Genomic DNA, 57147 nt, shown 5'->3' on the forward strand with positions numbered 1-57147 from the left:
CTTCTTAGGATGGGACGGACCTGGTTGGCGCCGCCGCTTCGAACCAACAAACTGTACAGGGTGAACCTTTGAGTGCCAAGGGTGACCCAGATCGTGGCCAGAAAGAAGTCGCTGGATTCACCGAGCATGCCTTGCAGTTCCTGTTTGCGCTCGTTCGACAGGCTCTGTTCGAACTCCTGCGTCGTCGGAAAACACCGTTGCGCCCGCGTCTGCTTGCCGGTTTCGCGCCCCAGCGTGAATTCACGATTATCCCCGATCATCGCATCGAGCAGTTCGGGGGATGCAGTACACAGATTGATGGGTTGGCCTGGCGGTAATGCCGTGACGAATGGCGCGAGCTTGCGATAGCGCTCGGCGCCGAACTCCGGCAAGGCCAAGAGCTCGCTTGCGCGCGTGATCGCCATATTGGCGGTGCGATAGGGCGGTGAGAGGTTGGTGTACACCGGGTCCTCGGCGCCATCGGGGAAACCAGCATTGTTGTCCGAGTCGATCCAGTCGGCGATGTAACCCGCCCACTTGGGCTCGATCTCGAGCAAGTTCAGCAGGCGCGAGAAACGCTCGACTGCCTGCTGGTTCACTGTGCTCACGCCGGACTCATCGAACGTCACCAGATCGTTCAAGTTGAAGCGACCCTGCATGTCTTCGAGCTGACCTTCGAACTCACCGCCCACGTCTTCGAGCGGAATCGGCGGAATGGGCGTGGCCCACTCTTCGGTGAAATCGTCGGTCTTGCTCCCTTGCATCTTGTCCCGGCGCAGTGCGTCCGAGGCCCAGGCTTCACCGCCCATCGCGATCTCGAACGCTTGATCGAGCGAGAACGTGTTGACCGTGCGGCGCTGATCCAGATAGCCCTTGAAGCCGACTTCCGCAGCCAGCATGGTGGCCAGTGCCACGATCAGCACAGCCATGATGAGCGCGACACCGCGTTGCCGGCGTTTCATCCGGACACCTCCATCAGGCGCTTCAGCTCGCCCCAGTCCTCCAGATCGAGCGTGACTTCAACCGCGATCGGACGCAGCCACGGCGCGTCGGCCGGCGAGTAGCCCAACGGCGGCCACTGATCGTGCCAGGTGCGGTTGGCGTCCATGAAGCGGAACTTCACACTCTTGACGTTATCGAGCATCACCGCGCTTTCCGGCTCGCTGCTCATGGTGCGATCCAGGGCCAGCCAGTATTCGCGGATGAGTTTTTTCTCCTCGATCCGATAGGCCACGCGTTGCAGAGTGGAGCGGGGCACGCCGGCCGGATTGCTCCAGCCCGAATGCGTGAACTCGACGATCTCATCGGCGCTCTTCTCATCGGCACGCACCGCCGGCAACAAACCGTCGCCCAACGGTTGGCGCACCGGGCGCGGCTCGAGCGCGGTGAAATCCAGATTCAAGCGTTGCATGGTCGCTTGAATGGCCCGCGTGCGCGCGGCGCCCTGATCGACGATGTCACTTTGTTTGACCAGCTCGTTATAACCGCCCATGGCGATCGCGCTGACGATGGCGAAGATGAAAATCGCCACCATGATTTCCACTAGTGTGAAGCCGCGCGCCTTCATGACTCCGGCCCCGCATTGGGCGGCTCCGGATCCGACGGCACGGGCTCGCCGGGCTCGAGCGGTGTCTGTTGCGGTGGCGGCTCGCTTTCAGAATCTCGAGGGCGCTCGCCCTGACGACCGCCGCCGCCTTGCTGTTTGTTTCCTTTCCAGGACACCACGGTCATGCCCGCCGGCGCGACGGCCGTGCCGTAAAAACCGGTGACGTAAGCGAGCGAGCTTTTTTCCGGCGCATCGGACGGGCGCACGCTGACTTCGATGCGACGGATCGACTCGACCGGCGTTTGTTTCACTTCCATGGTCCAGCGCCAGTCGCGGCCGGCCATCTTCACTTCATCGGAGCTCTTATCGACCGGCGGCGCGTTCGGCTGCAGTCGGACCTGCGTGAGCTGATTCATCGCGACCCAGTGCGCGATGGATTTATCGCGGATGTAGGAGGTGGTGTTGGCCGTCTGACTCACGGTCTGGATGACCGCGAGCATGCCGAGGCCGACCACGATCAGCGCGACCAGCACCTCGATCAGCGTGAAGCCGGCGGTGAATTTGCGGAGGTCAGCGCGCACTGGACACCCGCGTCGGTTGATTCTTGTCATCCTTGGGCGGCTTGGTTTGTAACAGCGGCCCCCATTGCTTGCGCTCGTCGCGCACTTCGACGCGCAGATCGTTGTCGGCGAGCGCGGTCACGCGCCACTCGGCGGGCTGGTTTTCGCGCTCGATCTCCAATTCGAACGGGCTGACATCGCCGCTCGAGAGCACCATCACATGGGGCGGATTGCGCTTGTTCTCATCCTTGTCGCCGCGGTTGGGCAGGGTGGGCTTCAACACCACCTCGCGCGATTCCAGCCGCAGCCGGAAACGCAGGCCTTCGGGCAACTCTCGCTGCGTGAACAACTCATCGCCCTCGATCGGCTGCCATTCGTTCTTGCGGGAATCGAAGCGCAGATATTCGTAGGCGCCGGTGGACACGAAGATGCCGATATCCTCGACCTGCAGCTCCGCTTCCTCGCGCGCCTGCTTCAGCACCGTCCAGAAGCGTCGCGATTCTTCCTCGGACTGACGGTCGCGGCCGAGCACACCGAAGGAGAGCGCCGCCATCGCCACCATCACGCCGATGATCACCAGCACGACGAGCAACTCCAGCAGCGTGAAGCCGCCGTGTCGCCGCGTTCGGCCAAGCGAGGGGCAGGTGTGGATAATAAGAGGTCTACCGCTGTTCTGAAGGCGCCGGATCATAACAAAGCAGATCGTACCAATGAGTGACGGCTTGTCCCGGCCCGCCCTGTCGTTTTCGCGTCGGCTCCGACAATGGATGCCCAATGACCACAACCGGGGACAGTGGCTGCTTGGACTCGTATTTCTCGGGCTGGTTCTGTTGTCGCTGCTTGGCGAAAACGGCAGGCTGCTCCTGCGGTACGAGCGCGAGGCGGTATTGCAGGGAGAATACTGGCGACTGATTACAGGTCATCTGGTCCATGGCAGCACCCAGCATCTGATCCTGAACAGTGCGGGGCTGGCGCTGATCGCGGCGCTGTTCCGCCACGACAACTACTCCTGGCGCGCCTGGCTGCTGGTTGCGCTATTCAGCATGGCGGCCATCGATCTTGGACTTGTGTTCTTGGAGCCACAGTTGACCTGGTATGTGGGCCTGTCCGGGGTTCTGCATGGCGCGCTGGCGGCCGGCGCGGTGGCCTGGTGGCGCTACGAATCGAAGCTGCTGGCGCTGTCGCTGACCGTGATTTTGCTCGGCAAATTGACGTGGGAGCAGTGGCATGGCGCCTTGCCGCTGTCGGGCGATCTAGCGGTCGTTGTGGACGCGCATCTGTATGGCGCCCTGGGGGGCGCGCTGGCCGGGTTCATCCTGTGGGTGCAGGCCCACAGGCAAGTGGCCGTAAAGTCAAGGATCTAGCCACCCGGGGGCGGATCGTTATAATCGCGCGCCGCATGAGGTTGGTCATGCCAGGTCGGGCTGCGAAAGTGGCCGGAAGACCCACAGGAGCTCAATGAGTTTTGCCTTTGTATTCCCCGGGCAGGGGTCGCAGTCGGTCGGCATGCTGGCCGGACTCGCGAATGCCGAGCCGCTGGTGCAGGAGACCTTCGCGGAAGCGTCGTCTGTGCTCGGCTATGACCTCTGGCAGCTGTGTCAGCAGGGCCCGGAAGATCAGCTCGGTGCCACCGAGCGCACCCAGCCGGCGATGTTGACCGCCGGTGTCGCGACCTGGCGGGTCTGGCGCAAGCATGGCGGTCCGCTGCCTGCGGCGATGGCCGGCCACAGCTTGGGCGAATACACGGCGCTGGTCTGCTCCGGCGCGCTCGATTTCAAAACCGCCGTGGCCCTCGTGCAGTTTCGCGGCCAGGCCATGCAACAGGTAGTGCCCGCGGGCCAAGGCGCGATGGCGGCCATCCTCGGCGTCGACGATGCCGATGTCGAATCCGCCTGTGCTGAAGCGACGCAGAGTGGCGCAGCTGGCGAAATCGTTCAGGCCGCCAACTTCAATTCCCCCGGACAGGTCGTGATCGCAGGCGCCGCCGTCGCGGTCGATCGCGCCATCGAAGTGCTGAAAGGCAAGGGCGCCAAGCGCGCCATGAAGCTGCCGGTCAGCGTGCCTTCTCATACTGCGTTGATGCAGCCCGCCGCCGACCGGCTCGCGGCGAAATTGAGCAGCATCAATATTGCGCAACCGGAAGTGCGCGACATTTACACCGTCGATGTGAAAACGCATCAGGGACCGGACAGCATCCGTCAGGCGTTGGTGCAGCAGTTGGTCAAGCCGGTGCGCTGGACCGAAACGGTTCGCGCCATCCTCGCCGGCGGCGCCAAAGTGGTGGTCGAGTGTGGCCCGAAAGGCGTGCTGACCGGCTTGAATCGCCGCATCGAGAAGAACAAGGACATCGCGATGCTCTCGATCGAAGATCCCGAGAGCTTGCAACAGGCGCTCGCGGCCTGCCGGAGTCAGTCATGAGCGAGCAAGGGTTATCACAGGATATAGCGCTGGTCACCGGTGCCTCGCGCGGTATCGGTCGCGCGATCGCCGAGCAACTGGCGCGCAGCGGTGCGACCGTCATCGGCACGGCAACGACCGATGCCGGTGCTCAAGGCATCACCGAATGGCTCGCCGCCGGTAACTACAAAGGTCGCGGCATCGTGCTGAACGTCGCCGATGCGGCCTCGAGCGAGAGCGCGCTGAAGGACATCGAAGGCAAGGAAGGCGCGCTCACCATCCTGGTGAACAATGCAGGAATTACCCGCGATAACCTGCTCCTGCGCATGAAGCAGGAGGAGTGGGACGACATCATGAACACCAATCTCGCGTCGGTGTTCCGGCTGTCGAAAGCGGTCCTGCGCGGCATGATGAAGGCGCGCCGGGGTCGCATCATCAACATCGCCTCGGTGGTCGGCGTGATGGGTAACGCCGGGCAGACCAATTACGCCGCGGCCAAGGCCGGCATCATCGGCTTTTCCAAATCTCTGGCACGCGAAGTCGGCTCGCGCGGTATCACGGTGAACGTGGTGGCGCCGGGCTTCATCGCGACCGACATGACCGCCAAGCTGCCGGCCGAGCAACAACAGCAGCTGAGCGCCCAAGTTGCGTTGGGACGACTGGGTTCTGTCGAGGATATTGCCCATGCTGTGGCGTTTCTTGCGTCGCCACAGGCCGGCTATATCACCGGCGAAACACTGCACGTCAACGGCGGCATGTACATGGTCTGATCGCGGCCAAGTCAGGCTTTTTTTCGCAAATGTTGGCCCCATCAGGCCTTTAACTTAGAATACGCCCCCCGTGCGACCCCACCCATGAACAAAAAGGGTCGGTCTCGAGCGAAGGGTTTAAGCACCTCATAGAGGACTCGTACACAAATGAGCAGTATTGAACAGCAGGTCAAAGCCATCGTCGCCGAACAATTGGGGGTGAAAGAGGAAGAAGTCACCAACGACGCTTCCTTCGTCGACGACCTGGGCGCTGACTCGCTCGACACGGTCGAGCTGGTGATGGCGCTGGAAGAGGAGTTCGAGACCGAGATCCCGGACGAGGACGCGGAGAAGATCACCACTGTGCAGCAGGCGATCGATTACATCACCGAGCGCCGCAACCAGGCCTGATTGGGCCTCGCACACGAGCTGTCGGCGATCGACGTCGACATCTCGGCAGCGCTACGCTGAACGCATCAAGGAAGGCCGCACAACCCACGGTCTTCCGCCAATCGCCCCGCCATGTTCTCTCCACGTCATTCGAAGTTCACGCTTGTGAGGTAACCGTTTGTCCAAGCGACGCGTCGTCATCACTGGTCTGGGCATCGTTTCTCCCGTCGGCTCGCAGGTCGATACGGCGTGGCGTAACGTGCTCGAAGGCAAGAGCGGCATCGTGCCGATCACTCGTTTCGATGTGAGCGCATTTCCCGTGCGCTTCCACGGCGCGGTGGCGGACTTCGATGCTGAGAAATATCTGCCGGCGAAACGGTTGCGGAACATGGATCCGTTCATGCACTACGGCTACGCAGCCGCAGCCGATGCCATCAAGGATTCTGGCATCGTCGTGACGCCCGAGAACGCGCAGCGCATTGGCGTTGCGATGGGCGCCGGCATCGGCGGCCTCGACACCATCGAGGAAAATCACACCAAGTGGATGGAGACCAAGAGCCCGAAGCGCATCTCTCCATTCTTCGTGCCCGGCAGCATCATCAATATGATCTCCGGCCACCTGTCCATCGATTTCAAGCTCACCGGGCCGAACATCGCCACGGTGACCGCCTGCACGACCTCGACTCACTCGATCGGTCTGGCGATGCGCCTGATTCAGTACGGCGACGCCGATGTGATGATCGCAGGCGGCGGTGAAATGGCGACGACGCCGCTGGGCCTCGGCAGCTTCTGCCAGGCGCGTGCGTTGTCGACTCGCAATGACAATCCGCAGGCGGCGAGCCGTCCGTGGGATAAGGATCGCGACGGCTTCGTGCTGTCCGATGGCGCCGGCTCCGTGGTGCTCGAGGAATACGAGCATGCGAAGAAGCGCGGTGCTCGCATTTACGCGGAGCTCGTCGGTTTCGGCATGAGCGGCGACGCTCATCACATGACCGCGCCGCCGGAAGACGGCGAGGGCGCGCGTTTGGCGATGTCGAATGCGTTGAAGGATGCGCAGCTCAACCCGAGCGAAGTGCAGTACCTCAATGCGCACGCGACCTCGACCGAGCTCGGTGACCGTGCCGAAACCATCGCGATGAAGCGCGCGTTTGGCGACCACGCGATGAAACTCGCGGTCAGCTCCACCAAGTCCATGACCGGTCACCTGCTGGGTGCCGCCGGCGTCGTGGAAGCGATCTTCTCGATTCTCGCGATTCGCGATCAGGTCGCACCGCCGACCATCAATCTCGACAACCCGGGCGAGGGTTGCGATCTCGACTACGTGCCGAAGGTCGCACGCCAGATGCCGATCAAGGTGGCGTTGTCGAATTCGTTCGGCTTCGGCGGAACCAACGGCAGCCTGATCTTCAAGAAGCTCGACTGATCAGTGCGCGGCCAGGAGTCGCCCACGTCCATTTCGATCGATAGCGCGCCGTTGATTCAACCCGTCAGCGCCGATTCGTCGGCGCTGTTGGCGTTGCATGCCGCGTTCCCCGAGCGCTATCCCGCACTGTTCGAAAGCGCCGCCGCCGGCAACGCGACCACACGCTTCGACATTCTCTTCGCGTATCCGCAGGACCGCCTCACGTTACAACGCGACGGCGTGATCGATCCTGCCGTCGGCACGGGCGGCTTCTTATCGGCCTTGGATCAATGGTTCGCACGTGAGCGCACCTCGACGCCCACTACCTCGGTGCCATTTACGGGCGGCTGGCTGCTCTATCTCGGCTACGAACTCGCCGGAGAGATCGAGCCGCGATTGCATCTGTCAGCCCCAGCCGCAGGCCCGATTGCCTCGGCGATTCGCGTGCCGGCGGCCATCATTCACGAGCGCAACAGCGGCAAGTCGTGGTTGATCGCCGAAGCCGCGTCTGAATCGCTGTTGGCGCGCATGGCGGACGATCTCGCCCACGTTCCCGCCTTGCGCGCACCGAGCGTGTCGCTGGTGACGGGCGGGGTGAGCGAAGATGCGCCGGATAAGTTCTTGCGAAGTGTCGAGCGGGCGCTCGAGTACATTGCCGCCGGTGATATCTATCAAGCGAATCTCTCGCGTAGCTGGCAGGCGACGCTCAACGCCGGCATCACGCCTCAGCATCTGTATCAGCGATTGCGACAGACCAACCCGGCGCCTTTCAGCGGCATCGTGCAGCTCGACGGCATTACGGTCGTCAGCTCATCGCCCGAACGCCTGGTCTCGGTGCGCGATGACCACGTGTCCACGCGGCCCATTGCCGGCACGCGTCCACGAGGCCAGACTGCCGCAGACGACGTCGATCTCGCGCGCGAGCTGCACGCTCATCCGAAGGAGCGGGCCGAGCACGTGATGTTGATCGACCTGGAACGCAATGACCTGGGGCGAATCTGCGAAGCGGGCACCGTGAAGGTCGACGAGTTCATGACCATCGAGTCGTATGCGCACGTCCATCACATTGTTTCCAATGTGAGCGGCACGCTGCGGCCCGATGCAACGCCGGGCGATGTGCTGCGCGCGGTGTTCCCGGGCGGCACGATCACCGGCTGTCCCAAGGTCCGTTGCATGGAAATCATCGCCGAGCTCGAAGGCGTCGCGCGCGGCGCGTACACCGGCTCGTTCGGTTATCTGAACCGCGATGGCAGCATGGACCTGAACATCCTGATCCGCACGCTCGAAGTCGCGGGCGATCGGCTCACATTGCGGGCCGGCGCCGGCATCGTGGCCGACTCGATTCCCGAGCGTGAGCTTGCGGAGACGCGTGCGAAGGCTCGCGGCGTGCTGCGAGCGTTGGGCTCGGATGCCGAAGGGATCGGCGCATGAGCCTCGCCATGCTCATCAACGGCCAACCCTCGCAGCAGATTCCGGCCGACGATCGTGGCTTTCAATATGGCGATGGCTTGTTCGAAACCGCGTTGCTTGTGAAGGGGCGCGTGCGTTTCATCGACGATCATTGTCAGCGGTTGTTCACCGGCTGCGCACGCCTCGGGATTGCACCGCCCGATCGAGCGACGTTGCTGCGTGAGATCGCGCAAGTCACGGCCGGCGCCGATCGCGGCGTGCTCAAGATCATCGTGACCCGAGGCTCGGGCGGCCGCGGATATCGGCCGAGCGGCGCGATGTCGAGTAATCGTGTCGTGGCCCTGCATCCGTTCAATCAATCGCCGCACGGAGCGCTCCGCTTGCGCTGGTGTGACATCCGCCTCGGACGCAACGCCCGGCTTGCGGGTATCAAACATCTGAATCGTCTCGAGCAGGTGCTAGCGCAAAGTGAGTGGCGCGAAGGCGAGGCCGACGAAGGCTTGATGCTCGACACCGAGGGCGAGGTGGTGTGCGCGACGTCGGCCAACGTGTTCGTCGTGCGCGAGGGCGCCTTGATCACACCGGATCTGCGCTTCAACGGCGTGCAGGGCGTGATGCGCGCTCAAGTGATCAAGGCCGCCGCGAAACTCAAGCTTGCGGTCAGCGAGGAGCCGCTGTGGCCGCACGATCTGGAAACAGCGAGTGAAGTGTTCCTCACCAACGCGGTGCGTGGCATCCGATCGGTGGCATCGCTCGATGTATTGCAATGGAGCGAGACCAGCGTGGCGACACGGCTGGCGACGGCGTTATCGCTTAGCGACTGAAGGATTTAAGTTGTAATGCGAATCCTGTTTCGGCTGTTCGGTGTATTGATCCTGCTGGGCGTCATTGCGGCCGGTGCGCTCGCCTGGTGGGGCCATCAATGGCTGCAGACGCCCATCGCCACGCTGACCGAACCGAGGGTGTTCGAAGTGCCCAAGGGCGCGTCGCTACGCACCGTGGCGAGCACGCTCAACGACCAGAATTTGCTCGATCAGCCGCTGGTCTTGATCGCGTGGGCGCGCCTCACCAAGCGCGATCATTCTTTGAAGGCGGGCGAATATCAGCTGACGCCCGGGCTGACCCCGATCAAACTGCTCGATCTGCTCAACTCCGGCAACGTCCTGCTCCATGGCATCACGTTCATCGAGGGCTCGACCTTTGCCGATATTCGCAAGGTGCTCGCGCAGTCCCCGGATGTTCGAGGCGAGTACGCCGCGCGCTCGCCCGAAGACATCATGCGTGCGCTCGGCCAGCCCGATCTGCATCCGGAAGGGCAGTTCTTCCCGGACACGTATCGCTTCCCGCGGAACACCACCGACATCGAGCTGCTTGGGATGGCGTTCCGACGCATGCAGCAGGAAGTGAAGACCGCGTGGGAGTCGCGAGCCAAGGACTTGCCGCTCGCCGGTCCCTACGAGGCGTTGATTCTCGCGTCCATCATCGAGAAGGAAACCGCCCTCGATACCGAGCGGGCCCAGATCGCCGGCGTGTTCGTCGAGCGGCTGCGTCGGGGCATGCGGTTACAGACCGATCCCACGGTCATCTATGGCATGATGAACTCGTACGACGGCAACATTCGCCGCACCGATCTGCTGCGGGATACGCCGTACAACACTTACACGCGTGCGGGCTTGCCGCCGACGCCCATTGCATTGCCGGGCCTCGACTCCCTACGGGCGGCGGTGCAGCCGGAAACCAACGGTGCATTGTTCTTCGTGGCGACGGGCAATGGCGACGGCAGCCATTACTTCTCGCGCACGCTGGCGGAGCACAACGCCGCCGTGAAGCGTTATCTGCAGAAGCTGCGCAGTAATCGATGATGCAAGGTAAGTTCATCACCATTGAAGGCGGCGAGGGCGTGGGCAAGTCCACGCAGATCGGACGTCTGAAAGATTTCATCGCCGAGCAGGGCGTTGAAGTGGTGATCACGCGCGAGCCTGGCGGCACGCATCGCGCCGAGCGCATTCGTGAGTTGCTGTTGGAAACGAGCGATGAGCCGATGCCGAGCACTTGCGAGTTGTTGCTCATGTTCGCGGCGCGCTCGACGCACCTCGAGAATGTGATTCGGCCCGCGTTGGCGCGCGGTGCTTGTGTCATTTGCGATCGCTTCACGGACGCGACTTACGCCTATCAGGGCGGCGGTCGCAATCTGCCGGTTGATAACATCGCGACGCTGGAGCAGATGGTGCAGGGGACGTTGCGTCCGGATCTGACGCTGTTGCTCGATGCGCCGCTTGATATCAGCGCGGCGCGTGCGAGCGCGCGGAATGCGGCTGCGGGAACCAGCGATCGTTTCGAACAGGAACGGCGGGAGTTCTTCGAGCGAGTGCGTGCAGCGTATCTTGACCGCGCGCGTCAGGCGCCGAAACGATTCGTCGTGATCGACGCGACGGAAAGTCTGGAAGCGGTGACGGTCGCCATTCAACAGGCCATCGCCGAGCGGCTGCTGAAGTTGCCGGCGCCCTAACCTACACAGTTACCGATCAAGTCATGGCGAAGAAAGAGGAAACAGCCGAGCCGCGAACATTACCGAGCCCACGCTTGTTGCCGTGGCATTCGGAAGCGATCGCGCAGCTCAAACACGCGTGGACCGCAAATCGTTTGCCGCATGCGATCCTCGTGCAGGGCGCCGAAGGCCTCGGCACGGGATCGTTCGCCGCGTGGCTGTCGGCCGCGGTGCTTTGTGACAAATCGGTCGATGGCGTGCTCGACGTGTGTGGCGCGTGCGCGAGCTGCGCGCTCATCAAGGCAGGCTCCCATCCCGATTTGCACTGGGTCGCGCCCGAGGAAGACAAGACTCAGCTCTCGGTCGACCAGGTGCGCGCCGCGTGCGAGAAGCTCTCGAAGACGAGCTTCCGCCAGGGCTACAAGGTCGCCATCATCGAGCCTGCCCATCAGATGACGCCGGGTGCGGCCAACAGCGTGCTGAAGACGCTGGAGGAGCCCTCCAAGGGCAGCTTGCTCGTACTGCTGACCTCGCGCCCCTCGGGCCTGTTGCCGACCGTGCGTAGCCGTTGTCAGAAGCTCTCCATTGCCGGCCCGTCGACCGCCGAGGCCATGGCCTGGCTGCAGAAGGAGGCGGGCAAGGCGATCGCGCCCGCCTTGCTGGAATTTGCCGGCGGGGCGCCGCTCAAGGCGCTGGAATATGCCGACGGCCGCTTCGATGAGCTCAACCAGCACATGCAGAAATCCCTACGCGATCTGTTCGCCGGCGACACGGATGTGACCCAGGTCGCGGCGGAGTGGGGCAACGATGCGCTCATCGACCGGCTGATCTGGCTCGATCTGTGGCTGTGCTCGCTCGCCCGGACGGGGATTGCAGGAACTGACGATCGGGTCACGTTCCCAGGGGGACCTGCGCACTTGCCAAGCCCGTCGCGGCCGTTGAACATAAGCGCGCTGTACAGCATGGTGGACCGCACGCGGACTTTGAAAATGCAACTGGCCCGCACCGCGCTCCAACGCGAGCTGGCCGTGGAATCCTGGCTGATCGCGCTGCTGGAAGCGCTGGCGCCCAACAAGGCGCCGGTGGCACGCGCGAGCTAGCCTCTCTTAACGTCAACGCTAAAGGCCTGGTCGGAAAGATCGCATGGTGATGCGTCAACCCAGCAGCAAGCCCGGTTTGCTGACTCTGACAATCAAGGACAAGAGCGCCTTGTACCTGGCGTATATGCCGTTCGTGAAGAACGGCGGCCTGTTCATTCCAACCAACAGCAATTACCGCCTGGGCGATGAAGTGTTCATGCTGCTGAACCTGATGGGCGAGGACGAGAAGCTGCCCGTCGCCGGTCGCGTGATCTGGATGACCCCGAAAGGCGCGCAGGGCAAGCGCACCGCCGGCATCGGCGTGCAGTTCAGCGAGCAGGATCGCGGCAACACCCAGCGCAAGATCGAAAGCTATCTGGCCGGCGCCCTGGGCGGCGACAAGCCGACCCATACGATGTAACTCATATCGCCCGCAGTGCCGTCACCACCGGCAGACGGGCCGCGCGTAGTGCGGGCAGCAGCCCACCTAACAATCCCATCGCTAGCGCCCACTCGATACCGAGCAAGGCGAGAGAGACGGTCACCGACAGCTCAAAGCTGTAGCCGAGCGGACTCGCGGCGAGTCCATTGAACAGCAGCCAGGCGAGCACGCTGCCTAACAAGGCGCCGGGCAACGCTAGCAGCATCGATTCGATCAGCACCGCAAGAATCACCGGGCCACTCTTGAACCCGATCGCTCGCAACGTGGCGATCTCCCGCTGCCGCGCGTCGACCATCGCGTAGAGAGAATTGACCGCACCGAGCGTGGCACCGATGGCCATGATGGTACCGACGAAATAACTCACGAAGTTGAGGATCGCGTTCAGCGGCTTGAAGGCTTCTTCGATGGCCTCTTTCTCACCTCGCACCTCGAGTCGCAGCCGTGGATCGCTCGTGACGGCCGCTCGAAGCATGTCGAAGTCGGCGGGGGATCGCAGCATCAAGGCGGCTGAGGAATAGGTGGTCCGCGTGAATGCGCTCATCAACGTGGCCGCATCGGCGTACACGATACAGTCCTGCGCGAGCCCCTGATCGAAGTGGCCGACGACCGTCCAGTCGCCGCCGCGAAGCAAACGTTTATCGCCGAGCTCGAAGCCGACGAACTGACGCGTGCAGGCATTGCTCGCGACCAGCTCTGAGAGGCCCGACTGGAAGGGGCGCCCCGCCGTGAAATGCAGCTCCGGCGCGTAATCTCTCAACGCAGCGGTGACGCCCACGAGCGGAAAGTAGATGCGATTGCCCGTCGCGCGCCGACGACCTTCGATCGGCACCATCGACTGGAACACGACGATCGGAACGCCCGCTGCATTCCTGCGCACGCCAGGCAAGCCAAGAATGACCGCAGCTTCTTCCTTGGTGATATTGCCCTGGCCAGGCCGCGTGCCCTTCGTCGTCAGGATGACGCGGTCCGGGCGCACGTTGGCGACTTGCTGCTCGCGAGCTCCCGTTCCCATGGCAAGCATCGAGACCAACGCGCCCACGGCACAGGTCACACCGACGAGAATCGTGAGCGCCGAGCCGATCCGTTGTGGAACGCTCGATAAGTTCACCCGCAGAACGGCCAAGAGCTCTCGGAAGAATTTCATACGCCTACCGGCTGGCCAACGCGGCCACAATGTTCAACCGGGCCGCGCGTGCCGCAGGCACCGATGCGCTGATCAGCGCAACTATCGCGGCACATCCCAAACCGACCGCGACCACTTCAATCGGCATCGACACACCCGGCACGAATCGCGCGGCAAACGGAAATGCGATCAGGGCAAGCGCCAACCCAAACGCCGCAGCCGCGACACAAACCACCGCAGCCTCCGCGAGAATAAAAAGAAACAGCGCGCGGTCCGCGAAGCCGAGTGTCTTCAGCACCGCGAGCTCCGGCATTCGCTCGCGGGTCGATTGCATCATCATCGTGCTGGTCGCAAAGAGCAGCGCGACCAGCACCGCACCGACGATGGCGCGAATCAGAAAGCCCAGATCGCCGATGGATTGCATCTGCACCTGCGCCATCTCTCGCAAGGATTCGGTTTTCGTGGTGTGCGAGGAATTGGCGAAGCGCCGATCGATGGCATCGGCGACGGTCGCGGCCTGCCTCGGATCGACGATGGAAACATTGAAGTGGTTGACGGCGCCCTTGTTGGAGACGCGCGACACATCGAAATAATCGTACTGGATCAGGATCACATCGGTGCCGCCGGCCATGTCGCTATCGGTGTACGTGCCCACGATGTCGAAGGTCCAATCCGCCGAGCCATCGCTCTTCACGACGTTGGTCACCACCGGAATGCGGTCGCCGATTTTCCAGCCGTATTTTTCCAGCAGCGCTTTTCTCACCAGCGTGCCGGTGCGGCTCTTCTCGAAGGCCGCGACATCTTGCGGGGCGACGGTGTAGGTGAATACGGAGAGCCAGTCCTCGTCGGGGCGGATCGCGACGATGCCCATCTGCTGGGTGGGCTTCTGATACATGCCGCCGAACAGCTCCACCGGCACGACGGCCTTGACGCCCGGCACCGACTGGAGGGTCCCGAGCGAGCCGATGGGCAACGAGTCGACGAAACCGAGACTGCTGTGAACGAGCAGCAGATCGGCCCGGGCCTCGCCGATCAATTGCTCGACGCCCGTTTTCATACCCTGGAGCACGCCGAACAGCGCGAACGCGACCCCGACCTGAAGAAAGATCAGCAGGCTACGGGCCGGCTTGCGACAGATCCCGGACCAGATGAGCGGCAGAAATCGCATGCGGTGGGACGACCTCCGACATGGATGACCGAATCAAGCTATCGACGCGGGCGCCTCGCTTGCGGTTTCAGCAAGCGCCAACTTCGCAAGAAACGCTCAGCGCTTCACATCCGCGGCGCCGAGGCCGCCTTTCAACACCGACGCATTCAAGTCGCGCTCCGCGAGGATGTATGCCGCCGCCGAGCTGCGCCGGCCCGTGTCGCACACCACGACGTAGTGCACATTCGGGTCCAGGGACTTCAACTTCAGACGAATGAAATACAGCGGCAGGTTGAGCGCGCCTTCCATGTGGAAGGTCTCGAACTCGCTCGGCAGGCGCACGTCCAGCCATTTGCCGCCCCTGGCGACGATCTCCTTGGCCTGCTCGAAGCTCACCCAATGCAACATCGGCTCGTTCAGCAGCTTGCGAAAATCGTCCTTCGCGAGCCGCATCAGCGCGCCGTCGGTGAGCATGGTGATATTGGCATTGCGCTTCGCATCGGCGATCAGCGCTTCTTCGCCGAAGGTGTCGCCCATGCCGAGCTCGGCCAGCTTGATGCCGGCTTTGTTGAGCGGCGTCTCGCGCGTCACCAGGCATTTGCCTTTGACGATCACGTAGAAGTAATCGCCATCGTCGCCTTGCTTGATGATGACGTCGCCGGCCTTGGCTTCCAGGCGCTGCATGCGCATGAAGATGGCCTGGATGTTGGCGGGCGGAATGCGATGAAACGCCTTGGTCTGTAACAGCGTCGTCATCCAGTCGTCACTCGCGGGCGCCTGCTCGTTGGCGCTGCTCAGCTCGCCGACTTCGTAGGAGCCGGTCTGGTCCCAGGTCAACATCATGTCGAGCATGTCGCTGTCGATGGCGATGAATTCGACGCGCTCGGAAACCGCACGCGCGCTGTAGCGTCGCGGCGTGAAAGGAGCGAGGGGATTGCGGGCTTCGGGAGAGCCGGCACGCAACACGGCGACGCTACGATCGTCCTTCAGCAACTCGAGGACGCCGCTCACCAGGTAATACGTGCGCTTGTCGCTATCGCCTTCCTTGAACAACAAGCGTCCCGCGGACAGCTCGCGGAGCACGGTCTTGCGCGCCAACGTCTGCAGGTTCTCGGGTTTTAATCCGTCGAGCGGGGAAAATGACCGAAGCAGGCCAAGATCGAGCGGCTTGCTCTCCATGTGTCTCCAATGTGGAAGGGATCGGTTGCCCGAGCAACGCCTCGTCCGGCGTCACAAGATCTGCCGGGGATGGTAGCACAGGCGATTTGTCGGTAAGACCGCGCTACCGGCCGCGATCAGCGCACTAAATCCCAGCCTTCGTCGGGTGCAAATCTGTCACCGTGGACTCTTTGTAATTCTTGTAACCGGGCGACCACGGCGTCGACACCGCGCGCACGGGCGTATTGCAAAGGACCGCCTCGGAACGGCGCGAAGCCCGCACCGAAGATCACACCGGCATCGATGAGGTCGGCATCCTCGACAATGCCTTGCCGCAGCACCGCGACCGCCTCATTGACCAGCGGCAGCAGCAAGCGATCCTGCAAATCGTCCGGCGCACTCTGGCCGATGACCGGCGGTTTCACCGGCTTGTCGTTCTGCCACACATAGAAGCCTTCGCCGCTTTTCTTACCGAACTTCTTTTGCGAGAAGGGCGTGGCGAGCACCGCCGGCACGTCCGCGCCAGTCTCAAAAAAGACTTTACCCACGCTCATGACCACATCGAGACCGACCACGTCGGCCAGCTCGATCGGGCCCATGGGCATGCCGAACGCTTCGGCGGCCCGATCGATGAGGGCGAGCGGAATGCCTTCCTGCGCCGCGCGCACGGCCTCGCTCAAATAGGGCATGAGCACCCGATTCACCAGAAATCCCGGGGCGCTGTGACAAGGAATCGCGAGCTTGTCGATCTGCCGTGCGAACCCGAGACCGGCTTGCACCTGCTTCGGATCGGTGTTCTGCGCTTGAATGACTTCGACCAGCGGCATGCGCGAGACGGGATTGAAGAAGTGCAGGCCGATGAGTCGCTGAGGTTGCGCCAGTTTCTCGGCCAGCTGCTCGAGCACGATGCTCGAGGTGTTGGTCGCGAGGATCGCATTGGGCTTCAGCTGCGGCTCGACGCGCGCGTACAGCTCACGCTTCGCATCCAGATTCTCGTAGATGGCCTCGATCACGAGATCCGCTTGCGGCACGCCCGCGCCCGGCACGTCGGCCTGCAAGCGGCTCATCACTTCATCGCGCTTGGTCTGATCCGGATAACGTTTCTCGAAGAACTTCCGGGCGCGCTCCATCGCGGGCGCGACGTATTTTTCCTCGCGATCCTGCAACGTCACCGTGAGCCCACGCGCCGCGCACCACGCAGCGATATCGCCGCCCATCACGCCAGCACCGACGACATGCACATGTTTGATCGGCTCGCCGCCGCTCTTGCCCGCGGATTTCAAACGCTCCTGCAAGAAGAACACGCGCACCAGATTGCGCGAAGTCGGCGTGCACAGCAGATTGCCCATCGAGCGCGCTTCAGCGTCGTAGGCGCGTTCGCCCGAGGCGCCATAGTCCTGCCACAGCTCGATCAGTTTGTAGGGAGCAGGGTAGTGATCCGGGCGCGCACGCTTCGCGACCTGCGCACGCATCTGGCCGGCAAGGATGGGGCGCACGAACCCCAGGTTCATCAGGCGATGCTGGAAGGACATCGTCTTCGCAGGCGGTGGGCTCAGCGCGATCTGCCGGGCGACGTCGCGCAGCTGCGCCGGGGGCGCGAGCTTGTCGACCAGGCCCATCTGCAGCGCCTGCTTCGGGCGGATATGCCGACCGGTGAGCATGAGGTCCATGGCGGCGATCGGGCCGGCCAGCTGAACGGCCCGCACCGTGCCGCCCAAGCCCGGATGCACGCCGAGCTGCACTTCCGGAAAGCCCAGGGTCACGGAAGGGTCGTCGGCTGCTACGCGATAACGGCAGGCCAACGCGACCTCCAAGCCACCGCCGAGCGCAAACCCATTGATCGCGGCGACGGTGACGCAGCGGAGGGCGGCGAGCTTGTCGACCACCTGCTGACCCTGCCGGATCATCCGATAGGCGGCCTCCGGCGAATCGATACCGACGAAGCCTTTGATGTCGGCGCCGGCGATGAAGCCATTCTTGGCCGAGGTGACGATCAAGGCCTTCGGCGGCGTGCGGGACAGGGCATTGAGGATGACGTCGAGCTCTTCCATCACCTCGCGCGACAGGCTGTTCACGGCCGCGTTGGCCTTGTCGATGATCAACCAGGCGATGCCGTTGGCTTCGGTCTCCAAACGCCAATGGGCGGCGCCGCTGGCAGCGGCCGAGGCTTCGGTCATGGTCGACTCCCGCAGTTGTTGTTCAAGTTCGCGGTCGGATATTGAAGTCGCAGATCAAGGGCCGGTGATCGGAAAAACGCACGTCCGGCACGTCGAAATGGGTCACCTCGATGCCGTTGGAATACAGCACGAAGTCCAGCTCCTTGCGCGGCTTGTGGCTGGGGTAGGAGGGCAGCCCCAGGCGGTTCGCGCTCTTCAGGCCCGAGGCTTCCATGAACAGGTAGATCTCATGGTCGCCCCAGAAGGTATTGAAGTCGCCGGCCACGATCACGGGCTTGCTGGCGCGCTTCACCAGCTCGTGCAGATGGCGCAACTGATCGTGGCGATGGCGGAACTTGAGCGATAGGTGCACCAGGAAGATGGCGCATTCCTCGAGCTCCAGCTCGATGATCAGGCGCTTGATGCCGGTCTCGAAGTAATGGAAGCGCTCGCCCTCGACGCGCGGCGCCGCGAGGAACGCGTTGCCCTGCTTGCGCACGATGGGCATCAACTGGTTGATCGAGGCCGTGCCGTACTTGCACTGGTAGGTCGAATAGTGGCCGAGCGAATCGGCGATCTGCTTGGCCTGGTTGACCAGCCCGGAGCGGATCGAGCCGGTGTCGATCTCGATCAGCCCGACCAGGTCCGGATCGAGCGCTTTGAGCCAGTCGGTAATGCCGTTCAGGACGCGCGTGTTACTGCGGAGGTAGCCTGCGCCGGGCACCGGCAAGTGGAAGGCCGGGCCGAAACCGGTGGCATACCGGATGTTGTACAGAACGAAGCGCATCGTGTTGGCGTGAGCTCAAACCATCGGCTGGGAGCGCGGGCCGGCGCATTCTACAGCAGCATTATGGATTAGAATGGCCTCATCATCGCGGCGGGAGCCAGCCAAGTGGGCAGCATTTCTCAACACAATCCGGTGCGGCTGTTCGTCAGTCATGCGTTCGAGCCCTCGGACGATTATCACCGCGTGTTCGAGTATCTGGAGAGTTCGCACAACTTCTACTACCGCAACTGTAGCAATCCGGAGCTCGCCACCAGCTCGCGCGAGGCAATGAAGGAAGAATTACGCAAGCAGATCAACCTGGCCGAGGTGGTGATCGTGCCCGCGGCGCTGTACCAGCGGCATCGGGAGTTGATCGACTTCCAGTTGAATTGTGCGAAGGGCTTCGAAAAGCCGGTCATCGTGCTGGAGAAATTCGGCGTCAAGGAGAAGCTGCCGGTGCAGCTCGAGGCGCTCGGCGATGAAATCATCGAGTGGAACGAGCGCTCGCTTGCGGACGCCATCCGCCGGCAGGCCCGTCACGAGGACACGGCCCGCTGGGACACCATCGAGTTCAAGCTGGACTGACTCGCTAGTCCTCGCCGACCGCGCGCAATTTCGGTGCACGTTGGGCCGCCTGTAGGCGGGCCAGCACACCCAGCATGCCGACGATGCGGACCGCGCAGCCGCCGGCTTCCGAATCGGACATCTTGCGGACAGTCGCCTGAATGGCCGTTTCGCCCTTCATCGGGCGGACACAGCACATGGCGGAGGACAAAGAGGTGTACTCGTCGCGGATCTCCCGCGGCAGCTCTTCTTCTTCCAGATCGGCAAGGTGCTCGCGAAAAGCTTCGGCCAACCGATGCTTGATCGGCCCGGCGGAGGCAAGCACAACCGTAGCGGCGAAAAAATTCTCCCAGGCGCTGCTCATTCAACTGACTCCCGGATGGGTTAGCCGCTGATGGCGCCAAGGATCAAGTCGATCGTTCCAGCAACAACAACGGCGAGCGATAGCTGAGAAGTTAACTCAGTCGCCCGGCGGCATTTCTGTGTCCGCTCAAGCGTCTATGGCCGGAATATACTCCAGCGACTTCGAAAGGCAACGGCCCTGCGAGAGTTTTTTGGCAGCGCGACTGGCTTTGTTACGGAATGTGGTCGCTTTGCTTAGGTAATGCTCTCCTACAGGTCAGCGAGAAGCGCAGCCGCCTCAATATGATGCCTATGCGCAGCCGGTTTCCGGCCTTGAGTGAATTACACTCGTCCACATCTAAGAGGTTTCGGAACGCATTCATTTCGAGGGTGACAATGGCCACAGGTTGGGCCGGCGACGGCGCAGTTCAGGATCAGATCGACGCGACGGTGAAAGACGCCGTGGAGCGCGCCAAGAGCCTGTTGCCCGCAGGTCCGAGCCTGACCCATTGCGCCGAGTGCGGAGCCGAGATTCCCGAAGCCCGCCGCAAGGCCATTCCGGGCGTGCGCCTGTGTATTCCTTGCCAGGAAGCCGACGACAAAGAAAACGGCGCGTTCAGCGGCTACAACCGACGCGGCAGCAAAGACAGCCAGCTGCGCTGAGCGCGAGTTAGAAACATCCGCCTTCGACGATGCCCGCCAGCGCTCGCGCATGAGTCGCGAGTCCGCTGGGTCGATCGTGCATGAACGATTCTTCGCCGCGCGAGAGCGTCGGCCAAAAGGAAACGAGTATGCGCGACCCCAGTGGCAGAATTTTGTGCCAGAGGCGTTAAGCCCGCATTAAAAAAACCTGAATCTGGCGCAGGAGTACAACGAACATGGCGCAGCCCCTTGGTAGAGGCTCATTTCGACGCAGGCATCTGACCGCTGTTACCACCTCGACACTGCTGATCTTCGGTGTCTCCCAAGCCCAGGATAACGGGCAGAGCGCGGGCGATGAATCGGCCGTCGCGCTCCAGGAAATTGTCGTCACCGGCTCACGCATTCGCCGCTCGGACACCGCGACTGCCGCCCCCATCACGGTCGTCGATCAACAGGCCCTCGCAGATCGCGGCTTCACTCAAATCGGCCAGGCCTTGAACGAGACGACGGCCAACACGCCGGCCCGTCCACTGTCACCGCTCAACGGCGAAAGCTCCGGCGGCGGTGAGCAATATCCCGCGCTGTTCGGTCTCGGTGCGGGCCGCACGCTGACCCTGGTGAACGGGCGACGTTACGTGACTTCCTCCGGCAGCTTCAGCAGCGCCGGCTTCGGCAGCAGCACCAACGACAGCGTCGTCGACACCAACATGATTCCGATCGGCCTGCTGAAGAGCGTCGAGATCGTGCAGGGCGGGGGCGCGGCGGTGTATGGCTCGGACGCGATGGGCGGCGTCATCAACTACATCTTCAAAGACGACTTCGAAGGCTTGGAGTTCGATGCGCAGTACGGTCAGTCATCGCGCGGCGATTATGAGTCGCCCAGTGCCCGCGTCACTTGGGGCACGAACTTCGCGGACCGCGGTAACATTGCGGTCAACGTCGAATGGTCACGCACCGAGCCGCTGTATCCGACCGATCGTCAGCACGCGACGCGTGCGCTCGTGTCGATGGCGAATCCTGCAAACAACGGCAACAACGATGGCCGCCCCTCGGTGCTGCCGGTCGTCGATCCGCACTTCTGGGAATTCAACGAAGCGGGCGTGCTGTTCGCGCCGCCCAATCCCACCGGCTTTCCGAATCGTTTCTTCATCACGACCGATGGCACGCCGTATGGGTCCGGTGGCACAGCGGCACAATTCAACGCCGCGGGCACGGCATTGACCGGCTATAACCCCGGCACCTTCCCGAGCCCCGGTCCGTCGATTCCGTTCTCGAGCGGTGGCGACGGTTACAACTACAAAGATCTGATGGCGCTCTACAGCGGCGTCGAGCGAACGGCCGCGAATCTCATCGGTCACTACGATCTGAGCGACAGCGTTCGTCTGTCGACCGAATTGATGTATGCGACGGTTGAAGGCGAAGACCCGCGCGCCTCGATTCCCTCCAACACGATTTTGAATGGCGCGGCGACCGGCTCGGGTGCGATCACGATCTCGGGCTTGAATGCGTTTCTAACGCCCGAGGCTCGCACGGCCATCATCAATTCGTTGAACGCCAATCCCGCGCTCGCGACGATCTTCGGACCCAACTCGGGCTTCGCGTGGGCCGCGGGTGCGCCGATTCCAGTGTCGCTGTCGAAGAGCTGGGCCGATTTGATTCCGTCGATGGCGGGTGAGCGCGAAGTCGACACCGTGCGCGCGTTGGTCGCGTTACAGGGCGACTTCACTGTTGCCGATCGCGAGATGTATTGGGAAGTGTCGGCGAGTCATGCCGAAGTCGATGGCAGCATTCGGATGTGGGGCGTGTGGCAATCGCGATTCGACAATGCGATCAACTCGCGGCTGGTCAACGGCACGGCCGTGTGCGCCATCAATGCGGATGCGAATCCCGCCAACGACGACACCTCGTGCGCGCCGATCAATCCGTTCGGTGTCGGTACTGTCAGCGATGCCGCTCGCAACTATGTGAGCACGCGCTTCGGCCAGGACTACACCAACACGCAGAGTGACTATCTCGCGACCTTGGGTGGCGATGTGGTCACCATTCCGGCGGGCGTCGTGCGCTTCAGCGTGGGCTACGAGCATCGCAAGGAAGAGGCGGAGTTCGATCCGCTGGCCGCGGATCAAGCGGGCGTTGGTCGTCTCGGTGTGCCAACGCCGCGGCAGACTGGCGAATACGACACGAACGAGTTCTCGGCCGAGTTGTTGATTCCGCTTCTGGGCGGAGAGTTCTCATTCCCTGGCGCAGACGCGGTTGAGTTGAGCGGCGCGTTCCGCACCGTCGATCATTCGCTCGCAGGCTCGGAGAATGTGTGGAGCGCAGGCCTGCGCTGGACCATCGTGCCGGACATCACGCTGCGTGGCTCACGTAGCCGCAACTTCCGCGCACCGAATCTCACCCAATTGTTTGCACCCCAACAGGTCTCGTTGGGCGCGATCTCCCGTGATCCGTGCGACGCGGACCGTATCGCCGACGGCACCAACCCCGCCGTGCGCTTGGCAAACTGTCAGGCCTTGTTCGCCGCACATCCGGAATGGGGACCGCTCGGCTCGTTCCAGGATCCGAACGAAAACTTCTCCGGCGCGCTGATCACCACCGGCGGCAATCCGAATCTGGAGAACGAAACCTCCGACACAGTGAGCTACGGCTTCATTCTGCAGCCACGCTTCGTCCAGGGCCTGACGCTGATCGTGGATCGCATCGAGATCGATCTCGAGAACGGTCTGTCGTACTTCGAGCCGTTGAACTTCCTCGCCACCTGTTTCGACTCGTCGCCGCAACCGGCGGACATCTGCGCCATCTCACAGCGCAACGAACAGGGCCACGTGATCTCCAGCGCAGCGATCACCTACAACGCGGGCTCGATTCGCTTCCACGGCGAGACCTACAACCTGAACTACGCATTCCCGCTGGGTGAGGGTGCGCGTTGGGGCGATCTGTCGCTTGCGGTGGAAGCCACGCACGTCAGCCTGCTGGAAACATCGGTCACCGGCGTCGATCTGACACGCACGGACGGCACGGCGGCGCAGCCCGATTGGCGCTCGCGATTCGATGCTCGCTACACGTTCGGCCCGTTCCGCTTCGCGTACTCGCTGAATTATTTGCCCTCGGTGAGGAGCACCAACACCTCGACGATCGAGACCACGCTGTATCCGATCCTGGATGCGAACTATCGACACAACGTCTCGGCGCAGTACGATTTGACCGAGCAACTGACGGTGCGTGCGGGCGTCGAGAATTTGACTGACGAGATGCCCTCGTTCCCCAGCACCGCCTATGGCGATATCCTCGGCCGTCAGTACTACATGGGCGTTCACGCGAAGTTTTGAGAATGAAACAATTGAGCATTGCGCGCACGGTCGCGGTGTTGCTGGCCTTCGTGGCCGGCACACCGCTCGCAAGCCACGGGGCTGAAGCGGAGGCGCGCCGCTTCGCCTCCAATCATCAAGGCGTGTTCGGCGGACAGAAGCTGCGCTATTCCGCAATCGTCGAGGAGAACTTCATCACCGACGCTGCCGGCAAACGCACCGCCAGCATCTTCACGACGAGCTACATCCGCACCGACGTTCCGAAAGGCACGCAGCGGCCCGTGATATTTGTATTCAATGGCGGTCCGGGCTCGGCCTCCATCTGGCTGCACATGGGCTACGTCGGCCCGCGTCGCATCGACTTCAAGGATGTGGTGAAGCCGGAGACCGCGCCGCCCTTCAACACCGTCGACAATCCCGACAGCCCACTCGATGTCGCGGATATCGTGCTCATCGATCCGGTCGGTACGGGCTTCAGTCGCATTCTGCCGGATGGCAAACCGGAGCAGTTCTACGGCACCGCGCAGGATGCGAAGGTGACGGTGGATCTCATTCAGCGTTGGACTCGACAGAACGAGCGGTGGAACGCGCCAAAGTTTCTGCTCTCCGAAAGCTATGGAACGATTCGCGCCGCGGTGGTCGCAAGACTTCTCGCGGGTGGACCGATGGAGACCGGCTCGATGGAAGGCATCACGCTCAGCGGCGTGATTCTGCTCGGGCAGGCGATGGATCTGGGCGGATCCGCCGGAGATGACGGTCGTTATCTCAACACGCTACCGACGCTCGCAGCCACAGCCTGCTATCACGGCAAAGTGACGGGATGCACAGCGGCTGGACAGGTCGAGGCCGCCAACAAGTTCATCAGCGAGGAATATCTGCAGGCATTGCACGCAGGCTCGCGATTGACCGATGCTCAGCGCGACTCCGTGGCAAACCGGCTTGCGACGCTCACTGGGCTGACGCCTACGGTGGTGCGTGAGAACAACTTGCGCATCAATGCCGGCGAGTTTGCTCGATCGTTGCTCGCGGATCAGGGCAAGGAGATCGGCATGTACGACGGTCGTTACACCTTGCCCTTAGCTGCCAGCGGGAAAGATCCGGTCGCTGACGATCCTGCGATGGGCCAATACGTGCCGGGCTTTGTTGCCGCTTACAACATCTACGCACGCAAGGATCTTGGCGTCGCCATCAATGACGAGTACCAGCCCATCGCATTTCGCGCGGTGAATGGGCCTTGGGACTACGGTCGCGGCCCGGGTGGCGGCGCCGACAAGAACTTCGCCACCGACCTTGCGGTCGCCATGCGGCGTAATCCACAACTGCGGCTCATGGTGGGCACCGGCTACTATGACTTGGTGACGACCCTCGGCGCGGCGGACTACACAGTCGCGCATGCCGGCATCCCACTGGAAGCGACACAATTTCATCTGTATCCGTCCGGGCACATGCCTTATCTGGGCACCGAGGCACGCGAAGCGCTTGCTAAAGATGTTCGCGCGTTCGTTGCCGGAGCGAAGAAATAGATTGATGTCGAGTTGTAAGTTCATTGCCCTCGCAGGCTCGATAGCAGCGCTCGCATTCGTCACTGCGTGTTCGACCGCACCGACGAAGCCTGCCGCAGCGTCTGCGGCGCCTCGGGTTGTGCCTCCAGGGCTGGATCCGGCTCAGCGGCCGGATCCGTTCGCTTCGACGTATCAACCGGTCGCCGCTCCCGCAGTCGCGATCATCAACGCGACAGTGCTGACCGCGACCGGTCCACGCATCGACGGCGGTTCGGTGTTGATTCGCGATGGCAAGATCGCGGCGGTCGGTCGTGACATCGCGATTCCAGAGGGCACGCGCGTGATCGACGCCGCCGGTCGCTGGGTCACGCCCGGCATCGTCGATCCTCATGCTCATATCGGCTCCGGCTCGAGCCCCGGCGCCGCCAATGGCGAAGGCGGCAATGAAACCGGCGCGACCGCCGGCGGCATCTGGATCGAACATGCGATCTGGCCGCAGGACCCGATGTTCGAGCGCGCCCGGGCCGCGGGAGTCACGACGTTACAAATATTGCCGGGCTCCAGCACGTTGTTTAACGGTCGCACGGTGATTTTGAAGAACGTGAGTTCGACCAGCACTCAGGGAATGAAATTTCCCGGCGCGCCGTCCGGATTGAAGATGGCGTGCGGCGAGAACCCGACCGGCGGCCCGGGACGACCGGCCACGCGCGCAGGAAACATGCTCGGCTATCGCACCACGTTCATCGCCGCGGCGGAGTACGCGCAAAAGTGGGCGGACTATCATCAACGCGCCAGTGGCGATCCGCCGAAGCGGGACCTGATGCTTGAAACGGTTGGCGCGGCCTTGCGCGGCGACATCAAAGTTCATATTCATTGTTATCGCGCCGACGAGATGGTCCAGATGATCGACCTCTCGCACGAGTTCGGCTTTCACATCGCCGCGTTTCATCACGCCACCGAGGCATTCAAGATCGCACCGCTGCTGGCGCGGGAAAAGATCGCCGTCGTAACGTGGGCGGGCGATTGGTCCGGCTACAAGATGGAAGCCTACGATTCGATCATGGAGAACGCCGCATTCGTCGCCAAAGCCGGCGGCGTAGCGGCCATGCATTCCGACAACGTGATGTTGTTGCAGCACCTGAATCACGAAGCGGCGCGTGCGATGACTGCAGGACGCGAGGCGGGCTTGGGCACGACGCCTGAAGAGGCGATCCGTTGGCTCACCCTCAATCCGGCGCAGATCATCGGCGTCGCGGACCGCACCGGCTCGCTCGAACCCGGCAAGATGGCGGACGTGGTGCTCTGGAGCGCTGATCCCTTCAGCGTGTACTCGACGCCGGATCTGGTGTTCATCGACGGGGTGCTGGTGAGTGATCGCGCAGCGCCGTCGCAATCACCTGCCTCTGATTTCGAGCTGGGCAACGTGAGACGCCCGATTTCACCCGCACGGCCAGCGCCTGAAGGGCTCGGGAGCACGCCATGATGTTGCTCAGAGCACTGCTACTGTCCGTATTGGCGGCGACGGCGCACGCCGAAACCATCGCCATCACCAACGCTCGCATCCTGACGATGGGCGCCGCCGGTGACATCGATAACGGCACTGTCCTCGTTCGCGATGGAACGATTGCGGCGGTCGGCAAATCCGTCGCCGTGCCGAGCGACGCACGCGTCATCGACGCCAAGGGTCAGATCCTCACGCCCGGCATGGTCGCGACGGTCACGCCGCTTGCGATCAACGACACGATCGGCTCGGGCTACGCCGGTCGTGCTTCCACCAATCCCACGCTCAGCGCGGCCTTCGATGTTTCCTACGACGTCGTGCCTACCTCTCCCCAGATTGGCGAGGCGCGCATTGAAGGCATCACCCGAGCGGTTGTCGCGCCGAACGCACCGGGCGGGCCGAATGTGACTCGGATTTTCGGCGGTCAGGTCGGGATCATTCACTTGGGCGACGCCGCCGATCTCACGGTCAAACGTCATGCCGCCATGTTTCTCGACACGGGCGAGCAGGGCGAGGCCGTCGCGGGGGGCGGGCAGGGCGCGTTGCAGGTTCGGCTTCGCCAAGCGTTCGCCGACGCGCGTGCCTTCGCGAAGAATCGCGGTAGCTTCGATGTGGCACGCCTGGAGGAACAATCGCTCTCTCGTGCCGATCTCGAGGCGTTGATTCCAGTCGTCGAAGGTCGCCAGCCGTTGCTGGTCGAAGTCGATCGCGCCCCTGACATTCATAACATCCTCACGCTGGCGCGCGAGCAGAAGATCAAAATCATTCTTTCTGGTGCCGCCGAGGCATGGATGCTGGCCGATGAGATCGCGGCCGCCCAGGTGCCGGTGGTGCTCGATGCCGAAGAGAATCAGGCCTTCACCTTCGAGAGCCTGAACGCTACGTACGAGAACGCCAGAATCCTGCATGACGCCGGCGTGCTGATTGCGTTCAAGCCCAGCGTCGCCCGCATCGTGTTCCTGATCCGCACACCGCGATTCATCGCGGGGCGCACAGCGCGCTTCGGTATTTCACCTCACGATGCGTTGGCGGCCATCACCATCAACCCCGCCCGCATCTTTGGCTTCGCCGATCGCTTCGGCTCGGTCGAGAAGGGCAAGGACGCGGATCTGGTGCTCTGGAGCGGCGACCCGCTGGAAACGACGACCGTGGCACGGATGGTGATGATCCGCGGCGTCGAACAATCGCTGGCCGCGCGTAACCGTCAGCTACGCGATCGGTATCTCAAGTCAGTGCTCACTCCTTGATCGGACCCTTTTCATGATTCGTATGCGCCTTCCTGCTGCCATTGCGATGGCTACGCTCGCCATCGCCACTTACTCGATCGATGCGTCGGCCGATGCGTCGGCGTCGCCGTTCGGTGCCGTGAATATTTCAGGCCCCATCGTCACCAATCACAAGGGAACGTTTGGCGGCAAACGGGTCAAGTACGAGGCGGTCGTGGAGCCATTCGACGTCACGGATCCGTCCGGCAAGCCGGTCGCACGCCTCGTCTCGACGTCTTATATTGCTAAGGACAGCGACGCATCCGCGCGTCCTGTGCTGTTCGTTTTCAACGGCGGCCCCATCGTCGCCACGACACCGCTGCACATGGGCGCGTTTGGACCGAAGCGCGTCGCGATTCCCGACGACATCAGCGCCGATCCCGCGACCTTCAAGGTCGTCGACAACGTCTATGCACCGCTCGATGTGGCCGACGTCGTGATCTTCGATCCCGCGAACACCGGCTTCAGCCGCACGCTGCCTGGCGTGCCTCCGGAGAGTCAGTTCTCCGTCGTTGCGGACGGCCGGCAGCTGACCGATCTGGTGCAGCAGTGGGCGAAAACTCATCGTCGGTTGTCGTCGCCGAAATATCTCGTCGGCGAAAGCTACGGCACGATGCGAGCGGTGGAGGCGGCCGATCAATTACAAAAGGCGGGCATGCCGCTCGAGGGCATCATGCTGCTCGGCCAGGCGGTCAATATCATCGAGTACGCGCAACGGCCCGGAAACATTCTGAGCTACGTGGTCTCGCTGCCGACCTTGGCGGCGGTTGGCTGGAGTCAGAACGTCGCCGATCGCAAAGGCCGGACGTTCGATCAGTTCATCAAGGACGCCCAGGACTACGGCGCCGGCGAATATCTCAACGTCCTGTTCCTCGGCAACACGGCTGCGCCTGAACGCCGCCAGGCGGTTGCAAAGAAGCTCGAGGAGTTCACCGGGCTTTCGGCACGGACGTATCTTGAGCGCGATCTGAAGATCACCAAGACGCAGTATCAGCAGATGCTGTTCCCGGGCTACGTGCTCGACACCAACGATGCGCGCTACAAGCGGCCGGCGGCGCAGGGCAATCACGATGAGGAGCTTCCTGGCTACGCGTCTCGATATTCACCCGCAGCCATCGAGCACTTTCATAAAGAGCTGAAGGTGCCCGACATCGGGAATTATTTCACCGGCATGCCCACCGCCGGCGCCGGCTTGAATGGCTGGAACTGGGGCCCGAACAAATCGCCGTTCGGCGATTGGCCGTATGTCACTCAGGTTCGCGACGTGATGAAAGCGAACCCGAAGTTCCGCGTGTTCGTCGGCAACGGCTACTACGACACCCAGACGACCATCGGCGCCATGGACTACCTGATTTCACAGGCTGGCTGGCCGATGGATCGTGTGCGGTCCTCGTACTACCAGGGCGGCCATCTGTTCTACACCGTCGAAGCGAGCTTGAAAAAACTCTCCGACGATGTGCGAGCGATGGTCACCCATCAATGGTGAGTGAACCATTCAGCGACGGTCTCGTAGCTCCTTGAGCTGGGCACGAGCCTTGGCGGCGAGCGCAGGCTTGCCGCTCGGCGCCACATCACCGAACGGTTCGAACTCATACATCGCAACGTAAGTGCGCGACGAAGTCTGGGCGTTCACGCCGTCATGGTCGGTGCGGCGGGCCACCAGCGAGTAGGTGCGAGCTCCGTCGTTTGCGATCGGAATGAAGCGGCGATGGTCGTACACCACGCATGTGGGATCGGTCGCGAGGGAACATCCATAGTTCTCCGGGCCTACCGGCGTGTACGTGCGCTGGACAATCAGATCCTGGTCATCGATGAACCAGATCAGCTGAAAGTGGGAATTCTGGCTCCCATCCATGACCTCGACGTTGCCGGCTTCGTCGACGTAATCGTCTTCAATCGAGCCCGTGCCGTCGGCGGCCAGGCGAAAGCCATAGCCCTTGCGCTTGGGCACCGCGACTCCTTCCTCACCGATGCCGAGCGAGTACTGACGACCCACGACGTTGTTTCGAGTCCATGAAAAAGGCTGCTGCGGATCGACCCGGAAAGAAACGCTCGAGCCCACGTTGCGCACACCGGTCGGCAGGGCGAGGTCATACAGAACATCCGTCGTCACATCGTCGATGTTTCGCACCGAGCGGTACTTCGCCACGGTACCGTCCGCAAACGTGGCAGTGACGACTTTACCGCTGGCATCCAATGCCCAGGTGAAGGCCTTGTCGAAAACATGAGTCCTGCCAGTGCCATCGGCATGCAGATCCGCGATATCCGGCATGACCTTCACGGTCAATGTGTCGTCATCGACGTCTGAAGCCGCGTCATACACCCACAGCGTTCGAGTCGAGTCCCGCAGGTCGGACGGCTCGATGGATTGGGTGTTGCTGGCGTCGATGATGGTGCGGGCCACCGTGACGGTCTCGGTTTCTCCCACCGGGCCGCAGTCCCGAGCAGTGATCTCCCGGTCCTCCGTAACTGTCAGAATGTGATCGCTCAACTGCCTCAGGGTCGCGCCTGCAACGTTGTAGCGCAGGGGCAGTTCCTGGACGGTATAGCCGTAGCCTATTGGCAGGCACACCTTGAACTCGGAATCCCACATCTCGACCGGCGTCGCATACGAAATCTCGATGGCACCGTTGGTGACGCTCCACGTCATGTTCCGGTGCCAGGCGCCGGTCGAGACGGTGCCGGTGCCGTTGGCGTTGAATACGTAAGCCACCGCACGATTGATTTGATAGTAGGTGCCGTTTAGATCGTTCGGCAACGTAGTTGCCAGTAGGCTACTCGGCACACTTCCCGTCGCAATCGGCTTGACTACTGTCGGGTCGGTGACGATAGCATTCTGAGTGGCTACGAACATTGCCCGGTCCAGGGAGGACGCTGCGTCCACCAGCTCCTCGCGCACGGCCGTATTGGAGAGTAGGGCAGTCATCGAGGCCTGCCCGTCCGGCATCGGATAATCCTCGGCGTGATCGACCAGCAGCTTGATCGCGGTGGCCAGATCCAGGAGGTCCTGACTGTTCAGGCTCGCGGATAACGTCTGTATCAACGTCTCGCTGGCCACGGTCTGACCGTTGTTGGCTTCTCTCAGCAGCACTGCGAGCGCCGTGGTTACGTTGGTGATCTGAGTGGCGAAATTCTCGGTGCTCGACAGCGTTGCGTCGCTGCCCGCTTGCGTGAGCAACGCTGAGAATGTCCCGAGCAGACTGGTGAACTCAACATACGACTGCGCGCCGACGCCCTTCGCCGTCAACGTCACAAAACCGCCCGTTGCGTCCTGGGCCAGCGAGATTTCCAGCCTGTAGTTGCCGTTTGCGTCAGCATTCGCGGTGAAGGTCTGGCCACCGACTGTGGCCGTCACAACGGCATTTGCAATCGGCGCATCGGTGACCGTACCCGTGAGCGTCAACCGGCTCGTCGTTGTCTGGGGCGGATTGCCAGTAGGAGGAGGCGTCGTGCCGCCACCATTCCCGCCACCGCCACAGCCCGCCAGAATCCCCAACAACACCGCCGTCTGGGCGGCTCGGAAATGATTCATCGAGAAAAGATTCCTGTGTCCGTATCCGTACAAGCTAGGACGCAAGTTTATCTACAGGCACAGCCAGAGTGCGTGACCTGTCACAGGTTTTAATTAGAGCGGCGTTGGAGTTATGTCGATCGCGCGTCAGTGGACCGCAGCGATGTGGACCATGGCCACAATGTCGAGCCCAACGGCGCCACGGGGCTCATGTTGGAGGACTTGGGAGAGCCTTCTCCTGCGCGCCCACGTTGGCGGATCCTCCCAACTGGTCCATGCCGCCTAAACGGCAGGCATGGTGCTAACTTCACTGCTGCTTCATAACATCGCGGCAAATCTCTGCGGCTTTCAGCCGAGCTTCCTGACTGCCATAAGTGAACGGGCCGACGGACGCCAGCGTTCGGTCCATGCATGCCTCGAAACGATCGGTCGCCGCCTCGGCGGCTTTCTCTTCGGGCGTGGTCGCACATCCGCTGAGCGTGAGTACGATGGCGACGATGCGGGCTCGATACATGAAACGTTCCTTGTGTGGCGATGAAACTCAGAGGCTACGGCCGCCGATTGCGTCGTGGCTGTGACGGCGGTCCCACTAGTTGTTCGCGAAGTTTCGTGGCATACGCGCAGCTGCTTCATTGCGCCGCGAACTCGGCGAGCGGTGTGCGGTGGCCAGAACGGCTACGGGAATCACCGTGAAAAATCGAAGCCAGGCCTTTAGCTCCAGCGCCGCCTACGTCGGGCGCATAATGCATATTATGGTAAGTTATGAATGGAGCATTCCAGGCCTCGAACCCAGGCCAGGACTTTCCGCTGACTTCAGTCCGTGCCGTACTCGCGGCACACGGCCGGCGAATTCTGCAGAATCGGCTTCACCGCCACATCATTCCAGGCCGAGCCATTCGCGAGTTGCAGCCGTTCGACCACCAGCAACGAAAGCATCGTGTAATGGTCCTTGGTGGGTTTATCGAGCTTGACCATCCAGCACTTGCGCGCGTCCTGATGCAGACGGCCGCTATGCCAACCGCCCTCGATCGAACTTGAGGTGATGCGAATCACTCCGCCACTCTTGAGCGGTGACTCAGCGTGGGCAGTGACGGTCAATGCGAGTGCCAACGACAGGGTCGAGAGAATTAGTTTCATGTCGGGAATGAAGATGTCGATGAGCCCGCAGGCGATGGAGACATTGTGTGGGTCGGCGCTGCGCTCATCCATTGGCCAGAGGAGCCAGATGGCTCACCCTAGGCACTCTCCCTCGGTGATTCAGCCATCCAAAATCGGCAGTCTGGGCCGATATGAAAATACAAACGGCCTTGGCGATCCTGGTCACATTCTTCGCGGGACCTTGCCTCGCACAGGTTTCCAAAAGCGCAATCGATCAGCTGAGAAACGGCTCTCCGCAAGCCGCCGAACGCGCATTCACGGCCCTGCAGACCTCGTTTGAGCACGGACAGGCCACTGAGTACGACCTGCTCGACGGCTACAAGCATTTCTATCGTGAGGACGCCGAACTGGCGGACGGCATCAATCAATGGATCGCATCGTTTCCCGAATCGGCGACGGCCTATCTGGCCCGCGGTGTTTACTACCGCAAGCTTGGCGAGACGCGACGAGGCACGAAGTACATCGACAAGACGCCGTCAGCCGATCTTGAATATATGAAGCGCATGTATGTAAAGGCAAGGCGAGATCTCGCGAAGTCTTTGCAACTTCACAGTGGATCCTACATCGCCGAGCTTCATCTGCTGAACATCGCCTTGCACGATTGCGATGGCAACGCCGCAGAGACAGCGTTTCACAACGCGACGAAGATTCTGCCATCGAACATTCTGGCGCGAGCGCGTTACACCGTGAGCCTCACGCCCCGATGGGGCGGCTCCTACGAGCAAATCGATGCATTCATCGCACGTAGCCGCGCGGAAGGTGTGCCGGAATCGACGCTGGGGCTGATGCAGGCAATCAAGCTGGAGGATCTAGGCAACGTGGCCGAAGAAAAAGGGCGGCTCGATGCGGCAAGGTCGTTCTATGAACGCGCCCTGCCGCTGTCGAGAGCGGGCGGTCCGCGATTTCGTGAGGTCTACCTGCCAGACAGCCAGCGCTTTTGCCGACACTACAAATTTGGCGGTCAGGACTGCTCCTGACGCGCCCTGCCCGGCTGCCACGTTCAATCGAACGGCACCTTCACCACAGTTCCTCGCAGCAGCTCCGTCACATAGATCGTGCCGGAGCTCTGATCGAGCGACATCGACGTCGGACGATCGAGCGTGCACTGATTGACCTTGGTCGGAGTGCTGGTCGGCGTCTCGAATCGTTTGATCGCCGCACCGGTGGGCGGAAAGCCCGGAACCGGGGCGAAATTGTTTTCCAGCACCAGATAGTCGATGTCACTGCCATTCCGGAGCGGAAGAACGCCGATGGCCGTCCTGAGACCCGTGATGAAATCGCTCTGATCGCCGCTCGTGCGGTCGACGGTCTTGATGCGCGAGACGCCAGGAAGAAACGGCGCGCCCGAGAACAACGACACCAGCAATTCACCATGCACTTGAGAGATTCCAGTGGGCACCGGCTCGACGGACGGCGGTCCAGCCGCACCCGCCAGATTCTGAATTCTGTCGAAGCTCGCGAGCGTCGCATACGTGCCCGAGGCAAGGTCGACCTTCACCAGACGATTCAAGCCGCCATTGGTGACGAACAAGTTGTTCTCACCGGCCAAGACCCCGAAGGGATTCGAATTCCTCACATTGGCGGGCAGGTCGGGCAACGGATCGCTCTCATAGTCCGGAAAGTCCACGACCACTTCGATGGAAATTCGATCGCCGCCGCCGTTCGAGAGAGTCACGGTCTCGCCACCCGCCAGGCGCATCTGCTGCTGTTCGGTGAGCTGAAACCCTTTAGTCTGCCGCTCGGCCGCGCTGCTCAGATGAATCGCGAGGATGGCGCTGAAGATCGGCGAAGAAACATCGGGGTTCGGCAGCCATGTGCCCATCATCGGACCGAGAATGACGGTATCGCCTTGACCGATGGCGACATACACGGTGCGACCACGCAGGGTCAGCGAATTCGGCCCTGAGGCATCGCCGCCTGCCGCATTGGTTCCTTGCGGCAGACCGTCCAGCAATGTTCGACGAGTGCCGTCAGGACTCACGATGGAAATGCGTCCGGAGTTCGGGACGTTGAGGGTGCCCGTCTCCGAGACCAGCAAGTCACCCTCCTCCGTCAATACACTCCCGATCGGAGCTCGCAAACCGCTGGCAACCACCGCACAGTCGTCTGCATGAGCAGCAATGTTTGCTAGTGATGCGCTTGCGCCGAAAGTGACGATAGCAACACGACGGATCAGCGTGCGGATATGGATTGCGTGCATGGAACGCTCCTGACAACACGTGAGGGAATGCGAGGAGAACGGTCCGTCGTGATTCGAGTTGATATACGCGGCAAGCTGCCGTGCGAGTAGCTGTATTATCTCTTAACCAACAGCAGCAAAACGGACGATGCGACGCAGGCGTTGATCGAGCCTCAGGGATGAGTATTTCGAAGCGCGAGTAATACAAACACGACGATCGCCAGCAGCGCAGACAGCGTCTTCCAAAACATCACCGGATGACGCTCCAACAACGGCGGGCGGATTCTTCTGAGATACGCTGCGTTGGGATGACTCAAGTCATAAACAAACTCAGACAGCTCCTGGTACCGCTTCTCAGGATCCGGATGCGTGGCTTTCTTCATCGTCTCATCGAACCACGCCGGAATCTCTCGCTCCTCATCGAGCAGTGACCGATACATCAATCGTCGTTGCGCAACCTGGGTCGTCGCCTTGGCGACCTCCGTGCCGAACGGCAGGCGTCCCGACAGCATCTGATACGTGATGACACCGAGCGAGAACAGATCCGAGCGTGACGAGCCCGCCTCGCCCAGGAAATATTCCGGTGCGGTGTATTGAGCCGTGCCCGCCGGCAGACTCTGCACCGACGCCGCATTCTCGATGATTCCAGCGACACAAGTGGACCCGAAGTCCATGATCTTCACCGTGCCGGTGGTATCGATCATGATGTTTTCCGGTCGCAGGTCCTGATGCAGCATCTCCAATCGATGAAATGCCAGCAGGCCTTTGGCGATCTGCTCGACGATGCCGCGCACGGCGCTGAGCTTCGGCTTGGGATTGTCGATCATCCACTGCGTGAGCGTCTGGCCGTCGATGAACTCGGTGACGGTATAGAGATAATTTCGCTTGCGCGTGGGGGCGCAGGCCCGGACGACGTGGGGACTGTCGATGCGACGCGCGATCCAGTCCTCCAGCAGGAATCTTTCCAGATAGGTTGGATCGCCGCGCAGATCCACCGACGGCGTCTTGATAACGACTGCGGCTGCTTTCTCATCGGACTCATCCACGGCGAGATGGACATGGCTGCGACTGCTGATTCGGATGTCGCGAACGATGCGATAACCATCGAACACCATTCTCGGTGCGAGATCCGGGGGCAACGGCAACTCGCTGAGCTGATGCTGAACTTCGGCGGCCTCCGCCTGCGGCACCTCATCGACACGCACCAACTGCACGGTCAGATTGTCATCGCTCCCCTGCTCCAGCGCTTCAACGGCAATGGCGCGAGCGACCGCATCCAAATCTTCCGAGCGTACGGCCAGGGCATCGATGATGAACTTCGACGTGACAAACTCGTGGATGCCATCCGTAGCCAGAATAAACACATCGCCCTGCCCCACGCCCGCCGCGGAATAGTCGATCTCGAGCTGCGGGTTTACTCCCAACGCACGCCCGAGATAGCTCTTCTCGCGTGAAATCCACAGCCGATGATCTGTAGTGAGTTGTTCGAGGCTGCCATCCCGCAGTCGATAAACTCTCGAATCGCCGACGTGAAATATGTGCGCCGTGGTGGACTTGATCACCAGCGCGCTCAACGTGCACACGTAGCCGCGATCCTGATCGTATCGATACTGGCTCTGACGCGTTTGCGCGTAGAGCCAGGAATTGAGGGCCATCAGGACGCGTTGCGCCGACTGCCGCACCGACCACGCCGGCGAGGTGCAGTAGTAATCCTCGAGGAAGCCTTTCACGGTCGCTTCACTGGCGACCTGACTGACATTGCTACTACTGACGCCGTCGGCCAATGCGACGGCGATGCCTTTGGCGGTCAGTTGCGGCTCGTCCGGAATGCACGCGCCGTGAAAGTCCTGGTTGATCTCTTTCAGGCCTGCGTCGGAGTGTTGCCCTAAAGAGATCTTCAGTCGAGGCGGCACCCTCAGATCCGCTTACGCGGCACGCGGGTAGGCCTGTTTCTTCGGCGCGGTCTTCAAGTGCGTCGAATACAGCGTCAAACCGGTGAACGACAGTCCGCCGACCAGGTTGCCCAGCACCGTCGGAATCTCGTTCCAGACCAGATAATCCATGATCGAGAAATTGCCGCCCATGATCAGCGCGGACGGGAACAGAAACATGTTCACCACCGAGTGCTCGAAGGTCATGGCGAAGAACACCATGATGGGCATCCACATGGCAATCACCTTGCCGCCCACAGTGGTTGAAATCATCGCGCCGACCACGCCGGTCGACACCATCCAGTTACACAGCACGCCTCGGATGAACAAGGTGAGCATGCCGGCTGCACCATATTCCTTATAGCCCAGCGTGCGTGCTTCGCCGATGCCGGCGATCACCTTGCCCACCGCGTTCGGCGGCGTCGAGAAACCAAACGTGAAGACGATCGCCATCATCACGGCGACCGTCACGGCACCCGCCAGGTTGCCCGTGAACACCAGGCCCCAGTTCTTGAGCACACCGCTGAGCGTCACTCCAGGTCGCTTGTCGATCAACGCGAGCGGCGACAGCACGAACACGCCCGTCAGCAGATCGAAGCCCAACAGATACAACATGCAGAAGCCGACCGGGAACAGAATCGCGCCGATGATCGGGTAGCCGGTCTGCTGAGTGACCGCGACCGCGAACACCGCCGCCAACGCGAGAATGGCGCCGGCCATGTACGCGCGGATCAAGGTATCTCGCGTGGACATGAAGATTTTCGATTCACCCGCATCGACCATCTTGGTCACGAATTCCGACGGTGCCAGATAAGACATGGTTGTTCTGATGCCTCTTGAAAATGAGCCACGCCCGTTCGGGATCGGGCCCGACTCGAGCCAGGGAGCGACAAAGGGAGTTCATGGGCGCGCAGTGGAACGCGCGAAATTCGGCGGAAGGAAGAATCTCCCGCTGCGGCCGCAGTGCCATGCCGACCCGTCATTGGATCGAACGAGCCAGTGCAGCAAGAGCTATGCCAGTGGCCAGAAAGTGATATTCGGCGGTGTGGGCTTGTTTTCTAACAGCTCAAGTGCGCCGTTACGGTGCAACCCAACCAGTCATCTGCCCTGTTCGAGAGCTTCAAAGTTCTCGTAAGGCAGTTGCGATCGGCATGCGTGCGGCACGGACCGCAGGCAGCAGCCCGCCCACAAAACCGATCGACAAGGCCGCGAGCAATCCATTCCTCAGCAGCTCAGGCGAGACATCGAAGGCGAACATGATCTGTCCCCCCGATCCCATGGTGGAGGCGCTGAAGCCATCGAACAGCAGCCAGGCGATGCCGGCGCCCATCATTCCGCCCAGTGCCGCCAGCACCATGGTTTCGAGCAGCACAGAAACAATCACTGGCACAGATCTAAAGCCGATGGCACGCAGCGTGGCGATCTCTCGAGCCCGAGTGGCGACCGCTGAATACATTGTATTGAGCGCACCAAAAATCGCGCCCAACGCCATGATCGATGCAATCGTAACGCCGAACGCCCGAATCATCCGGGCAAGCCGTTCCGACTGACGGCTGTAGTACTGCCGAGAGGTCATGACATCGACTCTGAGCCTGGGATCGGTCGAGAGCTGCACTTTGAATGCACTGAAGGCTTGTGAATCGTTCAAACGCACCAGCAATGACGACTTGCCGTTCGCACGCCGAAACGCGGGACCGAGCACCTCCGTGTCGGCCCACAGTTCCGAGTTGTGAGCATCGCCCGAGTCGAAGATGCCGACCACCGTCCACGCCTGACCCTGCAACATCATCGTCGCACCAAGCTCAGTCCCGGCGAATTGACGCTGCACCTCGCGCCCCACGACCAGCTCATGCAATCCCGATTGAAACGTTCTGCCAGCAACGAGTTTCACCTGCGGGCGCAGCCCCCAAGCTCGCTCGCCGATTCCACGCAACGCGACGTTCGACTCACGTCCCGTGGTCTTCTTGCGCAAGCTCGCACCGACCAGTAACTCGGCCGAGATCATCGCCCGATCGTCGGCATCTCTGGCCAGCTGAGGCGCCTGAGAAATGATAGCCGGCGTCTCCCGCCCGAGCGCCGAGGCCGCTTCGGAACGAGCGCCTAACTGGAGCACGATGAGATTCCGGTCATTGCCGGTTTGAGTGAGGGTCTTCTCGAACCCCTCGCCTATCGCAAGCAATCCGACCAACACACCCACGACACCCGCAATTCCGACGATCACCACGGCGGAAGCACCCAGGCGCTTCGGGATCGTGGCGATGCCAACGCGTGCCACCGAACTGATCTGTCGACTCACCTTGATGAACGTCATGATCAGCGCCCCGCCAGTGCGTCCACAATCCGCAAGCGCAAGCCGCGCAGCGCGGGCAATGTGCCAACGATCAAGCCGATCAAGACCGCCAGGCCGATGCCTCGCAGCCAAACCACACCGCCGACGGGCTGGAGCTGAATCGACAATACGTTTGCGAGCAGCGTACCGACCAGACTCACTGACAGCGTGGATAGCGTGAGGCCCAGCGTACTGCCAAGAAGTAACAACAGCACAGATTCGCTCAGCACCAGACTCAACACGGCACCGCCGGAAAAACCGATGGTTTTCAACACCGCGAACTCCGGAATGCGCTCCTGCGTGGACTGCGCGATGGTGTGCCCGGTCAACAGCAACAAGGTGAAAAAGACCGCGCTCATGATCGACGTGAGGATCAGGCCGAAATCGCCGATCTCGCTGATCCAGCTCGCACTGAACGAATTCTCGCTCTGCGTCCGGGTCTCGTGAGCAGAGTTGGCCGAGAGCGCGTCCACCTCGTACCCAATTCCGTCCGCCTGGCGCACATCGGCCACGCGAAACACATACCAACCGACATTGCCCGTGCCCGAGAGGCGAGCTTCATCGAAGCCATCCCAATTGATATAGACCGTGTTCTCCCAGACCTTCATGCCAGGGTCGGTGAAGCGATAGAGGCCCACGATGTCGAACGTCCAGACGCTGGAGCCGTCCTTGCGTTGCTCGGCAGTCTGGACCGGCACCTTGTCTCCGACCTTCCAATGGAACTTCTCGGCCATCGCTTCGCTGACGATGGCTGCGGTGCGTATGCGCTGAAACGCCGCGCGTGCTTCGGGCACGAGTTCCAGTTCTGGATATAAATCGAAGAATTCGGCGGTGTGCGTCTCCAGCGGAAACGCGTTCTTGGCATCTTGATACGAGGCGCCGAATGCGCACGCGTAGTCCACATTGACGATGCCGGGCACCGTCTTGATGCGCTGGTACAAGCTCAGCGGCAGTGTCGGCGCGCCGGGCCGCAGCTTCGACATTGTGAGTAACCGATCGTGCCCCGCGGTCGATTGCCCGAAGTTCGCGAAGGTGCTGCGCACCGTTTCCAGCGGGCCGTACAACAGGAACGCGACCGTGATGGACAGCAGCATCAGCACCGCCCGCGCTCTGCGACGGAACAGACCGGCCCAGATCAGATGCAGATATTTCATCGGCGGTCGCAGAACAGCTGTCGCTGTCCAGCGGACCGCCCCGAGGCTTCAACTGGCCCCTACGATTGGCCTTCGAACACGCGCTTTAGAACGGCGCGGTGACGCTCATCCTGGCCGCGTGTTCGGTGGCGAGAGTGGCAAGATTCATCACGGCTCCAGCCACGACGGCCGTGGCCGCAATGACGCGGAAGCCGGTACGGAGCGGATGTCTGGCAAACATGGTTCTATCCCACAAGGCCTATGAGAACGAGTGTCAGAGTACGCAGTCCGCACGCCAGGCTCCAATCGATTCTCCTTTCGGCAGTCATCGACACCGTCTATGCGGGAGCACAGTGACGCTTCGAATCTTGCGATACAGATCGCGGATTCGCACGACGCTGCCACGCGTCGTAAGATGATTGGATCTCACGGCTCAAAGGACTCGCGATGCCCACGCTGAGCAATCATCTTCAGTTTGCCCTGGTCGCGCTCGCCATGGTGCTCACCCCAGGGCCGAACATGATCTATCTGGTCTCGCGCTCGATTTGCCAGGGGCGAATGGCGGGATTGATTTCGTTAGGTGGCATCGCGCTGGGCTTCATGATTTATCTGCTGTGCGCAGCCGCGGGAATCACCGCGATCTTCATGTCGGTGCCGCTCGCGTACGATGCGCTTCGCATCGCCGGCGCGGCTTATTTGCTGTATCTCGCGTGGCAGGCGCTGAAGCCCGGCGGTCGTTCGCCATTTCAAGTGCGTGACTTGCCCGAAGACAGCTCGCGCCGCCTGTTCGGCATGGGACTGTTCACCAGCTTGCTGAATCCCAAGATCGCGATTCTGTATGTGTCGCTGCTGCCGCAGTTCATCCAGCCCGAGCACGGCAATGTCTGGATGCAGTCGCTGGTCCTCGGGCTCACTCAGATCACGATCAGCGTGAGCATCAACGCGCTGATCGTGTTCATGGCGGGCAGCGTCGCCCTCTTCTTTGCCTCGCGACCGAGCTGGCAAGTCGTGCAGCGCTGGCTCATGGGCACGGTGCTCGCGGCCCTCGCGGTGAGGATGGCGGCCGAATCGCGACGCTAGTGGGTGCACACCTTCGGGCGCGCGAAGTCCACGTGCTTGAAGATGAGCAGCTTGCGCTCCCAGAAGCTCGCATGAGTGAAGGCCCCCAGGGATTGGGCGGTGGCCTTCTCATAGCGAACCCCATTGAGCTCGTAGGTCACCCAGTGCTGTGGCTTCTTTCTAAGCCGCTCCAGCAGCGAGAACATCACGAGGCCCTGGTTGCGATTGGCGAAGTGCTGCAGGTCCGGGTCCGAGGACGCTTTGATCATCGCGACCTCGCTTTGATACGGAAACAAGTCCAACGGCTCGCGGATCAGCAGATGATTCGAGACGCCGGCCTCCGTGTGCAGGTTACTGAACATGGCAATCGAAGCCTCGGTGCGCAGCCCCAGATAAGGCGCCGTGCACACGATGAACAACGTCGCCGGCACCGCATACACCCACAAGGGCCGGCGCGGCCCGACGGTGCCCCGCCAAGGCAGATGATTGATCGCCGCATCCGCCAGCAACAACATGGTCACGCCGCCGTAGACCACCCACATCAGCACCCACACCGACTGATACGCATGCGATGGAGGCACGTGCGCCTGACGGCTGAACACGGAAAGCACGCCGACCAGCGTGACCGCCGCACCGATAACGAGACCAAACGGCAGCGCCTGACCCAGCGCGCCGAACCTTTCGCGCAGCTGCCGGAATAGACGTGCGCAGCTGTCGTAGAACCTTTCGCTGACTTCACGCGGCACCGACAGGATATACAGCGCCAGCACCAGGCTCGAGAAATCCATGTACCAGGAGTACACGGAGATCGGGATCACGAAATGAAACATCAGCGCCAGCAGCAGGCCGACCGCGAACCAACGCTTCCAATACAACGAGACGATGGCGATCGCCTCGACGATGAATGTGCTCCAGATCGCCAGATATTTTCCCGTCAGATTGTTCTGCAAGCCGAAGCCGTCGGCCAGCGGCATGTACAGCGCGACGGCGCAGCTGACTCGCGGATCGAGAAAGTCCGTGTTGATCTTATGAAAGATGCCGTAGAAGTACATGGTGGCCAGCAGCGCCCTCGCCACCACACGCATGTTCTCGTAAACGTTCTCTCGCATCGACGTCGAGTTGCCGAAGCGCAGGACCGCATGAGCGCAGATGAGCAGAATGCCCGCATTCATGAACGCGGCGATCATCTTGTTGTTGCCGGCGACGGGCATGGCAATCGCGTAGCGCGTCACCATGATGCCCGCCAAGAGGACCAACAGCGGCGTCAATCTCGGACGCCAGATCAGTAAGAGTGCGACGGCGATGGCGGCCCAGCTGATCAGCCCGAGCAAGGCACCGTCACGGAACATCAGCATGGTGCGATCACCGGCGAGGCTGAAGATCGCGGCGGCCGCCCACACGGGCGAGAAGGCGGTCAGACCATCGGCGGCAATGCGATCCGTTGCGTGACTCAGCGACGGGCGCCGCCAGAAATTACTGAAGAACTTATCAATGGAACGATCGGCTCCAGCGCTCATGCTCCTGCAGTCCCCTTCCTCATTTGTTTATAACCTAAGACAGAGCGCAGCTTTGAGGGTCGCCGGAGTGTGCCAGCTGACCCACGCGACTGCCAACTGTCACTAACGAGCGCCACCGCGGCGCGGCCAAATCGGAAAGTTAAAGCGAAAATCGTGCCGTCTGATCACTGCGGTCTTTGCGCAGGAGTACTGAATGTCACGCACCGATGCAGTACTATCGCGCTCTGGTCGGGATGGGATGAAACATGCTCACACGCAGGAAATTAGCGCTTTATTTCCTCTCCGCGCTGGCGCTCGCCGGCGCCTACGATGCTTTACGCAACTTGCCCGTGCTGAGCGGTTGTAATTTCTACTCCGAGTGCCCGGACAATTCTTCCACGGCCGGCATCAACGACTGATGACTCAGTCTTCGGCGAACTGGCTGCTCTACGACGGCGACTGCCCTTTTTGCTCGCGATACGTCGTTCACATGCGCCTGCGTGAGGCAGTGGGCGCGGTGATGCTCGCGAACGCTCGTGAACATCCGGCGCTCGTCGATGAGGTGCAACGGCAGGGCTATGACGTCGATGAAGGTATGGTGCTGAAACTGAATGGACGCTACTTCCATGGCGCCGATTGCATTCATGCCCTCGCGCTACTCACGACCCGAGCGGGCTGGTTCAATCGGCTCAACTCGCTGGCATTTCGTTCGGCCGCGTTCTCGCGCTTCGCCTATCCCATCCTGCGCGCGGGTAGAAATTTCACACTGAAGCTGCTGGGCCGGTCACGCCTGCCACCCAACCCCGCCTCCATCGACGGCTGATTCAGCGGATCGCCGCCGCCAGCTCCAGTCCCGGCACGTTGTGGAGCTTGCCGATCTCCCGATTGGTGATCTCGACGAAGTCGCGCGCTGCCGGCGACAAATGATGCCAATGCCGGAACGCCCAGCCGATAGAGACGGAGGGCAGATCGGCAATCAGCACCGCCTTCACGGGACCGCCGCCGCGCTCGAAGTTATAGGCGTGCACAGCTGGCACGATGGCCTGCCCCAGGCCCAGCTCGACGAACAGCTTCGCGGTGTCGAAATCGTCGAACACGACTTCCGCCTTGAGCTCGACACCCCGTTGTGCCGCCGCCTGCTCGATGGCGCTGTGATGAGTCGTGCCGCCGGCCAGTCCCAAATAACGAATGCCTTTGAGATCCTGCAACCGTAACTTTCGCCGACGCGACAGCGGATCGTCCTTCGTGGTCAATAGAAACAAACGTTGCTTGGCGATGGTCTTCTCGTTGATGCCGCGCGCCGGCTCGCCAGTCGTGACAAAGCCCAGATCCGCCTGATTCAGTCGCAAGATCTCGAAACAGCGGCGCGTCGAGCTGGCCGGCAGAAATCGCAGGTTCACGCCCGGGTGTTCCTTTCTGAAGCTCACCACCGAGTGACGCATAAAGTGACGCACGGTCGTGCCGCCGGTGGTGATGGTCAGCGTATCGGACTCGCCATGCTGTAACGCTCGCACCCGCTGCAGCCCGACTTCGATCGCATCCAGCCCTTCGAGGGCAAAGTCCTTGAGAATCTTGCCGGCGGCCGTGGGCTGCACGCCGCGCGCGTGCCGTTCGAACAATCGAATGCCGAGCTCGGCCTCGAGCCGCGCAATGTGCTGGCTGATGGAAGACTGGGTTCGCTGCAGCTCGCGCGCCAGCGAGCTCATGCTGCCGGCCTCGCAGGCCGCGACCAGAATGCGGAGATCTTCGAGCGTCATGCCCCCATATAAGCATTTCCTTGGGTCGATGCAAAGAACCTTAGCGTTGACTAATGTCCGGGCAAATGGAATTGTGACCGCGCCGAAACTGGGGGACATGCTTGTGAAGGGCCAACGACTCTCGACCATCGATATCGTCGCGATGAAGCGCCGGGGCGAACGCATCGCCATGCTGACCGCCTACGACTACACGTCGGCGCAGATGGTCGACGCCGCCGGGGTCCACATGATCCTGGTCGGAGATACCGTGGGCATGGTGGTCCAGGGGCAGGACACCACCCTGCCGGTGACGCTCGACCAGATCATTTATCACTCGCAGATGGTGGCGCGCGGCGCCCAGCGCTCGCTCCTGGTCGGCGACATGCCCTTCATGACTTATCAAGTGTCAATCGAGGAGGCATTACGTAACTCGGCGCGGCTGTTGACCGAAGGCAAGGTCGGCGCCGTAAAGATCGAAGGCGGCGTAACCATCGCGCCGACCATCGAGCGGCTGGTCAATGTCGGCATCCCGGTGTGCGGCCATTTGGGCTTTACGCCCCAATCCGTGCACGCCATGGGCGGCCCGCGCATTCAAGGCAAGGAGCCCTCGGCGGCTGCTTCGCTGGTGGCCGATGCCAAGGCTCTGGAAGACGCCGGTGCGTTCGCCATCGTGCTCGAGCTCGTGCCCGCCTCAGTGGCACAGGAGATCTCTCAGCGCGTCTCGATTCCCACCATCGGCATCGGCGCCGGGCCGCACTGTGATGGCGAGGTCCAGGTGTTTCATGACCTGTTCGGGCTCTACACCGATTTCAAGCCGCGCCACACCCGTCGCTATGCGAACGTGGCGCAGGACGTGGTGACCGCCGGTCGGCAGTTCGTCAGGGACGTGTCGGAAGGCACGTTCCCGGGCAAGGAACAAACCTCGGATATCGGCCCGGAAGCCAAAGAGCGCTTCCGAGCCTTGCTGACCGCCTGAGCGATCACCTCACCAGGTCCCGCCCCTCCCATACCTTGCGCTCGGACGCACGCGGGTCATTGACGACCTTCGATGCGACATCGAAGACCATCGTGGGGCGATTCCGCGCGTCGTAGGTAGGCCACGTCGGCAGCCCCGCGTGAATGGGGTTGCCGGTCCGAGCGAACGCAATCCACGCCTCGCTCATCGCATCCTCGACGGCCTTGGCGCCCGGTCGCGCCGTCGGGCTGGCCGTCGCATTGCTGAACACGAAGGCGATCTCCGAACCGTGCGACGCCTTCAACGGCGAGGGCTCGAAGTCGAAGCTATACACATACACGGGCGAGGCTTTCGAGGCCGCTTCCGCCAGTCGCACGGTGCCAATGTGAAAGCGATTGCTACGAATCGCGACCATGAGATCCCACGGCGAGGCTTGTGGGCGCGACTGCTTGTAAGCAGCAATCAGTGCATCGGTGTTCGCACCGTAGTCCGGTAGCAGATCCTCGCGTAGCTGCGCCTCGCTCATCTTGCCGAACAACGGATGCTCACGTGCGTACAGCGCATATTCGTCCTTGTTCGAGCCCACCACGATGGGAATGCCACTCGCGCTCGGCGCTGCCTGGGGCTCGAACATGTTGGCGGGCAGATAGCTGCCATCGACGACAGGACCGAAGTCAGGTGTCGTGCGACCCGTTGCTGTCACCACCGCGGCCAGCAAATCGTCCATCGGCACAGCCTGCAACTCGGCGACCGTTTTGACGCCCAGCTTTGCCATCACCGTCTTCGTGTTCTTGCTGGCCATGTCGGCGGGCATGCCACGGGTACGCGCGCCACTCTGGATGATGCCCCGATGAAAGAGCCCCTTGGCCGAGGGCACACCCAGCAATGTCGACACCTTCACGCCGCCGCCGGACTCCCCGAAGATCGTCACATTCCCGGGGTTGCCACCGAAGGTCGCAATGTTGTCGCGGACCCACTCGAGCGCGAGCTGCATGTCCTGCACGCCGACGTTACCCGACGTGGCGAACTCTTTGCCGCCCACGTCGGCCAGATGCAGATATCCAAAGACATTCAACCGATGATTGATGGTCACCACGACCACATCGCCGCGCTTGGCAAGCCGCGCACCGTCGTAAAGCGGCTCGGAACCCGCCCCCGCATAGAAGCCACGCCCGTGCAGCCACACCATCACAGGACGTTTGCCGTTGCCATCGATGGCTGGCGTCCACACGTTCAGCACCAGGCAATCTTCGCTCGGGGACAACGATTCACCCGGCGTCGTCGTCCGACGCCCCGGGTCACCGGCTTGCGGACAGATCGACCCGAACTTCACCGCGTCTTTAATGCCATCCCACTTGGCCACGCGCTTCGGCGCCTTGAATCGCGCAGCGCCCGCGGTCGATTGGCCGTAGTGCACGCCTTTGAACACATACACCGCCGGATCTTGCAGTTGAGCGCCGCGCAGACGCCCTTCCTTCGTCGCAACGATCGGCTCATCCGCTCGCACGCCGGTAAAACACAAGCATGCGCTCGCGAACATTCCAAGCCAACGCCAAGTCCTCATACGCGCCCCCTGTTCGAAAACGATCGTGCCGCAGATCCACGCGCAGCCGGCTGCTGGCGAGATCGCACTGGTGAGTGGAAGCAATGAGCTAAAACTTCATGGCCGCTTGCATGGCCGCGCGACGCGCCCCAAACGGATCGTTCACGATGGCGCTTGAATCGTTGAGCACCAGGGTGGCGCGCTGAGCTGCCGTATAGGGCGTCCACGTCGGCAGCTTCGAGGTGTTCGGATTGCCGGTGCGAGCGAACGCAATCCACGCGTCCGCCATCTTGTCCGCCAACGCCGCCGCACGCGGCCCGCCGCCAGTGAAGCGCGACGACAGTTCGGTGTTGTCGAACGCAAAGGCAATTTCCAAGGCATGGGGCGACTTCAATCGACCGCCCTGCACCGGTGTTTCCCAGGTGAAGTAGTAACAATGCACCGGTGCCTTGCCGAGCGCGGCCCGACGCTCCGCGATCGTCATTAGCGGCGCGCAGTACCGCTGATCGCTGATCATCAGGAAGAACAATTCAGACGGTGTCGCCGTCGGCTCGGCCTTGCGATACGCGGCGAGCACCGACTCCGCTTGTTCTCCGAGCAGCCCCTTCGCTCGCGTCTGCAGCCCTGCTTCGTCGAGATTGAACGCTGCCATATCGCCGGCGAGCTGCAGCGTCATCTCCGTGCGATTGGTCCCGATGATCAACGGCACGGCGGCCATCAATGCCGATGCCTGCGGATGAAACGGATGTTGCGGCAGGACCTGGCCGTCGACGACCGGCGCGAAGCCATTCGTCGTGTGACTCAGTTGATGCTTGCGGCTGAGGGCATAGAACGCACCGATCATCTTGTCGACCGGCACGTCCTGCAGCTTGCGAACCTCCTGTCGAGAGATTTGCAGCTCGGCGAGTAACGCGTCGGCAACCTTGGTCGCATCTTCCTGCGACACGACTTTGATCGTCGGCCCGCTCTGGTTGACGGCTGCATGGAACAGACCCTTGGCCTCAGGCATGGCGAGCAACGTACCGACTTTGCGTCCGCCCCCGGACTCACCGAAGATCATCACGCGGTTCGGATCGCCACCGAACTGCTCGATGTTGTCGCGAACCCAGCGCAGCGCCTGGACGATATCCAGCATGCCGACGTTGCCGGTGTTCGCAAACTCCGCGCCACCGACGCCGCCGAGGTAAGTGAAGCCGAGAACGTTCAGCCGGTGATTGATGCTGACGACCACCGCATCGCCCCGCTTGCTGAGATTGGTGCCGTCGTAGCCCGGCGAAGAGCCGGAACCGGCCGTGAAACCGCCGCCATGAATCCAGAACATCACGGGGCGCTTGCCACCATCGCGCAAGCCACGCGTCCATACGTTGAGCACCAGGCAGTCTTCGCTTTCCGGCCGATCGCTCAACTCGCCAATCAATGCCGCGGGCCCGCCGGTCGCGGGTTGTTTACCCGGCTCTCGCTGTGGCGTGCTCGGACCATAATCGAGTGCGTCTCGCACGCCCTTCCACGGTACGGGCGGTTGAGGCGGCATGAATCGGTTGCGCCCGCCCGTCGATGCGCCATACGGCACGCCTTTGAAGACGTGCACGCCATCGCGAGTGAGACCTTTGACTTTACCCGCCGCGGTTTCAGCGATCGGCTCAGTGGTGGCGAAAGCGCGTGCTGTTTGCAATACGCCCGCCGTGAACGCCGCGCTCAATCCGCTCGCAATGATTTCACGTCGAGAAAACATGCTCCCCCTCGATCAATCGTTCATTTGTGTGCGAGCATAGTAACCCTGCGCACCGGCGTGACCAGTGCTAACAATGTCAAGAAAAGTGTCCCCATCCGGCCATGCCATTGCCCAAACGTACGATTGCCGCGAGTTTTCTGCCGGACCGCTATCGTTATTACTATTCTCTGAGCAAACTGGCGATGGATCCGCTGTATGAAGCGGTGCCCGGCGCGTTCGATGAGGACGCCGAGCCGTTGCTGGATCTGGGATGCGGAATCGGTCTGCTATTGCACTGTCTGCGAGCAAGCGGCCGCAAAGTGCCTTATGTCGGCGTGGACACCGACGCCGCGAAAATCGCCGCCGCACGGGTTGCCTCGACGCGCGGCGGTCATGACAACGCGGACTTCCAGGTCTGTGACTTGAGCGAACAGTTCCCCAAGCATCAAGGCAGCGTCGCACTGCTGGATGTGCTCCAGTATCTGCCACACCAGGCACAAGGAACATTGCTGTCGCAAGCGGCTCAGTGCGTCAGCAAACGAGGCCAGCTGGTGATTCGCACCGGGCTGGCCGATGGCACGTGGCGAAGCGCGATGACACGAGCCACCGACCGCTTCGGTCATCTGGTCGGCTGGATGAAGACGTCCTTCAAGGCCCAGCCCTCGGCGCAGGAACTGCGCGCCACGCTGCATCGACACGGCCTGCATGCGGAATTCAAACCGCTATGGGGCCGTACGCCCTTCAACAATTGGCTGGTGCTCGCGCGGCGCCCGGCTCAAGGATAAACCTCAAACTCCTTGAGCCCGTAATTGCGCGCCGTCGTACCGCGTTTCGTCGCGAACACCCGGACGAATCGACCGACGCCGCTCAAGCCGCGAATGTCGTCGACCCCGCCATCGCCCGCCGTCGTCTTGTAGATCGTGGTCCACGTGTTCGTGCTCACCTGCACCTGGAGGGTGTACTCGGACGCATAAGCTGTATCCCAAGTAAGCCGCACGCGAGAGAGCGAATAGCGCTGCCCCAAATCCACGTAGATCCATTGCTTGTCACCCGCGGCACTGTGCCAGGCAGTCGACGTGCTGCTGTCCGTGACTTTGGCTGCCGCATAGGTGCTGCTTTCCGTCGAGCTCGGATAAGCCTTGCGACTCTTCGCAAGATTGCGCGGTGACTGCGCGGCCGCGAGCATCGTTCCAAACTCCTTCCAGGCCGTAGCCTCGAGCGGACGCGCGCCACTCAGGAACGTTAGCTTGTCGGTGCCCGAGGCTTGCGGCCAGATCTCGACGACTTCGAGCTCCAGGCCGCGAGCAATCGCCGCAGCGAGACGCTCGCCGAGATAGATCGGATAGTCGCCTTCGTCGACGGGACCACCGCCGCTGCGTGTGACGCCGACGTTGCCCGTGCCCGTCTCGGACAATGCGAAACGTTTGCTATGAGCGAGCGCGAAATCGATGGCGGCCGGCAGACCCCAGCCGCGCGTCGGATTCCAATAGTCCGCTGCAGGATAATCCCAAACCACGCGACGATTCGCCGGGTTCGCCAGCCAGTCCGCAAGCGATACGTTCTGGCCGCTGGTCCAATCGTGATAAGCCGTCTTGTCACGCGAGCGCGTCGGATTCCAGATCGGGCTGTAGTGCGTCGGCGCGATGATGTCGACGTACGAATCGCCGGGATAGCTGCTCTCCTCGCTCAACCCGTAGTTGGCATACGACGCCGACGGGCTCCACATGGTTTCGATGACCATGCCGTTGGCGCTCGCATACGAATGCGCCAGCGTCGCGACGTGTCGCCACGCCTGGATATAAGCAACGCGCGTCGCCTCGCTGCGCACTTGCCAGCCGTACCAGTTGCCGTTCTGTTCCCAGCCGATGCGCAGATAAATCTTTCGAAAGCCTTTGTTCTTGAAGGCATCGAAGATCGCCGGCCACACGCGGTAGCGCCCCGTGCCGTCGAAGTCATACTTGCCGGCGGCGACCGCGTTCATCATTCCAACAGCCGCGGTCTCGCTGTACACGCCGCGATTGGGATCGCCTTCGGGCAGATTGAGCTGATAAACGGTGGGATCGTCGGTGAGCCCGACGCTCACGATCGGAATCAGGCTGGGCCGGCCTTCCGCATCGAGTCGATTGAGATAGTCAACGGAGCACAGGTCCGCCAGATTGCCCGCCGCCCAGGTCGCGTTATTGCGCCACTTGGGATCGTACGTGCCGGCGCTCCAGATCGGCTCGCGATAATCGATGAAGACGTTGGTGGAATTCGGAATCTGTTGCACCTTCTCGACGAAGGCGCGATAGGCCGGCGCCGCGCTCGCGGGCGTCGCCTCACCGACAAAAAAGCCGATCTTGTCGAACTGCTGCGCGTGGGCCGCCACCGCAGTCATCGCCATCCATAATCCCAGCAACCGTGCCGCTACTTTCAAGGTGCTCTCCTTTTGCCTGCGGGGCATAGGATCGCCACTTCGAAAGACGTTGTGGATGAGCGCGAGCGCCAAACTCAGGCCGGCAAAGCGGGCAATGCCACCTCAGAGTTTTCCTTGAGTGTCCTAAGCGTCTCGGCGAGTTGCTGCTCGATCAGCCGAACCACCGGCTTCTCCTGCGGGCGCAGATAGAAATGACCGCCGTCGAACCAGTGGATGGCAAAGCTCGCCGTCGTCTCCCTGCGCCACGCCGCGAGCTGTTCCTGCCTCACTTCATCGTCCCGTCCGGCGAGCACACGCACAGGCACCGGCAAGTGAGCCGCTCCCTGATACTCGAAGCTGTTACAGAGTACGTAGTCGGCGGCCAAAGCATCCATCGCCAGCCGCAGCATTTCAGGGCTTTCCAGGACATCGCCGGGCGTGCCGCCATAACGATGCAGATCCCGTAGCAGCGCCTCATCGTTGTCGCGCCCCGAGAAATGCCAGCTGCCGCTCGAGGGGGCCGGGCTCGCCGAAGCAAACATCATCAACGGCAGCGATCGGCCGTGTTGTTGTAAATGTCTCGCCATGCCGTAGACGAGCAGCCCGCCCATGCTATGCCCGAATAAGGCATAGGGCGTTTCGAGCACGCGCGCATGCTCCAAACACAGCTGCTCCACTAGTTCGGAAATGTTACAGCTGAACGGCTCGGCGGCTCGTGCACCACGACCGGGCAGCTCGACGGGGACCAGATGAATCCATCGCGGCAGGTGCAGACGCCAGCGCGCGTAGATCGCGGCGCTGGCGCCCCCGCATGGCAGGCAGAGCAGAGAGACCAGCGCCTTCGACGTCATGCCTCGGGAGTCGCTGTTTCGGCGGACTCGGCGGCCGTCTTTTTGGCGTGCTCTTCCATCCACACGCGTAACGACTTGGGACGCATGTCCGTCCACACTTTGCCGACATAATCGAGGCAGGTCTTTTTATCGCCCGCGACGCCGGTGTCGATCCAGCCGCGAGGAATCTCCATACCATCCAGCCACAAAGAATATTGTTCTTCTTCGTTCATCAACACGCGGAACTTGCCGTTCTCGTCGTCAAACCCACCAGCCATGGCACGCCTCCAGTTAATCGCTGCGAGAGTCCGCGCGATGCTAACGAGAGATGAAACGGATCACCGCGCCGAATGCATGCGGATGGTGCGACGATGCTCGTCCGATCGCGCGAAGCCCTGGTATTGCCGCATGGAAACGAGCCTGGCATGCGAAGACGGCAGGTCTGGGCGCGGCGCCTCTGGCACGGATTGTTGGGCTTGGTGGATTATTGATGAAACCCAACTTTCGTGACGACAGTCCCCACCCTCGTCCGTTCTGTATATCGATCATGCGTCCCAGGCAATTCTTGACCGTCCGAGAGCATCGGTGCGTTACGATAGCGCCCATGCGAACAATAACGATGGCGGCTGTGCTCGCCAGCTGTCTGCTCCAGGCCGCTTGCGGGAAACCGGCGCCGGTCGCGTCGCCAGGCACCGTCACCGGGGCGATTCCGTTCGACACCTCGGTTGACACGCGACAATTGATGAGCTGGATGATCGATCCGAGTTCCAAAGTGGTCTTCGGCGCCGTCGCCAGCATCGTCACCGACAAGGGTGAAGAGAACGTGCAGCCGCGCACCGACGAGGAATGGAACACTGTCCGTAACAATGCGGTCACCGTGCTCGAGGCAGGCAATCTGCTGATGATCGAAGGCCGCAGCCGCAACTCGCAGATCCAGGATGTGGCCGATTGGAATGCCAAGGCCCGTGCGATGAGCGCGGCGGCGAGAACCGCCATCGAAGCGACCGAAGTGAAAGATCCCGAGGCCCTGTTCGCCGCCTCTGGGGATATCTATCAGGCCTGCACCGACTGTCATGCGAAGTACATATTCACACCGACGCCTGATGGGAAGCGGTAGGTCATTGTCCGTGCGCTCGGCGTTCGCGCTGGTGCTCTGTCTGCTCGCGAGCCAGGCGCTGGCGCATAACGTCGCACCCGAAGATCAAGCGTTCCTGCAGACCACCAGCGGCCTGCAGCTGCTGCCGTTCATGTATCTCGGCGCCAAGCACATGGTCACCGGCTACGATCATTTGCTGTTCCTGCTGGGCGTGATTTTCTTTTTGTATCGGCTCGAGGAAGTGGCCGCGTATGTCACGCTGTTCGCGATCGGTCACAGCGTCACGCTATTGTTCGGCGTGCTGAGCGGGCTCAAGGTCGATCCCTACGTGATCGATGCCATCATCGGTTTCTCGGTGGTCTACAAGGCGCTCGACAATCTCGGCGCGTTTCAAACCTGGTTCGGCGTGCAGCCGAACCCCAAGGCCGCGGTGCTCGTGTTCGGGTTCTTTCATGGCTTCGGTCTCGCCACCAAGCTGCAGGATTTTTCGTTATCGCCGGACGGGCTGGTGCCGAACATGCTGGCGTTCAACGTGGGCGTGGAGCTCGGTCAGGTGCTGGCCTTGAGCGCCATGCTCATCGTCATGAAGTATTGGCGATCGATCGCTGCCTTCCCCCGGCAGGCGAAGGTTGCGAACGTGCTATTGATGGCGGCGGGGTTCGCGCTCGTCGGCTATCAACTCATGGGCTATGCCGAGAGCAATGCGCAGATGCAAGCCAGCATCATGCACGCGCACGAGCGCAAACCTCGCACGGTGCGCATCGAGATCAACGTTCAGCCGCGCGAAGAGCTCGAGTACAAAGCGAAGCTCGCGATCGGCGAACCCATGCTGTATTCGTGGAGCACCGAAGGACCCGGCGCCGTCTATTATGAATTCCATGGCGAGCCCACCGAGGGCGAGTGGCCAAAGAACTATTTCCGCAGCTACGAAACCGTACAGAGCAGCCAGACGGCGCACGGCTCGTTCGTGGCGCCGTTCACGGGCATGCACGGCTGGTACTGGCGCAATCTCAGCGATACGCCGTTGACCATCGTGCTCGAGGTCAACGGCTACTTCACCAAGCTCGGGCGAATCGAAGGCCCCGCTACGCTGTAGCCGGCGTCATCCAGGGCAACGTGTCGAGGTCCAGGTTGCCGCCGGTGAGAATGATGCCGACCCGGCGACCCGGCACATCGAGCTGTCCATCGACCAACGCGCCGTAGGCCACTGCGCCGGACGGCTCGACGATGATCTTCATCACTTCCCAGATCGCGCGCATCGCATGGACGATCTCCTCCTCTGAGACCGTGACGATGCCGTCGACATGGCGCTGAATCTCTTCGAACGTCAGCTCGCCCAGCGAACCGCGCAGGCCATCGGCGATCGTGTTGGGCGAAGTGCAAGGAATGATCTTTCCCGCCGCCAGGGACTGGGCAGCGTCATCGGCGCCTTTGGGCTCGACCCCGAACACATGAATCTCCGGATTGATGCTCTTGATGGCCGTGGACACGCCGCTGATCAGGCCGCCGCCGCCAATCGGACAAAGAATGTCGGTGAGATCCGGAACGTCCTCCAGCAACTCCAACGCAAGCGAGCCCTGCCCCGCCATCACTCGCGGATCGTTGAACGGATGAATGAATACGGCGCCGGTACGCTCGACCACGCTCTTCGCGTTGCTTTCCCTCGCGGCATAGGTCGGCTCGCACAGAATCACTTCGGCCCCATAGCGACGCACCGAGGCCACCTTCGCCTGAGGACAGGTCGACGGCATCACGATGTAAGCCGGGATGCCTCGCAATTTGGCCGCACGCGCCAGGGCGGCTGCGTGATTGCCCGATGAATGCGTCACCACCCCGCGCTTCGCTTCCTCATCGGAGAGCAATGCAACGGCGTTGGTCGCGCCTCGCGCCTTGAAGGCGCCGATCTTCTGCAAGTTCTCACATTTGAAGAACAGCTGGGCGCCGGCCTTCTCATTGAGCGTTGCGCTGGTCATGACGGGCGTGCGATGGATGCGATCCCTGATGCGGGTGTGTGCTGCGCGGATATCGGCCAAGGTCAGAGTCATTCGCATCCCCAGGAATGGCGCGGGTGTGGACGCGGCGCATTATACGCCGATGCCGCTTACGTGACCGAGCGCACAGTTTCCCCCTGAGGCATTTCCCTAGTCGGGCCGAGGTTCGTGACGTAGCGCCCGACCAAGCTGTTACCTGCTCAAGATTCCGTCAAACACGCCGCTGTTCGGAATGAGAAATCCCGGCAACCAGTCGACGGACGCTCAGGTCGTGATCACGCGGATGTTCCAGGCCTTCAAGTCGCTTGTGACCGCCGGCCGCGCTTCGTTCGCGGCTGCGGCAGCGATGTTTGTTGCCTGCGTGGTGACCGGAGCCTGTCATGCTCCGGCGCCGCCGCAACCGCTCTCCGCAGCGCCCATCCGCCTCGCCACCTATCTATGGCCGGGCAGCTACTGGATCGATGTCGCGTGGGAAAAAGGCTGGTTCAACGACGCCGGCTTGAATGTCGAACGGGTCGACGTGAATCTCAAATACTTCCAGTCGATGGAGAAGGTGAATTCCGGCGAGCTGCAAGGCATGGGCTTCACCGAGTACGACCTGGTGCGGCACGTGACCGCAGGCAACGATCTGGTGGGCATCATCGCCATCGATTATTCCGAGGCGGCTGAGGCGCTGATCGCCAAGCCCAACATCCGCCGACTGCAGGATCTGCGCGGTAAGAAGATCGCTCTGCATCGAGGCACCTACCTGGAATATCTGTTGTCGGTGGTCGCCGAGCGCGATCATCTGGCTCTCGATGAGTTCGACCTGCTGGACATGAACGGCGACGACGCCATCAAAGCATTCACCGCGGGCACCATCGACGCCGTGCTGGTCTGGGAGCCGTTTGTGACCGACGCCAAGGCCGCCGGCGGCGTCCAGATCTTCTCCGCCGCGGACTTTCCCGGCCTCACCTACTCTGTATTCACGTTGCGACGGGATTTCATCGAGCAACATCCGCGTGAAGTGGAAGCGCTGGCGCAAGTCTGGAAGCGCGCTGAACGTTACATCCGCGAGCATCCGGATGAGTCCTGCGCCATCGTCGCGCGACTGGCGAACGAGCCGCTGCCGTACGTGCAAGGTTTGTTGAGCACCGATCGGACACTCGGGCTCGCTGATAACAGTCGAGCGTTCTCGTACGCTGCGGGCTTCGAATCGTTGCATGGCTCGTGGCGCCGGATGAACGATTTCATGTTGAATCGCGGCCTGGTCACGCGCCGCGTGGACAGCCCGGCGCACCTGGATTCGCGCTTCATCCGGGCACTCGAGTGAGCTTGCGGCAATGACGCTCACCCGAAAAATTCTCACCGCCCTGTTGGGAATGACGGCGATATCGCTGGCCGTCGCGGTCGGCGCGTTGTATCCCATGATGAAGCTGCACACCGAGCAGCTGGTGGCCGCCCGCTTTCAAGACAGCCTCGTTCCTACCGCACGTGCCGTCGACAATCTGCTTCTGGATGCCGTGCGTGGCATGTATCTGCTGGTTGACGACCCGGTCATTCACAAAGACACGCGCTCCCAAATGACAGCGCGGCTACAGAACTTCACCTACGTCTATCCCTACATGCGGCGGATTTATCTGACCAACCTGCAGGGCCAGGTGGTGTCTTCCTCGGATGCGACCGACGTCGGCCATTCGGTGTTCGAGTTCACCGCTGGACTGCGCGCGAATTTCGCAAGTGTCGTGCAACGTCCGGTCGGTTCAGCGGAGCTCGTGAGTCTCACACACGAGCGTGACGCGGATGATTCCGCGTTCTATCTCATGATCACCGTGCGCGATGCCAACAATCACGTAGGCGGCGTGATGGTCGCCGAACTGCTGGATGCGCCGTTCGAGGAGATGTTACGCGATATCAGCAAACGAGCCTCGGCCGAACGACAGGCCTACTTGATCGAGCTCGACGGCGACAAGCTGCTCGGCTCGCATGCCTCGGGCGATGACAAGCCGCTGCGATCGGTGCTCAAAGCGAATCCGACCTTGCTGGAACGGATGGCCCGCGACGACGCCGGGTGGGCGCTCATTAGAAACACGGATGTGCCTATGCTCGTCGCGTTCACCCGACTGCCGACGTATGGCGCCAATCGCGCAGGCGGCTGGCGCGTCGTCACCGTCGCCAACTATGCGGACGTGATCGCGC

The 57147-nt window shown here is 61.9% G+C and carries 54 protein-coding genes and 1 pseudogene (2 of these 55 running past the window's edge); 28 read left to right on the plus strand and 27 right to left on the minus strand.

The window, feature by feature from the left end:
* The 4 genes in view from gspK to gspH are tightly spaced (each overlapping or abutting the next) and all read right to left on the minus strand, a layout consistent with a single transcriptional unit that may run on beyond the window.
* A protein-coding gene (gene gspK / locus ACFPN2_RS00455) for a type II secretion system minor pseudopilin GspK (RefSeq protein WP_380593892.1) crosses the window boundary here: on the minus strand, nucleotides 1–941 show its 5' portion. 16 nt of this gene lie to the left of the window's left edge; the window shows 941 of its 957 coding nt (coding positions 1–941); the start codon lies at nucleotides 939–941; its stop codon lies off the left edge, out of view.
* Entirely contained in the window at nucleotides 938–1546 is a 609-nt protein-coding gene (gene gspJ, locus ACFPN2_RS00460) for a type II secretion system minor pseudopilin GspJ (protein ID WP_380593894.1), read from the minus strand. The genes gspK and gspJ overlap by 4 nt, the downstream gene beginning before the upstream one ends.
* Nucleotides 1543–2106, minus strand: a complete 564-nt coding sequence (gspI, locus tag ACFPN2_RS00465; protein ID WP_380593896.1) for a type II secretion system minor pseudopilin GspI — start codon at nucleotides 2104–2106, stop codon at nucleotides 1543–1545. Before gspI ends, gspJ begins: the two co-directional genes overlap by 4 nt.
* Nucleotides 2096–2776, minus strand: coding sequence for a type II secretion system minor pseudopilin GspH (gene gspH / locus ACFPN2_RS00470; protein ID WP_380593898.1), 681 nt, complete (start codon nucleotides 2774–2776; stop codon nucleotides 2096–2098). The genes gspI and gspH overlap by 11 nt, the downstream gene beginning before the upstream one ends.
* Before the next feature lie 19 nt (nucleotides 2777–2795).
* On the opposite strand from gspH, the gene rrtA reads away from it, so the two are divergent.
* The 11 genes from rrtA (at nucleotide 2796) to ACFPN2_RS00525 (ending at nucleotide 12421) form a co-directional block, all read left to right on the plus strand.
* A complete protein-coding gene (rrtA, locus tag ACFPN2_RS00475; protein ID WP_380593900.1) occupies nucleotides 2796–3449 on the plus strand; it encodes a rhombosortase in 654 nt (217 codons plus the stop codon).
* Nucleotides 3450–3543: 94 nt separating this feature from the next.
* Nucleotides 3544–4503 carry an ACP S-malonyltransferase gene (gene fabD, locus ACFPN2_RS00480; protein WP_380593902.1) on the plus strand — a complete coding sequence of 320 codons (960 nt, stop codon included), beginning with the start codon at nucleotides 3544–3546 and terminating at the stop codon, nucleotides 4501–4503.
* A complete protein-coding gene (gene fabG, locus ACFPN2_RS00485) occupies nucleotides 4500–5252 on the plus strand; it encodes a 3-oxoacyl-ACP reductase FabG (protein ID WP_380593904.1) in 753 nt (250 codons plus the stop codon). Before fabD ends, fabG begins: the two co-directional genes overlap by 4 nt.
* A 147-nt stretch (nucleotides 5253–5399) precedes the next feature.
* Entirely contained in the window at nucleotides 5400–5642 is a 243-nt protein-coding gene (acpP, locus tag ACFPN2_RS00490) for an acyl carrier protein (protein ID WP_066920125.1), read from the plus strand.
* Between the two features lie 157 nt (nucleotides 5643–5799).
* Nucleotides 5800–7044 (plus strand): beta-ketoacyl-ACP synthase II, encoded by a 1245-nt coding sequence (fabF, locus tag ACFPN2_RS00495; protein WP_380593907.1) that lies wholly within the window; start codon nucleotides 5800–5802, stop codon nucleotides 7042–7044.
* Nucleotides 7045–7095: 51 nt separating this feature from the next.
* Nucleotides 7096–8454, plus strand: a complete 1359-nt coding sequence (locus ACFPN2_RS00500) for an aminodeoxychorismate synthase component I (RefSeq protein WP_380595257.1) — start codon at nucleotides 7096–7098, stop codon at nucleotides 8452–8454.
* The gene (gene pabC, locus ACFPN2_RS00505) at nucleotides 8451–9257 is read left to right on the plus strand and encodes an aminodeoxychorismate lyase (protein ID WP_380593909.1); all 807 of its coding nucleotides are present in this window, start codon (nucleotides 8451–8453) and stop codon (nucleotides 9255–9257) included. The genes ACFPN2_RS00500 and pabC overlap by 4 nt, the downstream gene beginning before the upstream one ends.
* A gap of 15 nt (nucleotides 9258–9272) precedes the next feature.
* Nucleotides 9273–10295, plus strand: coding sequence for an endolytic transglycosylase MltG (gene mltG / locus ACFPN2_RS00510; RefSeq protein WP_380593911.1), 1023 nt, complete (start codon nucleotides 9273–9275; stop codon nucleotides 10293–10295).
* Entirely contained in the window at nucleotides 10295–10942 is a 648-nt protein-coding gene (gene tmk / locus ACFPN2_RS00515; protein WP_380595258.1) for a dTMP kinase, read from the plus strand. Before mltG ends, tmk begins: the two co-directional genes overlap by 1 nt.
* A 23-nt stretch (nucleotides 10943–10965) precedes the next feature.
* Entirely contained in the window at nucleotides 10966–12021 is a 1056-nt protein-coding gene (holB, locus tag ACFPN2_RS00520; protein WP_380593913.1) for a DNA polymerase III subunit delta', read from the plus strand.
* 49 nt (nucleotides 12022–12070) lie between these two features.
* The gene (locus ACFPN2_RS00525; RefSeq protein ID WP_129648570.1) at nucleotides 12071–12421 is read left to right on the plus strand and encodes a PilZ domain-containing protein; all 351 of its coding nucleotides are present in this window, start codon (nucleotides 12071–12073) and stop codon (nucleotides 12419–12421) included.
* Nucleotide 12422: 1 nt separating this feature from the next.
* Here the strand turns inward: ACFPN2_RS00525 and ACFPN2_RS00530 are convergent, their stop codons facing one another.
* The 5 genes from ACFPN2_RS00530 to ACFPN2_RS00550 form a co-directional block, all read right to left on the minus strand.
* Complete coding sequence (locus ACFPN2_RS00530) at nucleotides 12423–13586, minus strand: ABC transporter permease (RefSeq protein ID WP_380593915.1); 1164 nt, start codon at nucleotides 13584–13586, stop codon at nucleotides 12423–12425.
* A gap of 4 nt (nucleotides 13587–13590) precedes the next feature.
* Complete coding sequence (locus ACFPN2_RS00535) at nucleotides 13591–14733, minus strand: ABC transporter permease (protein ID WP_380593917.1); 1143 nt, start codon at nucleotides 14731–14733, stop codon at nucleotides 13591–13593.
* 96 nt (nucleotides 14734–14829) lie between these two features.
* Nucleotides 14830–15891: a cyclic nucleotide-binding domain-containing protein gene (locus ACFPN2_RS00540; protein ID WP_380593919.1), complete on the minus strand. Its 1062-nt coding sequence runs from the start codon at nucleotides 15889–15891 to the stop codon at nucleotides 14830–14832.
* Nucleotides 15892–16007: 116 nt separating this feature from the next.
* The gene (locus ACFPN2_RS00545; RefSeq protein WP_380593921.1) at nucleotides 16008–18047 is read right to left on the minus strand and encodes a 3-hydroxyacyl-CoA dehydrogenase NAD-binding domain-containing protein; all 2040 of its coding nucleotides are present in this window, start codon (nucleotides 18045–18047) and stop codon (nucleotides 16008–16010) included.
* A gap of 22 nt (nucleotides 18048–18069) precedes the next feature.
* On the minus strand, nucleotides 18070–18813 hold the full coding sequence (locus ACFPN2_RS00550; protein ID WP_380593923.1) for an endonuclease/exonuclease/phosphatase family protein: 744 nt from the start codon (nucleotides 18811–18813) through the stop codon (nucleotides 18070–18072).
* A 105-nt stretch (nucleotides 18814–18918) separates the two neighbouring features.
* On the opposite strand from ACFPN2_RS00550, the gene ACFPN2_RS00555 reads away from it, so the two are divergent.
* A complete protein-coding gene (locus ACFPN2_RS00555; protein ID WP_380593925.1) occupies nucleotides 18919–19377 on the plus strand; it encodes a TIR domain-containing protein in 459 nt (152 codons plus the stop codon).
* 4 nt (nucleotides 19378–19381) lie between these two features.
* Here the strand turns inward: ACFPN2_RS00555 and ACFPN2_RS00560 are convergent, their stop codons facing one another.
* Entirely contained in the window at nucleotides 19382–19720 is a 339-nt protein-coding gene (locus ACFPN2_RS00560) for a hypothetical protein (RefSeq protein ID WP_380593927.1), read from the minus strand.
* Nucleotides 19721–20094: 374 nt separating this feature from the next.
* On the opposite strand from ACFPN2_RS00560, the gene ACFPN2_RS00565 reads away from it, so the two are divergent.
* From ACFPN2_RS00565 to ACFPN2_RS00590, 6 genes are all read left to right on the plus strand, one after another.
* The gene (locus ACFPN2_RS00565) at nucleotides 20095–20361 is read left to right on the plus strand and encodes a DksA/TraR family C4-type zinc finger protein (protein WP_380593929.1); all 267 of its coding nucleotides are present in this window, start codon (nucleotides 20095–20097) and stop codon (nucleotides 20359–20361) included.
* A 215-nt stretch (nucleotides 20362–20576) separates the two neighbouring features.
* Nucleotides 20577–23669 carry a TonB-dependent receptor domain-containing protein gene (locus ACFPN2_RS00570; RefSeq protein ID WP_380593931.1) on the plus strand — a complete coding sequence of 1031 codons (3093 nt, stop codon included), beginning with the start codon at nucleotides 20577–20579 and terminating at the stop codon, nucleotides 23667–23669.
* A 2-nt stretch (nucleotides 23670–23671) separates the two neighbouring features.
* The gene (locus ACFPN2_RS00575) at nucleotides 23672–25171 is read left to right on the plus strand and encodes a S10 family peptidase (protein WP_380593933.1); all 1500 of its coding nucleotides are present in this window, start codon (nucleotides 23672–23674) and stop codon (nucleotides 25169–25171) included.
* A gap of 118 nt (nucleotides 25172–25289) precedes the next feature.
* Complete coding sequence (locus ACFPN2_RS00580; RefSeq protein WP_380593935.1) at nucleotides 25290–26633, plus strand: amidohydrolase; 1344 nt, start codon at nucleotides 25290–25292, stop codon at nucleotides 26631–26633.
* A complete protein-coding gene (locus tag ACFPN2_RS00585) occupies nucleotides 26630–27898 on the plus strand; it encodes an amidohydrolase family protein (protein WP_380593937.1) in 1269 nt (422 codons plus the stop codon). Before ACFPN2_RS00580 ends, ACFPN2_RS00585 begins: the two co-directional genes overlap by 4 nt.
* A 22-nt stretch (nucleotides 27899–27920) precedes the next feature.
* A complete protein-coding gene (locus ACFPN2_RS00590) occupies nucleotides 27921–29402 on the plus strand; it encodes a S10 family peptidase (RefSeq protein WP_380593939.1) in 1482 nt (493 codons plus the stop codon).
* A gap of 9 nt (nucleotides 29403–29411) precedes the next feature.
* Here ACFPN2_RS00590 and ACFPN2_RS00595 read toward each other — a convergent pair whose 3' ends face one another.
* The 3 genes from ACFPN2_RS00595 to ACFPN2_RS00605 all read right to left on the minus strand — a co-directional run bounded on the left by ACFPN2_RS00595 (nucleotide 29412) and on the right by ACFPN2_RS00605 (nucleotide 32636).
* Entirely contained in the window at nucleotides 29412–31448 is a 2037-nt protein-coding gene (locus ACFPN2_RS00595) for a carboxypeptidase-like regulatory domain-containing protein (protein ID WP_380593941.1), read from the minus strand.
* 286 nt (nucleotides 31449–31734) lie between these two features.
* A complete protein-coding gene (locus ACFPN2_RS00600; RefSeq protein ID WP_380593943.1) occupies nucleotides 31735–31941 on the minus strand; it encodes a hypothetical protein in 207 nt (68 codons plus the stop codon).
* A 299-nt stretch (nucleotides 31942–32240) separates the two neighbouring features.
* Nucleotides 32241–32636 (minus strand): hypothetical protein, encoded by a 396-nt coding sequence (locus ACFPN2_RS00605; RefSeq protein ID WP_380593945.1) that lies wholly within the window; start codon nucleotides 32634–32636, stop codon nucleotides 32241–32243.
* 80 nt (nucleotides 32637–32716) lie between these two features.
* Between ACFPN2_RS00605 and ACFPN2_RS00610 the strand changes: the two genes are divergently transcribed.
* Nucleotides 32717–33562 carry a hypothetical protein gene (locus ACFPN2_RS00610; protein WP_380593947.1) on the plus strand — a complete coding sequence of 282 codons (846 nt, stop codon included), beginning with the start codon at nucleotides 32717–32719 and terminating at the stop codon, nucleotides 33560–33562.
* A gap of 23 nt (nucleotides 33563–33585) precedes the next feature.
* Here ACFPN2_RS00610 and ACFPN2_RS00615 read toward each other — a convergent pair whose 3' ends face one another.
* From ACFPN2_RS00615 to ACFPN2_RS00640, 6 genes are all read right to left on the minus strand, one after another.
* Nucleotides 33586–34785 (minus strand): ScyD/ScyE family protein, encoded by a 1200-nt coding sequence (locus tag ACFPN2_RS00615; protein ID WP_380593949.1) that lies wholly within the window; start codon nucleotides 34783–34785, stop codon nucleotides 33586–33588.
* Between the two features lie 152 nt (nucleotides 34786–34937).
* Entirely contained in the window at nucleotides 34938–36677 is a 1740-nt protein-coding gene (locus tag ACFPN2_RS00620; RefSeq protein ID WP_380593951.1) for a bifunctional protein-serine/threonine kinase/phosphatase, read from the minus strand.
* A gap of 12 nt (nucleotides 36678–36689) precedes the next feature.
* Nucleotides 36690–37514 (minus strand): formate/nitrite transporter family protein, encoded by an 825-nt coding sequence (locus ACFPN2_RS00625; protein WP_380593953.1) that lies wholly within the window; start codon nucleotides 37512–37514, stop codon nucleotides 36690–36692.
* A 301-nt stretch (nucleotides 37515–37815) separates the two neighbouring features.
* Nucleotides 37816–39006 carry an ABC transporter permease gene (locus ACFPN2_RS00630; RefSeq protein WP_380593955.1) on the minus strand — a complete coding sequence of 397 codons (1191 nt, stop codon included), beginning with the start codon at nucleotides 39004–39006 and terminating at the stop codon, nucleotides 37816–37818.
* Between the two features lie 2 nt (nucleotides 39007–39008).
* The gene (locus ACFPN2_RS00635) at nucleotides 39009–40178 is read right to left on the minus strand and encodes an ABC transporter permease (RefSeq protein ID WP_380593957.1); all 1170 of its coding nucleotides are present in this window, start codon (nucleotides 40176–40178) and stop codon (nucleotides 39009–39011) included.
* An 85-nt stretch (nucleotides 40179–40263) separates the two neighbouring features.
* Nucleotides 40264–40398: a hypothetical protein gene (locus ACFPN2_RS00640; protein ID WP_380593959.1), complete on the minus strand. Its 135-nt coding sequence runs from the start codon at nucleotides 40396–40398 to the stop codon at nucleotides 40264–40266.
* A gap of 206 nt (nucleotides 40399–40604) precedes the next feature.
* Here ACFPN2_RS00640 and ACFPN2_RS00645 point away from each other — a divergent pair, with 206 nt between their 5' ends.
* Complete coding sequence (locus tag ACFPN2_RS00645) at nucleotides 40605–41237, plus strand: LysE family translocator (RefSeq protein WP_380593961.1); 633 nt, start codon at nucleotides 40605–40607, stop codon at nucleotides 41235–41237.
* On the opposite strand, the gene ACFPN2_RS00650 is transcribed toward ACFPN2_RS00645, so the two are convergent.
* Nucleotides 41234–42733 (minus strand): thiol-disulfide oxidoreductase, encoded by a 1500-nt coding sequence (locus ACFPN2_RS00650; RefSeq protein WP_380593963.1) that lies wholly within the window; start codon nucleotides 42731–42733, stop codon nucleotides 41234–41236. The two genes, ACFPN2_RS00645 and ACFPN2_RS00650, sit on opposite strands and share 4 nt — an antisense overlap.
* A 245-nt stretch (nucleotides 42734–42978) precedes the next feature.
* Here ACFPN2_RS00650 and ACFPN2_RS00655 point away from each other — a divergent pair, with 245 nt between their 5' ends.
* Together ACFPN2_RS00655 and ACFPN2_RS00660 are read left to right on the plus strand one after the other, a co-directional pair.
* A complete protein-coding gene (locus tag ACFPN2_RS00655) occupies nucleotides 42979–43131 on the plus strand; it encodes a hypothetical protein (RefSeq protein ID WP_380593965.1) in 153 nt (50 codons plus the stop codon).
* Nucleotides 43131–43535 (plus strand): DCC1-like thiol-disulfide oxidoreductase family protein, encoded by a 405-nt coding sequence (locus ACFPN2_RS00660; RefSeq protein WP_380593967.1) that lies wholly within the window; start codon nucleotides 43131–43133, stop codon nucleotides 43533–43535. Before ACFPN2_RS00655 ends, ACFPN2_RS00660 begins: the two co-directional genes overlap by 1 nt.
* 1 nt (nucleotide 43536) lies before the next feature.
* On the opposite strand, the gene ACFPN2_RS00665 is transcribed toward ACFPN2_RS00660, so the two are convergent.
* Entirely contained in the window at nucleotides 43537–44469 is a 933-nt protein-coding gene (locus tag ACFPN2_RS00665; protein WP_380593969.1) for a LysR family transcriptional regulator, read from the minus strand.
* 103 nt (nucleotides 44470–44572) lie between these two features.
* Here ACFPN2_RS00665 and panB point away from each other — a divergent pair, with 103 nt between their 5' ends.
* A complete protein-coding gene (panB, locus tag ACFPN2_RS00670) occupies nucleotides 44573–45424 on the plus strand; it encodes a 3-methyl-2-oxobutanoate hydroxymethyltransferase (RefSeq protein ID WP_380593971.1) in 852 nt (283 codons plus the stop codon).
* 4 nt (nucleotides 45425–45428) lie between these two features.
* Here panB and ACFPN2_RS00675 read toward each other — a convergent pair whose 3' ends face one another.
* Nucleotides 45429–46967 (minus strand): carboxylesterase/lipase family protein, encoded by a 1539-nt coding sequence (locus ACFPN2_RS00675; RefSeq protein WP_380593973.1) that lies wholly within the window; start codon nucleotides 46965–46967, stop codon nucleotides 45429–45431.
* An 88-nt stretch (nucleotides 46968–47055) separates the two neighbouring features.
* Nucleotides 47056–48678 (minus strand): carboxylesterase/lipase family protein, encoded by a 1623-nt coding sequence (locus tag ACFPN2_RS00680; protein WP_380593975.1) that lies wholly within the window; start codon nucleotides 48676–48678, stop codon nucleotides 47056–47058.
* Between the two features lie 101 nt (nucleotides 48679–48779).
* Between ACFPN2_RS00680 and ACFPN2_RS00685 the strand changes: the two genes are divergently transcribed.
* Nucleotides 48780–49442, plus strand: a complete 663-nt coding sequence (locus ACFPN2_RS00685; protein ID WP_380593977.1) for a methyltransferase domain-containing protein — start codon at nucleotides 48780–48782, stop codon at nucleotides 49440–49442.
* Here ACFPN2_RS00685 and ACFPN2_RS00690 read toward each other — a convergent pair.
* From ACFPN2_RS00690 to ACFPN2_RS00700, 3 genes are all read right to left on the minus strand, one after another.
* Complete coding sequence (locus tag ACFPN2_RS00690) at nucleotides 49433–51073, minus strand: galactose-binding domain-containing protein (protein WP_380593979.1); 1641 nt, start codon at nucleotides 51071–51073, stop codon at nucleotides 49433–49435. The two genes, ACFPN2_RS00685 and ACFPN2_RS00690, sit on opposite strands and share 10 nt — an antisense overlap.
* Before the next feature lie 74 nt (nucleotides 51074–51147).
* Nucleotides 51148–51903: a thioesterase II family protein gene (locus ACFPN2_RS00695; protein WP_380593981.1), complete on the minus strand. Its 756-nt coding sequence runs from the start codon at nucleotides 51901–51903 to the stop codon at nucleotides 51148–51150.
* Nucleotides 51900–52160 carry an MbtH family protein gene (locus tag ACFPN2_RS00700; RefSeq protein WP_380593983.1) on the minus strand — a complete coding sequence of 87 codons (261 nt, stop codon included), beginning with the start codon at nucleotides 52158–52160 and terminating at the stop codon, nucleotides 51900–51902. Before ACFPN2_RS00700 ends, ACFPN2_RS00695 begins: the two co-directional genes overlap by 4 nt.
* A 326-nt stretch (nucleotides 52161–52486) precedes the next feature.
* Between ACFPN2_RS00700 and ACFPN2_RS00705 the strand changes: the two genes are divergently transcribed.
* Nucleotides 52487–52999: a cytochrome c gene (locus tag ACFPN2_RS00705; protein WP_380593985.1), complete on the plus strand. Its 513-nt coding sequence runs from the start codon at nucleotides 52487–52489 to the stop codon at nucleotides 52997–52999.
* Nucleotides 52986–53669 (plus strand): annotated as a pseudogene (locus ACFPN2_RS00710) (HupE/UreJ family protein); the annotation flags it as partial. The gene ACFPN2_RS00705 and the pseudogene ACFPN2_RS00710, both read left to right, overlap by 14 nt.
* Before the next feature lie 394 nt (nucleotides 53670–54063).
* On the opposite strand, the gene ACFPN2_RS00715 reads toward ACFPN2_RS00710, so the two are convergent.
* Entirely contained in the window at nucleotides 54064–55023 is a 960-nt protein-coding gene (locus ACFPN2_RS00715) for a threonine ammonia-lyase (protein WP_380593987.1), read from the minus strand.
* A gap of 178 nt (nucleotides 55024–55201) precedes the next feature.
* Here ACFPN2_RS00715 and ACFPN2_RS00720 point away from each other — a divergent pair, with 178 nt between their 5' ends.
* Both ACFPN2_RS00720 and ACFPN2_RS00725 read left to right on the plus strand, forming a co-directional pair.
* Nucleotides 55202–56281: an ABC transporter substrate-binding protein gene (locus ACFPN2_RS00720; RefSeq protein ID WP_380593989.1), complete on the plus strand. Its 1080-nt coding sequence runs from the start codon at nucleotides 55202–55204 to the stop codon at nucleotides 56279–56281.
* Between the two features lie 10 nt (nucleotides 56282–56291).
* Nucleotides 56292–57147, plus strand: partial view of a hybrid sensor histidine kinase/response regulator gene (locus ACFPN2_RS00725; protein WP_380593991.1) — the 5' end (the start) only. The gene runs 1991 nt beyond the window's last position; only the first 856 of its 2847 coding nucleotides appear in the window; the start codon lies at nucleotides 56292–56294; its stop codon lies off the right edge, out of view.

The organism is Steroidobacter flavus, assembly GCF_042651805.1.
Classification (GTDB): domain Bacteria; phylum Pseudomonadota; class Gammaproteobacteria; order Steroidobacterales; family Steroidobacteraceae; genus Steroidobacter; species Steroidobacter flavus.

Coding starts and splice junctions, on each gene's coding strand:
- ACFPN2_RS00595 (WP_380593941.1), bottom strand. CDS start 31,448: ATGAATCATTTCCGAGCCGCCCAGACGGCGGTGTTGTTGGGGATTCTG.
- ACFPN2_RS00605 (WP_380593945.1), bottom strand. CDS start 32,636: ATGGATGAGCGCAGCGCCGACCCACACAATGTCTCCATCGCCTGCGGG.
- ACFPN2_RS00720 (WP_380593989.1), top strand. CDS start 55,202: ATGAGAAATCCCGGCAACCAGTCGACGGACGCTCAGGTCGTGATCACG.
- ACFPN2_RS00630 (WP_380593955.1), bottom strand. CDS start 39,006: ATGACGTTCATCAAGGTGAGTCGACAGATCAGTTCGGTGGCACGCGTT.
- ACFPN2_RS00545 (WP_380593921.1), bottom strand. CDS start 18,047: ATGACCGAAGCCTCGGCCGCTGCCAGCGGCGCCGCCCATTGGCGTTTG.
- ACFPN2_RS00680 (WP_380593975.1), bottom strand. CDS start 48,678: ATGTTTTCTCGACGTGAAATCATTGCGAGCGGATTGAGCGCGGCGTTC.
- ACFPN2_RS00685 (WP_380593977.1), top strand. CDS start 48,780: ATGCCATTGCCCAAACGTACGATTGCCGCGAGTTTTCTGCCGGACCGC.
- rrtA (WP_380593900.1), top strand. CDS start 2,796: ATGAGTGACGGCTTGTCCCGGCCCGCCCTGTCGTTTTCGCGTCGGCTC.
- ACFPN2_RS00570 (WP_380593931.1), top strand. CDS start 20,577: ATGGCGCAGCCCCTTGGTAGAGGCTCATTTCGACGCAGGCATCTGACC.
- ACFPN2_RS00535 (WP_380593917.1), bottom strand. CDS start 14,733: ATGCGATTTCTGCCGCTCATCTGGTCCGGGATCTGTCGCAAGCCGGCC.
- ACFPN2_RS00590 (WP_380593939.1), top strand. CDS start 27,921: ATGCGCCTTCCTGCTGCCATTGCGATGGCTACGCTCGCCATCGCCACT.
- ACFPN2_RS00705 (WP_380593985.1), top strand. CDS start 52,487: ATGCGAACAATAACGATGGCGGCTGTGCTCGCCAGCTGTCTGCTCCAG.
- ACFPN2_RS00530 (WP_380593915.1), bottom strand. CDS start 13,586: ATGAAATTCTTCCGAGAGCTCTTGGCCGTTCTGCGGGTGAACTTATCG.
- ACFPN2_RS00525 (WP_129648570.1), top strand. CDS start 12,071: ATGCGTCAACCCAGCAGCAAGCCCGGTTTGCTGACTCTGACAATCAAG.
- tmk (WP_380595258.1), top strand. CDS start 10,295: ATGCAAGGTAAGTTCATCACCATTGAAGGCGGCGAGGGCGTGGGCAAG.
- ACFPN2_RS00610 (WP_380593947.1), top strand. CDS start 32,717: ATGAAAATACAAACGGCCTTGGCGATCCTGGTCACATTCTTCGCGGGA.
- ACFPN2_RS00585 (WP_380593937.1), top strand. CDS start 26,630: ATGATGTTGCTCAGAGCACTGCTACTGTCCGTATTGGCGGCGACGGCG.
- acpP (WP_066920125.1), top strand. CDS start 5,400: ATGAGCAGTATTGAACAGCAGGTCAAAGCCATCGTCGCCGAACAATTG.
- ACFPN2_RS00640 (WP_380593959.1), bottom strand. CDS start 40,398: ATGTTTGCCAGACATCCGCTCCGTACCGGCTTCCGCGTCATTGCGGCC.
- ACFPN2_RS00540 (WP_380593919.1), bottom strand. CDS start 15,891: ATGGAGAGCAAGCCGCTCGATCTTGGCCTGCTTCGGTCATTTTCCCCG.
- pabC (WP_380593909.1), top strand. CDS start 8,451: ATGAGCCTCGCCATGCTCATCAACGGCCAACCCTCGCAGCAGATTCCG.
- ACFPN2_RS00635 (WP_380593957.1), bottom strand. CDS start 40,178: ATGAAATATCTGCATCTGATCTGGGCCGGTCTGTTCCGTCGCAGAGCG.
- ACFPN2_RS00650 (WP_380593963.1), bottom strand. CDS start 42,733: ATGAGCGCTGGAGCCGATCGTTCCATTGATAAGTTCTTCAGTAATTTC.
- ACFPN2_RS00700 (WP_380593983.1), bottom strand. CDS start 52,160: ATGGCTGGTGGGTTTGACGACGAGAACGGCAAGTTCCGCGTGTTGATG.
- ACFPN2_RS00675 (WP_380593973.1), bottom strand. CDS start 46,967: ATGAGGACTTGGCGTTGGCTTGGAATGTTCGCGAGCGCATGCTTGTGT.
- ACFPN2_RS00625 (WP_380593953.1), bottom strand. CDS start 37,514: ATGTCTTATCTGGCACCGTCGGAATTCGTGACCAAGATGGTCGATGCG.
- fabG (WP_380593904.1), top strand. CDS start 4,500: ATGAGCGAGCAAGGGTTATCACAGGATATAGCGCTGGTCACCGGTGCC.
- ACFPN2_RS00550 (WP_380593923.1), bottom strand. CDS start 18,813: ATGCGCTTCGTTCTGTACAACATCCGGTATGCCACCGGTTTCGGCCCG.
- ACFPN2_RS00600 (WP_380593943.1), bottom strand. CDS start 31,941: ATGTATCGAGCCCGCATCGTCGCCATCGTACTCACGCTCAGCGGATGT.
- ACFPN2_RS00715 (WP_380593987.1), bottom strand. CDS start 55,023: ATGACTCTGACCTTGGCCGATATCCGCGCAGCACACACCCGCATCAGG.
- mltG (WP_380593911.1), top strand. CDS start 9,273: ATGCGAATCCTGTTTCGGCTGTTCGGTGTATTGATCCTGCTGGGCGTC.
- ACFPN2_RS00695 (WP_380593981.1), bottom strand. CDS start 51,903: ATGACGTCGAAGGCGCTGGTCTCTCTGCTCTGCCTGCCATGCGGGGGC.
- holB (WP_380593913.1), top strand. CDS start 10,966: ATGGCGAAGAAAGAGGAAACAGCCGAGCCGCGAACATTACCGAGCCCA.
- ACFPN2_RS00660 (WP_380593967.1), top strand. CDS start 43,131: ATGACTCAGTCTTCGGCGAACTGGCTGCTCTACGACGGCGACTGCCCT.
- ACFPN2_RS00615 (WP_380593949.1), bottom strand. CDS start 34,785: ATGCACGCAATCCATATCCGCACGCTGATCCGTCGTGTTGCTATCGTC.
- gspJ (WP_380593894.1), bottom strand. CDS start 1,546: ATGAAGGCGCGCGGCTTCACACTAGTGGAAATCATGGTGGCGATTTTC.
- ACFPN2_RS00575 (WP_380593933.1), top strand. CDS start 23,672: ATGAAACAATTGAGCATTGCGCGCACGGTCGCGGTGTTGCTGGCCTTC.
- ACFPN2_RS00645 (WP_380593961.1), top strand. CDS start 40,605: ATGCCCACGCTGAGCAATCATCTTCAGTTTGCCCTGGTCGCGCTCGCC.
- ACFPN2_RS00655 (WP_380593965.1), top strand. CDS start 42,979: ATGCTCACACGCAGGAAATTAGCGCTTTATTTCCTCTCCGCGCTGGCG.
- ACFPN2_RS00665 (WP_380593969.1), bottom strand. CDS start 44,469: ATGACGCTCGAAGATCTCCGCATTCTGGTCGCGGCCTGCGAGGCCGGC.
- ACFPN2_RS00565 (WP_380593929.1), top strand. CDS start 20,095: ATGGCCACAGGTTGGGCCGGCGACGGCGCAGTTCAGGATCAGATCGAC.
- ACFPN2_RS00560 (WP_380593927.1), bottom strand. CDS start 19,720: ATGAGCAGCGCCTGGGAGAATTTTTTCGCCGCTACGGTTGTGCTTGCC.
- gspH (WP_380593898.1), bottom strand. CDS start 2,776: ATGATCCGGCGCCTTCAGAACAGCGGTAGACCTCTTATTATCCACACC.
- fabD (WP_380593902.1), top strand. CDS start 3,544: ATGAGTTTTGCCTTTGTATTCCCCGGGCAGGGGTCGCAGTCGGTCGGC.